The organism is Pseudoalteromonas sp. H71, assembly GCF_001468485.1.
Taxonomy (GTDB): Bacteria; Pseudomonadota; Gammaproteobacteria; order Enterobacterales; family Alteromonadaceae; genus Pseudoalteromonas.
Window position 1 is genome coordinate 39846 of record NZ_LODI01000010.1, and the last position, 40403, is coordinate 80248.

Here is a 40403-nt window from a genome sequence, read left to right on the forward strand (position 1 = left end):
TCCAATCAATAACAATACATATTCAGTCATGCGAGCCTCGCGCTTTTAAAATCCCGTGTATTATCCTTTTTTCTGCCCTGATTAACAACATGTGCAGTGATTATCATTTAAATAATCACTATTAAATTAACCAGCAGCAGTACTGATGTAATAATACGATGATGTAGATGTGTTTTTTGCTTTAACAAGATGACTTTATCGATACTAATTCAAGAGTCATAATGATCACTATAGGCCAATACTGATAAGCAAAATACTTGATCAATTTGAAGGGTTAAACCTAAGGTTAACCGCTTTAGAATTTCAATAGTGAGTTATTACATGAAATGGTTTGGCTAAATGAGGGCCAGATTTAATTGCCCTAAAATAGGTCGCCACATCAAGTACGTTAATATAAGTTATCGCTATAAATAGGGTAGGTGTTACTTAAATTGGTTACATAAACAAAAAAGAGCAACGAGTGCTCTTTTTTTTAATGAGGAATTAAATATCTTTCGGTTTTTCTATGTAATAGCCTTGTACGCCATCTAAACACAAAGTTTCTATTATGTGTTTTTCTTCTTGGCTCTCTACACCTTCGGCGAATACACTCACCCCAATTCTGTGTGCTAGGTCTACCATTAAACGCATAAAGTATTGATTGTTTTTATCGTCCTCTAAGCCGCGAGTGTAACTGGCATCCATTTTTATAAAGTCAGGCTTTAAGTCTCGGAAAAATTTGAACGACGTTAAACCAACACCAAATCGTTCAACGGTAATACGTGCACCTACTCGGTGAATCATATCAATAAAGCGCTTACTGGCTTTAATGTTTTGTTGTAAACCAAATTCGCTTACTTCAAAAACGAGTTTAGAGGCAATGTGCGTATCTTTTAATAGGCGGCGTTCTAACCAAATAACAAATTGGTCGTTATGTGCACTTGAGGCCGTTACATTTAAACCAAAAAACTTTTCAGACAAATTACGGCTTTTTACTTTTTCAAGCGATGAATCAATAATAAGGCGGTCAATTTCAATTGCCATATCGAGTTTTTCGGCCATAGCTAAAAACGACGCTGTAGGAAGCATTTGGTTATCTTCAGTTTTAAACCTCACCTGAATTTCGGCGTACGCCTTAATACTTTTCCCTAGGGGCATTATATTTTGCATGACTAAATGCACACGTTTTGACTCAATAACTTCATTTATTACTTTACGCCAGTTTTGGTTACCAAAGCCTGCGCTTACATTATTAACTAAGTCGGTTTCGCGTTGTACATGCCACGCATTAGTTTGTTTAGACTGGGCCATACTCATTGCGTTATCAACCACCGAAAGTAGCTCGCCTAATGGTTTGCCTTTTTCATAACCCACAATGCCAGTATTAGCCACAGAGCTTAGTTCTTGGTTTTGTTGATATTGAGTAAAACGAGACTGTAAGTTTTCACCAAAACGCTCAGCTTCTTTAAGAGGGGTGTGAGGTAAAATAACTGCAAAGTCTGAGCTGTTTAGCCTAAACAATTGGCTGCCTGTATAAGTACCACTTAAGTGTTTAATTATATCAGCAACACCCCTTACGTACTCGTCACCTTTTTGGTAGCCACGGCTTTGGTTAATTGCTTGTAACTCGCTACAGCGCACCATAGCTAACGAACCAAACGTACTTTGCTCGCAATTTTCAATGTGTTTTTCGTAATACTCAACAAACATATTGCGGTTACCTAAAGAGGTAATGACATCTTTGTAGGCTTCTTGTTTTATGCTCATTGCTGCATTTTGTATATCTTGGGTTTTCGACTTTAAAAAATGCGATAACCGATTAAAGCTGGGCACCAAGTCTTTGCCTAATTTTTTAAGACTAGAGCTATCAAGGGCTGTTTGCAGGTCATTATCAATTTGGTTTTGATTAATATATATATCAATAATATCAGAAACGGTGGTGCTGATATTCTTATTAAGCTGATAAAAAATCGACTTAAGTAATATAATAGGGATGATCACCAACACGGCAGAAATAAGTATAACTATAAAGAGGGCGGTTTGAACTTGTTCGGCTAACTGTCGGATGTTGAGTGTAAACTCTACTTTGACGTCTGCCGCATCATTTACTGCAAATTGTGGGCGTAAAGAATTAAATTGAGACTGAATAAACTCTGCGAACGCTGGTAGCTCTGACGACGAATTGATACTAAATATTTCAGCGCCTTGGTAATCTCTAAGCGTAAAGTTTGAAAAGGTGTTGCCGTTAGCAATTGACTTTTTTAAGTTTTCAGCAGAAATGTCGTCTATGGAAAGCTCATTTATATATTTAGTTACAGTAACCTGGGCATCTTTTTGTGCTTCACTAACAGCATTGTCAAAGCCGACCGAAATAAAGTAGCTTCCAGCTGCAACACACAATAACCAAGATATTATTTGTATTAAAATAAGTTTTTTAAATCCAGCCATTTTTTTCAATCTTTTAGGTATTACAGAAGGAAAGGAATCAAGTCCTTGATTATTTAACTAAATGCAACATTTAATAGTTTTTAATCAATGTTTTAGTTCTAGGGTAGAAGGGTAGTGGAAATAGGAATAAATGTCTATGGAATTCTTAGAATTGGCTCCCCCTCCCCGACTCGAACGGGGGACCTGCGGATTAACAGTCCGTCGCTCTAACCAACTGAGCTAAGGGGGAACTACATCATATACATAAACTTGGCTCCCCCTCCCCGACTCGAACGGGGGACCTGCGGATTAACAGTCCGTCGCTCTAACCAACTGAGCTAAGGGGGAAGCGTCTTGCCTTTCAACGGGGCGAAATATTAATGACCGCGCTGCAAAGTGTCAACATATAAAAGTCATAAATTAAAAAAAGAGGTTTATTCGTTGTTTTTATGTGCAATCTGCGTGTTTTATAGCTTTGTTTTAAGCACTTCATTGGCATTTTTATAAAACCGTTACTAACAAAATAACTTTTTGTGATCGTTTAGTACTGTTGGTTGAGTAAATAAAATACAAAGTTAAAGTGATTTATCACGCGTAAAACTCAAAAAACAAAATTAACTGTTTAGGCCTATTAGTTAATTAATTCTGTAATATTAATGTTAGGGTATTTTTTATTCGGTATTACTTTACTGATAAACACGTTGTTTAATTGTGTGCAATTATGAAGTGTAAACATTTAAATAAATAAAGTCCTGCATGTTCATAAAGAACACAATCAATAACTTGTAACTACATACGCATGCGTTAATGCGTGGTCACAGGGCTGTCGAAATTTAAAAATATTAACCTAGGTTAATTTGTCGGCTAAGGTTACAAAAGCATTAAAATGTAAATCCTTCATTTGGTCAGACCTGCACGTAAAATGTATGTCGCTTGAAGCCTTTATAAATGCGGCCTTGAATGAGTTATCCACGGTTTCTGTGGATAACTCTGTTTATGAAACTTTAAGAACATCAGCAGCACCAGTATTTTAGAGTGCTACAACGATTTCAAGCTTTTAAATCATTATTTTTATTTTAAATAAAAACAGTAGCTTAGCGTTTTAGGCTTGCAGTGTGTTATTCGATGAGAGTAACTTTTCGTTACGATAAATCAAAGTGTCGAATTGTGTAAAAAACCGACAGGTAAACCGTGTGTTTTGTAATAAAAGTAGCAAAAATGTGTCTTAATTGTTTTTTGATGCATTAAGGCCTTGTTTTAGCAAAAACGTATAAAAAGTGATGTTTACTCCATACGCTCTTTTTATTGGGTGTGCCTGTGTAAAATGTAGTGATAAATCCGTGGCTTGAATTGCCCTGATGCTTTAAAATGATCAACTCAGTAAAAGAGGCCATTTATTCCATGCGCGCAATTTCAAATACGAAGACTCGCCCAGATTTACTCAACGATCCCATTATGCCAACGTTGAAAATAATGACTGTTCCGATGATCTTCGGCATGATCATGTTAATGATGTTTAATATAGTTGATACCTTCTTTATCAGTTTGTTGGGTACAGAGCCTCTCGCTGCAGTGAGTTTTACTTTTCCAGTCACCTTTACCGTAATTAGCTTAGCTATTGGTTTAGGCATAGGCACTTCAGCTGTCATTGCAAAAGCGTTAGGCAGCAACAAGATAGATGAAGCTCGTTTTGACGCCAGCATCTCTATATTAGTGGCTGTTGTGTTGGTGCTTATATTATCGTTTATAGGCTATTTACTTATTGACCCGGTATTTACGTTACTGGGTGCAGGACAGCAGGTGCTTCCTTTAATACATGAATACATGAATGTGTGGTTTATTGGCAGTGTATTTTTAATCACACCCATGATTGGGAACTCTGTATTACGTGCCAGTGGCGATACTAAAACTCCCAGTATTGTAATGGGAGGAGCAGGGCTTATAAATGCAATACTCGACCCCATGCTTATATTCGGTTTTGGTCCTATACCTGCAATGGGTATACAAGGCGCAGCCATTGCAAGTGTAATAGCTTGGGCTGTAGCTGTTGTCATTATTTTATATATTTTAATAGCAAGAAAACGGTTACTTAGTTTAAAAGTTGGCTCACAAACAGTTATGGGGTCAATCCGCAAAATATTAAAAATAGGTGTACCTGCCGCAAGTGCTAATATGCTTACACCAATTGCAATGGCGGTAATGACGGCACTTGTTGCTAATCATGGTCCTGAGGCCGTTGCCGCGTTTGGTGTTGGTAGTAGAATAGAGTCTATTGCAAGTATTTTAGTGCTTGCCTTATCAATGACACTCCCGCCATTTGTAAGCCAAAACTTCGGTGCTGGAAAATTATGTAGAGTTAAAGACGCATACATAGGGACGTTGAAGTTTGTGATGGTTTGGCAATTTATTATTTACGTTTTGCTGATTATTTTTTCTGGAGTAATAAGCCAGATATTTGGTAAAGAGCAGGCAGTAATAGATGTAATTAAGCTCTTTATTTACTCCATACCATTAAGTTATGGTTTTCAAGGTGTGATCATATTATCAAATTCATCGTTTAATGCTTTGCACAAACCAATGAATGCATTGTTTTTAAGTATTATACGTTTATTTATTTTTTATGTTCCGTTTGCTTACTTAGGCAGTCATTTTGCAGGGTTGACGGGGTTATTTATTGGTGCGGCGGTAGGTAATTTATTTACCGCGTTTGTAGCGTATAAATGGTTTATAAAAGAGCTTGAGTCATTGAGCAGTCAGTCATTACAGGAGTGCAATAATTGAGCGATCATTTTCAGTTAAAATCACAGTTTCAACCAGCAGGGGACCAACCTACTGCAATAAAGCAATTATGTGAAGGTTTAGAAGCCGGGCTTGCTCATCAAACATTGTTAGGGGCAACAGGTACGGGGAAAACCTTTACCATGGCTAATATAATTAACGATTTGAACCGCCCGACAATTATAATGGCGCACAACAAAACGTTGGCTGCGCAGCTTTATGGTGAAATGAAAGAGTTTTTTCCTAAAAATGCCGTTGAATATTTTGTTTCTTATTACGACTACTACCAGCCTGAAGCGTACGTTGTATCGAGCGATACCTTTATTGAAAAAGACGCATCCATCAATGAGCACATTGAGCAGATGCGATTAAGCGCAACCAAAGCATTACTTGAACGCCGTGATACTATTATTGTTGCGTCGGTTTCGGCTATTTATGGTTTGGGTGACCCCCAGTCATACATGAAAATGATGTTGCTTTTAAAAGTAGGTGAAAAAGTTGATCAACGCGATATGCTTCGCCGTTTAGCCGAAATACAATATACTCGTAATGACATAGAGTTTAGTCGTGGTACTTACCGAGTTCGCGGCGAAGTGGTCGACATATTCCCGGCAGAGTCAGAAACATACGCAGTGCGAGTAGAAATGTTTGACGACGAGATAGAGCGTTTAAGTATTTTTGACCCGCTAACAGGGGCTGTTGAAAAACATATTGTGCGCGCCACTATTTACCCTAAAACGCACTATGTAACTCCGCGTGAGAAAATTCTTGGCGCAATCGAAAATATAAAAATAGAACTAAAAGATAGAAGAGCTCAATTACTCAGTGCCAATAAATTAGTAGAAGAGCAGCGCATTGCGCAGCGTACTCAGTACGACATAGAAATGATGACCGAGTTGGGTTATTGCTCGGGAATAGAAAACTACAGTCGTTATTTATCGGGGCGTACCCCCGGCGATCCGCCGCCAACCTTGCTTGATTATCTTCCTGATGACGCATTAATGATTATTGATGAATCGCATGTAACGGTATCGCAAATTGGCGCTATGTATAAAGGCGACAGAAGCCGTAAAGAAAACCTTGTAGAGTATGGTTTTAGAATGCCCTCAGCTATGGATAACCGACCCCTTAGGTTTGAAGAGTTTGAAGCCATTGCACCGCAAACCATTTATGTATCGGCAACGCCTGGCGACTTTGAAATGGAGCGAAGTGGTGGGGAAGTTGCAGAGCAAATTATTCGTCCAACAGGGCTTTTAGATCCGCTTATTGAAGTGAGACCCGTTGGCGACCAAGTTGATGACTTGCTGTCAGAAATATATCAATGCGTTGAAAAAGGTGAGCGAGTATTAGTTACTACACTGACAAAACGCATGTCAGAAGATTTAACCGATTATTTAAGCGAACACGGCGTAAAAGTGCGCTACCTGCATTCAGACATCGATACCGTAGAGCGGGTAGAAATAATTCGCGACTTACGCGCCGGTGTATTCGATGTGTTAGTGGGTATTAACTTACTAAGGGAGGGCTTAGATATGCCAGAAGTGGCATTGGTTGCCATACTTGATGCCGACAAAGAAGGCTTTTTACGCTCAGCCCGTTCGCTCATTCAGACCATTGGTCGAGCTGCGCGTCATTTGGATGGGCGTGCTATTTTATATGGCGATAAAGTCACAAAATCAATGGCAAAAGCAATAGATGAGACAAGTCGCAGACGCGAAATTCAGCATCAATACAATTTAGACAACGGCATAGAGCCACGTGCATTGGCTAAAAAGATTCTTGATGTGATGGATGTAGGCGAAGAGGCTGGCCCTAAAGATAACCTTCAGCTTATTCGCAAAGAATCTAAAAAGGTACTTAGCGCGAAAGAAATTGCAACGCAAATTAAGCAACTTGAAACTAAAATGCACGCGTATGCGAGCAACTTAGAATTTGAAAAAGCAGGCTCTGTGCGCGACGAAATACACGAACTACAACAACAGTTGATTAATTAAAAAATGACTACAAATTTTACGCCTCTGATTATGGCACTTGAAAGCGCCCCTATTTTAAATAACGAATTGTGTCGTGTTTTTCATGGGCGAGGCCATAGTGTTGAGGCATTAAGCCACTTAAATTTAGATTTTTATCCACCAAGCTTATTTTTAGTATCGTACGATGAGATAGACGAAAAAACGCTTCATCAGTTAACCGAAACGCTTTGGCAATGGGCGCAAGCACACCACCCAGAATTAATTACCTCGCTTGTTTATCAGCAACGCGCGGGTGTGCAAAGTCAAAACACAGTCATGTTTGGAACGCTCCCTAATAAGCATACAGTAACCGAAAACGGAATTCGCTTTTTAGTCGATTTGCAAAGCCGCCAAAATACAGGGATTTTTCCTGATATGCGAAGCGGCCGCGAGTTTGTAATGGCTAATAGTAAGCATGGCAAAGTACTTAATTTATTTTCGTACACGTGCGGTTTTTCGTTAGCAGCAATGCAAGGCGGTGCCGATCATGTAATGAATATGGATATGAGTAAAGGGGTACTTAAAGTAGGTAAGCAAAACCATCAGTTAAATGGTTTTGACAAAGGGGTGAGTTACTTACCTCACGATATTTTAAAGTCGTTTGGTAAATTAAAAAAAGCAGCCCCGTTTGATTTAATTATTGTCGATCCGCCAAGTTTTCAAAAAGGCAGCTTTATTTTAACCAAAGACTACCAAAAAGTGCTTCGCAGGCTTCCAGAGTTACTTAATCAAACAACAAAATTGCTTTTATGCGCCAATAGCCCCGAGCTCTCAGAGGATGCATTTAAAGCCCTGATTGACGAGCACACACAAGGTGCGATTACATTCGTAGAACGCCTTGCACCTACCGACCGCTTTATTGAAATAGACAGTGATAAAAGTTTAAAAGCGCTCGTCTATAAAATGTCACATTCGCCTGATTAAATGAAACTCAGTAAACGACTGACTGCGATTGATGCGCTTATAACACGCCAGCAAAACACTATTTGGGATTGTTGCTGCGATCATGGTTATTTAGGTATGGCTTTGTTGAAGCGCTCAGCTGCCGATAAAGTCATGTTTGTTGATATTTTGTCTAATGTGATGACCGATTTAGAAGCGCGATTAACCCATAATAAAAAATTTAGGGTGCCTGGTAATAAAAAGCCAGAATGGCAGGTCTTGTGTCAGGACGTTGGAAGTATAAAGCTGGATGATGTAAAAAATCAGGTCGTTGTTATAGCCGGTATTGGTGGTGAATTAGCGCTGCGTTTGGTGAAGCAAATAATAGCGAATAACTCACCAGAGCGTTTACAGCATGTGCGTTTTATTTTATGCCCAATTCACCATACTTATTTACTGCGCAGTGGTTTACACTCGCTTAATTTGGGTTTGCATAGCGAGCAAATTATTAGTGACAAAAACCGTGTTTATGAACTCCTAGAGGTTAGCTTTAAAAGCAGCCAACCGGTGAGTAAAACAGGTGATGCCATGTGGGACTTAAATGATAAACAGCATACGGCTTACATTCAACGACTATTAAATCATTATAATAAAATGCTCAATAAAGATGAGCTTTATTATCAAAAAGTTATAAGCGACTATCAAAGCCTTTACGATAGTTAAAAAAGCCCAATTTTGTCGGGCGGCTGTGATCTAATTACATAACAAAACACGTAATGTAAACACAGTTAATATCTTGCCCAGTGCGAGTTTATTTGGTTTATTTATGTCAGATAAAAATAGTCACCTAAATACGTTACTCAGTAACGACAAAAAATGGCAACATAGTTACGAGCAGCCAATCCCGTATGCGCCGCTTGTACAATTAGCGAATAATAATTGGGTAGTTCCACAGCATTTTTTACGTTACAAACATACGCTTGAAAGTGTGAACGAAGTGCTCGAAAGTATTGAGTTTTCAGCGCATTTTAGAGTGCTTGCCGCTCAAAAAGGTGATGAGATATACCTTCAAGTTGCGGTGCTCAGCCCTGACAACTACAAAAAAAGTGGTCATCAAAATACCGACAAAGCAAAAAAACTGCTTTTTGGTAGACGCTGGATTGTAGAAGAAAACTTACCTACGTCAGAACTTATTCAAACGGCATTTTTGGCTTTAAAAGTGGCGCGTGAGCACGAAGTGAGAGAGTTATTCCAGTTAAAACAAAATGGTGCAATAAGCACACCGTTTAATAACCATCACGATTTACCCGTCATGGCGCAAAACCCAGAGTTAGTTTTACACACGCACCATAGCGATAATATTAGCGATTTGGTGAGCCGCATTGTGTTTGCTGATTCGGCTGTTGAACTAACAGGTTATCAAGCCATTACTGACGAGCAACATTTGTATACAGTAAAATTGCATTGTGATGGCGCTCAGTTGAGTGAGTTTAACAATAAATCCATCGCGTTTTTGACTACGGGGTCGTCAAGTAACCATTTTTTACACGGTTTTATCACCGCTTTAGTTAACACGAGCAATGACTATGTGAGCGAGCAATTTAAATATCAAGGGTTTGCCCGATTTAGTAAAAACGTGGCAGTAGAGAACATTGGTAAGTTAAGTATTGCAATGCGTTCCCCCAGTACAGTTGATTTGTGCTCAATGGGTAAGCAAGAAGCCAATCAATTAAACTTTGAAATAGACAGTGGGCGTGCACCTCAAGGGTGTGGACAAGCTATAGGTGGGTTTTTAGCAGCCCATGGAATAGAGCAACCAGAAAATGCCCATCTGTATCCAAATTACCTTTAACAAATTTAGCTAACGAGTAAGCGTTTAATAACGCTTACAGTTTATTGATCTCTTGCTTAACGTTAAAGCTTGAGTCAGTCACAATGGCTTCAAGTGTTTGTACACGTTCTCTTAGTGCAACCACTTCTGCTTTTGTTTCGGCAAGTTGTTTATGAGCGTCACTATTATTGTTTTGCATTTTATGTTTAAACTCTAAATGCTTTTTATACATATCGTAAACCACACCCGAACCCACAGATATAAGCACAATAAGTACAATCATCGTAGTACCAGACATAACTATATTCCTTTTTAATTTTATTTATTAAAGTATACGCTTTCCCCACTTTAGTTAAAGCTGACAATTGTAACTTTATTTGTAAAGAGCTGTACGGTGAAATTAACCGCTTAATACTATGGCTAAATACGCATACACAAATACTTACGTGTGGTGTTCATACTTTATACAGTAACAGGGTTGTTTAATATGAAATTAATCGCCATATAGTTATTAACATATTATTTTATAAACTAATTTTATCAGTGAGTTATTATGCTAAATAATAAAATTCCCCCGGTTATCGTTGTTCTATTTTTTGCAGGCATTATGGCGCTCATAGCGCATTACAGTGTCATAGACTTCACTGTGTTTGTTGCCTATTTAGCGGCAAGTTTAGTTATTATTGGGTGCGTAAGTTGTGTTGCAGGTGTAGTGAGCTTTAAGTTAGCTAAAACCACAGTGAATCCCAGTAAACCAGAACAGGCATCAAAATTAGTTACCAGCGGTATTTACCGTATTTCACGTAACCCAATGTATTTAGGGTTTGCATTTATTTTAGCTGGCTGGGGCGTGTGGTTAAGTTCAGTTTGGGCAATGCTAGGTGTTGTTGGCTTTATTGGTTATTTAACGTTGTTTCAAATAATACCAGAAGAACGTGCGCTTACTAAATTATTTGGTGAAGAATTTACTGCCTACAAAGCACGCGTAAGGCGCTGGTTGTAATTTTTAAAAGGTTTTTTTAATTTTACGCTGTGTAATTAAATGCTATGCAATAAAAAAGGCTACGTAACATAGCCTTTTTTATTTAACCCTAAATAACTATTTATTTGTTGCTTATTCGTATTCTAATGGGTCTGTAATATTATTAAGTGCAAATGCTTCTAAACGTTCTTGGCACGCACCGCACTTTCCACAGGCCTTTTCACGGCCGTTATAGCACGTCCATGTTTGGCTGTAATCTAAACCCATTTTTATGCCATCGGTTAAAATATCAATTTTGGTATTATTTAAATACGGGCTAAAAATTTCCACTGCATCGTAGTTTGCAATACGACATACATCATCCATTTTTTGCACAAATTCAGGACGGCAATCGGGGTAAATAGCATGATCCCCAGAATGAGCACCGTAATAAACTTGGCTTGCTTTAAGTGATACCGCGTAACCAACAGCAAGCGAGAGCAAAATCATATTACGATTTGGCACAATCGTGCTCTTCATGCTTTCTTCTTCGTAATGACCTTCTGGCACGTCAATGTTATCGGTTAACGACGAACCACCAATAAGCTGATTGATAGCCGAAATATCCACAATTTTGTGCGGAACATTAAGTTTTTCACACACTTGCGCAGCCACTTTAAGCTCTTTTACATGACGCTGACCATAGTCAAACGAAAGGGCATATACATCATGGCCTTGCTGCAGGGCTTTATTTAATACGGTAAATGAGTCCATACCGCCGGAATAAATAACAACTACTTTTTGCGTCATATCTGTTTTGCTCTTAGTTTTAATAGAGGTTTATATCAGGGCGCGATATACTACACGGCCGCAGCTTAAATAACAATTTTTGCACAGCGCTTTTTCGTCTTTAATAGTAGCAATTTGGCTACTAGGTAGTAAGTGAGATCTCTTTTGTACAAAATTAATGAAGTGTTTGAAACCATCCAAGGTGAAGCAAGTTTTACTGGCACACCCTCAATATTTTTGCGCTTGCAAGGTTGCCCAGTCGGTTGCTCGTGGTGTGATACTAAACAAACCTGGGATGTAGACAACGTATACAAAGTATCACTTGATGAAACCGTAGAAAAAAAAGCCGACTCAGATCACTGGGCCGATGCCAGCGCAGAGCAAGTACTCGCGTTATTTAAATCACGTGGTTATACCGCAAAGCACGTAGTAATTACCGGCGGCGAGCCATGCATGTTTGATTTAAACCCAGTATGTAACTTATTACACGAACACGGTTTTAGCACCCAAATAGAAACCAGCGGCACGTTTGAAATACTTGCCCCTGAGCAAACATGGGTGACAGTATCGCCAAAGATAAACATGCGCGGCGGTTACGAAGTACTTACCAGCGCTATGAAGCGGGCTAACGAAATTAAGCACCCAATAGCCATGCAAAAGCACGTAGAGGAGCTTGAAGCATTATTTGCTAAAACAGGGGTTAACCCTAAGCTTGTTTACTTACAGCCAATCAGCCAAAAAGTATCAGCAACCAAATTAGCCATCGATACCTGTATTGCCAAAAACTGGCGCTTATCAATCCAAGTGCATAAGTATTTAGGAATTAGTTAAAGCGCAAAGGCGGCTTTAAGTGGTTAGCTGTAAGCGATAAGCTGTTCGGCGTTAAGTTATATTCTGTAGATAAAAGGTTGGGTTGAGTGAAACGAAACCCAACACAGCAACTTCAATGCTCACTCTTTCCAAGCACTCTTTATATCAAACTCTAACAAGCTTATTTAAACACGTAGGTCGGATAAGCGAAGCGCCATCCGACAAGGCTAGTTAATTTCTTCCTCGCAGTGATAGCACTTATTTGTTGGAAGGCGATAGCCTTTAGCCGATTGCATTACTTGGTTTTTCTTACACTTTGGGCAGAAGTAATTAATAACATTAACAATTAGTACGATTGCAAAAATAAAACCGCCAATATAAAACGGGTTTGCATAAAACTGATTACTTGCCGGCGAAAACTGAAACCCGATAATACATGTGATTAAAGCCACTAAATACGCTTTAAACCTAACTGCCTTTTTCAAATTTAAATCCTTATATTTTATTCTTAATATGTTTTTATCAAATAGGTTGGTGTTTAGCCATTTAAGTTTAAATAAAATTGAGAGACTGTGTTACGGTTTGTAGTAAATTTAATAAAAGGATTTAGACATGGAGCTTCTTATTTCAATACTCGCATTTTTAGTTTTAATCATTTGTTTTAGTTGGTATAGCATGATTAAAAATCTAAAACAGCAATCTAAAAAAAATATAGATTCATTGAATGATAAGCTTGATGTGTTAAGAGCAGAAGTTAAGAACACATCAATGAAAAATAAAGAGCTACTTGATAAATATAGCCCAATTATTCAAGCAGAAAACTATATTAAAGACCTTTTAGAAGAAGCTGAGTTGAAAGCAGAGACTATCAAACAAAATGCAATGAATTTAGCAAATGACATTGAAACAGAAGCTGCTACTACAAGAGAAACACTGAAAGGGTACAAAGCCGAAGGGAAACAAAAGCTTAAAGAAGCAAAAGAAAAAGCTGAAAAAATTCGTTTCGATGCAAATCAAGAAGCTGACCGAATTACATTATTTGCAGCTCAGCAAGCTAAAGAAATCGCAGGTGACGCTTATGAAGCAAAAGAGAAAGCTGATATCTATGAGCAAGCAATTAAAGCTATGCGAAACACTATAGATGGGTATAAAGATGATTATATAATCCCAAATCACTCAGTTTTAGATGACTTAGCTGATGAATTTAGCCATAAAGAGGCTGGAGCCGAGTTGAAATTGATACGGCAAAATATCCGTCAAATGGTTAAAGATGGTTTTGCAGGTGATTGCGATTATGTTGAGCAGCATAGAAAAACTTACGCAATACATTTTGTGGTTGATGCATTTAATGGCAAAGTAGATAGTGCATTGTCAAAAGTAAAACACGACAACTTTGGCAAGATAAACCAAGAAATTTTAGATGCCTTTGCACTAGTAAATCACAATGGCGTACCGTTTCGAAAAGCTCGGATTAATGAAAAGTATTTAAACGCACGTTTAACAGAGCTTAAGTGGGCGGTAGCTGCGAGTGAACTTAAAAGAATTGAGCGAGAAGAGCAGGCCGAAATTCGAGCACAAATTCGTGAAGAAGAAAAGGCTCTACGAGATATAGAAAAAGCAAAAAAAGAAGCCGAGAAAGAAGAGCGATTAATTCAAAAAGCACTAAAAAAAGTTAGAGAAGAGCTTTTAGCTGCTAACGATGAGCAAAAGGCCGATTACGAAGCAAAACTATATGATTTAGAAAATCAATTAAAAGAAGCTGAAGAAAAAGGGCAGCGTGCGCTATCAATGGCACAACAGACTAGACGTGGTCATGTTTATGTTATCAGTAACATCGGCAGTTTTGGTGAAGAGGTATTTAAAATAGGTATGACGAGAAGGTTAGAACCCATGGACCGTGTTAAGGAGCTTGGTGATGCATCGGTTCCATTTTCTTTTGATGTTCATGCAATGATCTTTAGTGAAGACGCACCAACCTTGGAAAAAGAACTTCATCGTCGTTTCGATTTATGCTCAGTGAATAAGGTTAACTCAAGAAAAGAGTTCTTTAAAACAACGATATCTGAAGTGAAGCAAGCGGTAGAGGTTAATGGTATTTTAGATGTTCATTGGACGTTGAAAGCAGAAGCTGCCGAGTATCGTGAAAGTCTATCCATAGAGAATAATATGCGAGAAAAAGTAACCCTATAAAACTTTTACAGTAGAACATATTGCTGTATTTAGAAGCTTTAATTCGCGCTTTTAATTATTGCTTAAAGCATTATGCACATCGAATATGAGCACTTGGGGGCTTATAAATTATTCAGCACCATTTGTTTTATTTTATGAGCTTTTACAAAGTGATCTAATTGATGGGTTTGAATCCACCAAGTAGCAGCTTCCATTAAAAGTTCAGGATTGTTGTTTTTATTAGCAAAAAAAGCATAGAAAGATAGGCCTACATTATCACCTTTACTGGCAATTTTTTTATCACATACTTCAATAATTTTAGTTCTTAATTCTTGTCTCATAAATAAGTAACCTAATAGATCGTATTGGTGAAAACAAAAAGGGACAAACTGTAACTTCAAATTCAAAACTAGCAATTGTTTATTTATCTCTCGAAGATACTTTATTTAACCTGGATATTTAGAAAATAACATAAAAAAGCGCTGCTCTAGGGCAACGCTTTATGTATTTTTTTGGTAGTAATTAGCTAGCTTATTCTGCTGCCAAATAATCAAGCACCACTTGGTGATGATCTTTGGTTTTAAACTTATCAAATAAGTGTTTAATTTTACCGTCTTGGCCTACTAAAAATGTTAGGCGGTGAATGCCATCGTATTCTTTACCCATAAATTTTTTGTAGCCCCATACACCAAATGCTTCTGCAATGGCGTGATCTTCATCGGCTAATAAATCAAAGTTAAGCTCTTTTTTAGTTTCAAAGTTTTTAAGGCGCTTAATTGGATCTGGGCTAATGCCTACAACACGCGTGTTAAATTTAGCAAGCTCGTCTTGTTGGTCGCGCAGGTTTTCTGCTTGTACGGTACAACCCGGAGTAGAAGCTTTAGGATAAAAGTACACAAGTACTTGTTGCTCTTTTAACAATTCACTTAAAGTGATTGTTTCGTCGTTTTGGTTTTGTAAGCTAAAAGCGGGTGCTGTATCACCAGCTTGTAATGGACTAATTGTGTTCATGCTATTTCCTTAACGAATGCGTTTAAAAATATAATCTACGTTTAGGGTATGAGAAAGGCTCTCAAAACTAATTTTAAATTTATCTATGTCTACATCTATTGGGATATTAAATTCTACTTCACAGCGCATTTTTGTGTCAGTTTCTTCGTTAAACGTATCTGACTTTAAGGAACAAATGCTGATGTGGTTATCGGCAAAAAAGCGTGTCACTTTGCTTAGTGTGCCCGGGGTGTCTATACCTGTGTATTCGAGCGTATAGCCGGCACAAAACTCGCCAGGGGTATGGCTTGTAGTGCGTTTCATCATGGTTAGCAGGCCAAGTTCCATTGCTTTGGTTGGTAACACGTGTTCAATGCGGCTTATGGCCGACATGTCACCATGCAATAACATTATAAAGGTAAACTCACAGCCTAAAATGGCAATGCGGCTGTCTATAATATTACAATGGCAGTCGCTGACTAATTGCGTAAGCTCACTGACAATACCCGGCCTGTCTTCGCCGATAGCGGTTAACACAATTTGATGATTTGAAAATGCAGTCATGGGTTAAAATACCTAAGTTACAAGGGTTATAACAACGCAATGGATAACACTACTAAATACACTCGAGGACGTGCTCGGCGGCGAAGTTTAACACAAAACGATGTGTAAACTATAATGCGGGCTAATTAAGCGCGTTTAAAGTACGGTGTTTCTTGTTTTTACTGGCACAGGAAAGTACCATAGCTAAAATTTGCTTATTTGCCCTTAGTTTTTTTCTAAGTTGAGGTGCTGAACTTTATTGCAATTAAGTAGCCAAATAAAAATGTAAAGTTAATATTGATTTTACACTGAACCAAATCGGCATAACCCACTCATATATTTGTTAAAACAATTAAAGGGTATGCTAAGGAGAAATATCTGTGCAGTATTGGATCCCAAAAGCACTTGCAGTAAGTGTATTGGTAAGTTTATCAGGGTGTAGTGTATTTGTTAACGATGCGCATAATGAACGTAATTACCGCGCATATGAACCAGTAAAAGCGCCAGCGTCTTTATCTCAGCCGGCTCAGGATCCAGTTTATAAAATGGAAGTAGGTCAATATAACAATAATCCAGACGCAACCAACTATCGTCCACCAGCTCAAGTACTCACTGTAGCAAAAGGCAGTTGGGTCGAAGAGGCGGATAATTTAGCACGCGTATATTTTGATAAAAACGATGGCATTGTTGATTTAGATGACTTTATTTGGGATTCAATAAATGCTGTTTTAGCTGAAAATAACACCGCTACAACCAAAGAAGACAAGTTACTTGGTATTATTGAAACCGATTGGTACGCAATTATTAAAACCGAAGAAAGCTGGTTGTGGGGCGATGAAAAGAACGATGACCTCCAACGTTTTAGATTTTCTATTGAAAAAAAATCGCATGAACGTACAGCCTCTTTACGTGCTGAATTAATAGATTTTAAAGGTGATACAACACTTACAGACTTGCTTAAGCAGCAACTAGAAGTGCGTGCACTTAACCAAGTTATTACTGAATTTGATTACCGCTATCGCCAACTTGAAGTTGATATGCGCAAGCGCCAAGGTATTATTTCTTTAGAAATGGGCTTTGACAATAAAGGCAATGCAGCACTGGTTACTGAGCAATCTTACGATGCGGTATTTGATCGTTTTTCAGGCTTTTTAGAGCGCTTGTCGTTTACTATTGTTGAAATAAATCAAGACACAGGTTTAATTACCGCCGATTATAAAGCACCAGAGAGCAGTATGTGGGATTCGATTTGGGGCGACGATGTTGCGCAATTACCAATTGATGAAGGCCAATACCAAATTTTAGTGAGTAAAACCAAGCAAGGTGGCACAAGCTTAACCTGGATGGACGATAAAGGCGAAACGCTTGAGCCAGGTACCATGAATGGTTTACAGCAAGCACTAGAAGCAGCACTTATTAAGCGCGGCATTAAAATATAAATAATAATACGTTTTACCACAAAAAGAGCGCTTAGCTCTTTTTGTGGTTTTTATAGGTTAAAAATATGTCTCAATTATCAACTTCACCTCAGTACGATTGGCGTACTTGGTTTGCGTTTCTTGTGCCTTCGCTAATTGGTGTGTTTTTGTTTATGACGCCGGTGTCAAGCGGTGAAGCAATGACCATACCTATTGCAATGATGGCTAAAGCCATGCAAGTATTTTTTGCAGATACAGCACAAGCCATTATTACTGCCATAATTTGTATAACGGGTTTATCTTCACTCATTGTCAGTGTTTTTAAGCCTCAAGTGATTTGTAAAGTATCACTGTTAAACCACTTATTTAATGTTAGTTGGATTTGGTTGCTTACACGTTTATTTGGTACTGCATTTGTATTAATGACCTTTTTGGGCGTGGGGCCGCATGCTATCACGTCTGAAAATACAGGGGCACTCGTGTTAAACGACTTACTTCCTGTGTTGTTTTCGGTGTTTATACTGGCAGGGCTTTTGCTCCCTTTGTTACTTAACTTTGGTTTGCTTGAGTTGGTAGGCACGTTATTAACTAAAGTAATGCGCCCGTTATTTGGCGTGCCAGGGCGAAGTGCCGTTAACTGTGTGGCATCGTGGTTAGGTGATGGCAGTGTAGGAATATTAATGACTGCGCGCCAATACGAAGATAAATACTACACACAACGCGAAGCCGCTGTTATTGGTACTACATTTTCTGCTGTTTCAATTACGTTTTGTTTAGTGGTTATTGGCCAAGTAAAGCTTGAGTATTTATTTGCTCCGTTTTATTTAACGGTGTGTTTAGCAGGGATTACGGCTGCTATTATTGTGCCGCGCTTGCCACCGCTTAGGTTTAAAAAAGATTTACTTATTGATGGCTCAGAGCCTGACGCAAACGCAGAGCTGGTGCCTTTAGGTAAATCATTAGTGGGTCATTCTTTAGATATAGCGCTGGCCAAGGCAGATAAATCGCCGGGCGTAGTGGGGACATTAAAAGAAGGCGTACACAACGCACTTGATATGGTATTTGCTGTGTTACCCGTTGTTATGGCCGTGGGTACATTTGCATTAATTATTGCAGAATATACGCCGCTATTTCAATATTTGGGTATGCCGTTTATTCCATTTTTAGAGTTGTTGCAAGTACCTGAAGCTGAGGCTGCAGCACAAACAATCATGGTTGGTTTTGCCGATATGTTTATCCCTTCTATCCTTGCAGCTGGGACTATTGAGAGTGATGTAACACGCTTTATTATTGCTGCTATGAGTGTGACTCAGCTTATATACATGTCTGAAGTGGGCGCGTTGTTGTTAGGAAGTAAAATTCCAGTAAACATCGTTGAGCTGTTCGTTATATTTATTCTCAGAACGCTAATAACATTGCCGATTATTTCGTTAATGGCACATTGGCTAGTTGGTTAAGCTTATTATTTAAATTAAAAGCCCTGATTTATCAGGGCTTTTTTGTGTCTTGCTTGTTTTTTAAGTGCGTGTCTGATTTCTTAAATTCCATATTAGCACTGTGTTTTATTAGGGCAATATTGCCTATCACAACGCCAAATACCATCACTACAATGAGTACTATTTGCCATGTTTGCATATTAATTTCTCATTTTTATTTTTTGGCTATTCTACTTTTTTAAACTGTAATTACCAGCAAAAACATCAGTTGGGTAGTTTACCTATTCGCTATAAAATTTAATGATTGTGAGCGGCTAAACGTGTCGCTAACTGCGTTAAAAACTCTCTTTTAAAGTAACTATATAGCGACTCTTTTGTTTAGCTATCAACACATTTACCCACGGTTAAAATAGATCATTTAATTAAACGAATGGTTATTAAAAGCGCTTGGCAACCGATAAGGTCATAAAATCAAGTCCGGGGTTAGGTTTTTGAAAGCCCGCATTAGAGTAATGAATAATTCGTAAAGCAATGTGTGTATCGCCTAAGTCAGCAACGAGTCCAATACGATCTTCAAATTGATAATGGCTATTTAGGTTTTTACCACCAAATTGTGTTTCGTCAATGAGTGATACGCCAATGCCAGCTTCAACATAAAATGGGGTGTTATTAAAACTAAACGCTGGAAACTGCAATACAGGCGATATCGCTAATACTAAGTTGGATTGTGAGTGGTGGTTATGCGCAAATTCCCACAGGTTTACACTGGTTTCGATTTAAAAACGGGCATCTCCAACTAAGTTTTGCATTTTTGGCATATGGTACTAATAGGCTAATTTTATGCCATTTATATTGCCAGTGCCTTTAAGTACATCGACTGCGTAGCCATGGCTTGATTGTGCTAATACTGTGTTATTAATAAAAAGTGAGGCGATTAATAAAGTAATTATTTTAAAGGAGGTTTTCATGGCTGCTCGCTGATAGTTGATTTATCGAAAAAACAGATGATGAGGGTGGGTAGGTTGTAAATTCAAGACGAGCGAAAACAGGGATGTATACTGCGTGTTAACAGGTTTTATTAACTTATTGAAATTTAGTCACTTAATTTATTGGTGCTTTTTAGGCATTAATAAATTGCTTATTTGTGCCTGTTTTATTGCGTATGAATGACGTAAATTAGCGTTATCTTAATCACACAAACAAACATATTATGAAACTTATTAAACCATTTTTAATTGCTATCGCACTTTTAAGCACATCGCTTTATGCACAAGCTCAGCAATCACCAGATATACTTTTAGAGTCTGTTGCAGACACCCTTTTTGCCGATATAGGTAAGGTGAACAGCAAAGGTAATGCCAGTAAAATTGAAATGTCGGGAATTGTTGAAAAACGTTTAATGCCACACATTGATATTAAGTTTGTGTCTTTTAAATTATTAGGCAAACACATTAAAGGCATTGAGCGCCAACAAGCGGTTGATTTTATTGACGCGGTTGAGCATTACTTGACTGGTACATATGCCGGTGCATTAATGAAATACACAGGCCAAAAAGTGGTGTTTGAGCACAATAATGCACAAAGCGACTCAGAATATGCCACGGTTAATACGCAAATTATAGAGCCTAACGCCCCCACAATTGATTTAAGCTTTAAGTTACGCCTAGGTAAAGACAACCAATGGAAAGTGTACGACATTGTGGCTGAAGGTATTTCGCTTTTAAGTGCTAAGCAAAAAGAGATCATCCAGCGCATTTCAGATGTAGGCATTGACCAAGTAATTAGTGAGTTAAAGAACAAATAATTAATCTTTTTGTGTGAAAAAGATCAAGCCCAGCTCCAACCTAAAAAGCAGCCAAGTAATTAGTTACTTGGCTGCTTTTATATTTTTGATTATTCATCTACTTTGTTCTAGCGTGGCGATCTGGGTGTGCTAGAATATCGCCTCTTTGATTAAGCGTGGTGTCAGCTGAAAGCTGTTATAACCTGACCACTTACCTAAGCTACACTGGAGTTGTGTTGTTTTAATGGAAAATGTACTGATTTGGCCAAAGGAATATCCGTTACTTATTAAAGGCCTTGTAGAGCAAAACGGTGCCTTTATTTTAGATGCATTAGAAGCTTGGCCTGCTTGTCGTTCTACCAATGAAGACGATGGTGTGTGTACCACTGTTTTGCCCCCTATTTATTATTTGGCCTGGTTAACCCCGCTTGAGCCTTTTGAAGAGTGTTATTTCCAACATATTTGTGAATACGACGAAGATGCACAAGCCTATATTGGCGCAATGAAAACTCATTTTTACGATAATGAATATACACCAGAAAGCTTAGTGCTTTTGCTGTGCCAACGTTTAGAAAAATACGCAAGTGTTGCTGCACAAAATGCCGTTGAAACACCACTTTCATTATTAAGTTTATTTTTTAGTAAACGCTATTTTACATTGATTGAACATGCGTTAAATAATGGCAGTAAGCTCAGTGCTGTTGATGCGTTATCGCTTTGGAAAGAAGTTGATTTTAGAGATCGCTTAAGTCACTTTATACCAGAGTCAATTGCTGACCTAGCCGTGTTAAGTGAACTTGCAAGTGACAAAGTAGCAATGGGTAAAGACTATTTTACTTTATTAAAACAAGTGTCGCCTGATGTTGATTCTGTAGTTTTACTTGAGCAAGCATTACTAACACATTTGCGTAAAAAAACGGCTAAGCAAACAATGGCTATGCGTTTTATTGAGCAAGGAGCAACAGGCACATTAGCTGATGAAAACGGTAAAACTGCATTTATGTGGGCGGCAGAGCGTGGTTTTGTAAACGTGGTGCAAACCTTATTACCTCAGCAAGATAAAAAAGCGTCAGATAGCTTGGGTAACACTGCATTGCATTATGCTGTACTCTCTAAAAATGAATCGTTAATGGTGATGCTAATTAAAGCCGGGTTTGATTTTAGAGCGCGTAATAACGAGGGCTTAAGTTGTTATAGGTTGGCTGTGAGTATCAAAGCGCAAAATTTAGTTAAATGCCTAGAGCGTGACTTTGGTATTAAAGAGTTATCGCCAGATGGGCAGTTTGATCGCATTAAAAAAGTACATGTGTTACATGCTATTGTGACGTTATTATTACCTTTGCAGTTATTTTTCTTCTTTGACGAAGCGCTGACCATAAAAAGTGAACTTACGCTTGGTTTAACTATGGTAACGGTGATTTGTTTTTTCTTTGCTATGAGCTTAAAGCGCTGCGCTTTGTATCCACATATAAAACACCCTTGGGGTTTATTTGTATTGAGGGGCTTTTCACTTTTGAGTTTATTAGCTCAGCTTGGTTTAGCGGGTATCGTGACCTTGGCCGCACTGAGTGAATTGGTGTAAGTAGTTTATACGCAATTAAGTAATGGTTGAAAGCGCGTTTACTAGAGAGTAAACGCGCTTTTTTATTTTATTTATTAAATTCGTTTGCGGCTTTTTCGTCGGCTAAATCTTCTTTCAATTTGCGAATTTTTAAGCCTAACTCTTGCCCGCGGTGTCTTGCATAATAAGTACATCCAATAAACATGAATGATGCAAATAATAACTCTAGCAACACCCAAATTAGCTCATTAGGTGCAACCCAAAGCATGGTTAAGCCATGAATAAAATAAAGCATAACAACAAAGTTTGCCCAAGCGTAGGTATATGTACTGTCTTTAATAATCCCTCTAAGTGGAAGCAATAGAGGAATAATAGGTACAAATAACGACATAATATCGAGCGGGCCTTCTTGAGGCGGAACAAAATACATCCACAATGGCATTAAAATAAGTAGGCCAACATAACCAATTAAAGCAGTACGCTGAAACTTTACGGTTATTGGCTTTTTTGCAGGATGGGTCACTGTGTTCATTGAAGTTTACTCGCAATTTTTGTCAGGCGAATGCCAACGCTTTGGCATATTTTAATTTCGTCTTTACTTAACTGAGCACTATTGTTACTACCAGCAACATGCGTAGCACCATACGGAGTACCGCCAGTTTGTGTGCCTAATAATTCAGGTACATCGTAGGGTACACCAAGTAACATCATTCCGTGGTGAAGTAAGGGTAATGATAAATTAAGCAGTGTGGCCTCATTACCCCCATGCATACTGCTTGACGATGAAAATACACACGCAGGCTTATCAATTAGTTGACCTTTTAGCCACAGTTCGCTGGTGGTTTCCCAAAATGCTTTTGCCTGAGACGCCATCATACCAAATCGTGTTGGTGTGCCAAAGGCCAGGCCATCACACTGTATAAGGTCATCTTTGGTAATAACAATGTCGTGCGGATTTTTAGCTACAAACGTTCTCAGTAGGGCTGTTGCCCCTTGTTGCTCTATTGATTCAGCTATTTCATGGGCCATCGCTTCAACTGAGCCATGGCTCGAGTGGTAAAGTACCACTATGTTTGTGCTCATTATAAAACGCTTAATACGTTTTCTGGTGGGCGACCAATAGCTGCTTTACCATTGTGCTCAACAATAGGGCGTTCAATTAATTTTGGATGCTCAACCATTGCGTTTATAAGCGTGGTTTCGTTTGTTTCATCTTTAAGATTGAGTGTTTTGTACTCGGTTTCTTTTGTGCGCATTAAGTCACGAGCAGAGCTAAAATCAAGTTGGTCTATCAGTGTGCTTATTTGATCATGAGTTAAAGGCGTTTTTAAGTACTCAACAACGGTGGGCTCTATTGACTTGCTTTGTAAAAGGGCAAGTGTTTCACGCGATTTAGAACAACGCGAATTATGATAGATAGTAACAGACATAAAAGTTTCCATAGTGTGAATTGCCTCTATTTTAGGGCAACAGCTTGCAGACTTAAAGCCTTGCAAGCTCTTTTTGTAAACGGCGATACTGGGTAAGTAATGCCTTTAATCGCTGCTGTTTTATTAGCTCTGTTGATTCTACGAAGTTAAGCGCTTTTTGGATTTCATCAGCGGCTTTCATGTAGGCACCGTATTGCGATAGCACGTCAGCGTTTGCCTCGTGATAGGCCGCCAATTTGTCTTGTTTTTTGTAGGCGTCAGCAAGTAGCTCCTTACCTAAGCTGTGCTCTGGTTTTTCTAATAAAAAACCTTTAAGCACGTTTTCGGCAAGTTCGTATTGCTTTGCCTCTAGTGCTGCATTTGCATAGTTGAGCGTAATTACTTGATTGTTAGGACGGTAATTATGAAGTTCAGCTAAAAATGAAACGGCGTCGTCTGCTTTTTTTTGCGCTATGAGTAAATCAGTTTGCGTATCAATATAAAATAAATTTTTAGGGTCGTTTTTTAATAGCTTACTTAAAATAGAGTCTGCTTCGTCAAGTTTTTCTTGGTCAAGTAAGCTTAACGCTAAACCATAATTAAGGGCTGTATTACTGTAGCTGTTTTCACGAAGTAATTTTCTAAATAAGGCTTCAGCGTTTTCTGGTTTGTTGTCGTAACGCGCGAGTACTCGGCTTTTAGCAAGGTTAAATTCAAGGCTTGCGGGTAGGCGGCGCATTGGATACTGCTCTGCACGAAGGCGCACGTCAGACACTCGGCTTTCTGGAAGAGGGTGAGTGAGTAAGAATGCAGGTGGCTTATACTTATAACGAATTTGTGCAGCCAGCTTAGTTAAGAAGTCGCTAGATGCACGTGCATCAAATCCTGCATTGTTAAGTGTTTGCATACCAATTCGATCAGCTTCTTGTTCAGCAGAACGGCTGTGCGTTAATTGGCTAAAAGCAGATTGTGTTTGGCTTGCTGAAATAATGGCAATACCAGCATCTGGGGCAACAATAGTCGCTAAAATGCCGGCTATCATCCCCGCTATGGTCATTGCACTGTTATCTTGCTGTTGCTGGATCCTACGTGCTAAATGGCGCTGAGTAACGTGGGCGATTTCGTGACCAAGTACAGATGCAAACTGACTTTCGCTATCGGCTTGTGCAATTAGCCCTGTGTGAACGCCTACATGTCCGCCGTAAAAGGCAAATGCGTTAATATCTGAGTTATTGATCCAAAAAAATGAAAACGGAAAACGAACATCGTTCGCGTTTGCAACGAGCTTTCTGCCAATGGTGGTTAGGTATTCATCTAATACGGGGTCGTTAATAATTGGTGAGCCGCCGCGTATTTGCATCATCATCACCTCCCCAATCGCTTGTTCTTTTTCGAGGGGGAGTACTTGTAATGCAGAGGTTCCTAAATCAGGAAGGTTAAAATTAGTTTGCGCCTTTAATGGCTCACTTACTAAAAGGCTAAATGTAAGGACGGCACTGCATAAAGAGATAAAGGCTGATTTTAGCTGCATCTTATTCCTTGTTTATTGGCTCGCCAATGGCAATTTTGGCAATATCTATTTCGTCACTGCTTGCACGGATGTCTTTTTCGCACAATTGGTAGAGTTCTTTTATTGAGACTCCATCAACCTTTATTACGTTCAACTCTCGCTGTAAAAAAGTAATAATTTTATGAACAACTTTATGCGAGTGCAAAATAAGGGCTTTATCGGCTTTATCACCGCGTTCAAAGTAAGAACCAATAAACTTATGTAATTGATTTAACCTCAAAAGTACTTTCATTGAATGCGGATCCCACACTCTAAATTCCATAAAGCGGTTATCTTTTATGTATTGGTCAACAACAATATCTTTTGCATAAGGCAGTGCCCACAGCTCAAAGCCTCGGTCTGTAAATACCTGATGTAACGCTATTCGAGGTTTATGCTTGGTGTGGATCTCACCTAAGTCGTCCTCAAAGCCGTCGAGTATGTCTAGATTCCAGTTACGTCTGTCTATAAGTTGTTTTACGGCGTTATCAAATCCATGCTCTAAAACACCTTCAGACTCGCTAACCGAAGAGGCAACTAAATGATAAAAAGGAGGAAGCTCCCCCCAATTTATTTGTTTTTTAAACCAATTAATCTCTTTGAGTGTTGGATTACTTGGTAGATGCGCTTTATTATGCGTGCGAGACATTAACCTGTCCTTACTGCTAACTATGTATTACAGAATAAACCATTGCAGGCGTTGTTTTAAGAAAAAGTTACATTTGTTGATGTTTTATAGACTATTAACACACAGCAATGCGACTTATTATTCATTTTAATAAATCGGTAAAGCGAGTATGTTACACCAAGATTTAAGAATTTATAGATGTCCTCAGCAGTTTATTCAGTTTAAATTAGGGCTACGTGAAGCATTATCTTCACAGCAAGCCATCACTTTTAGTGTAAATAGTGATGAGAGCATGGATGATATTGAGCGATATTTAAAAAAATATGCTTACAGTTACAACTTAGATAAACAACAAGGTTTATTATTAGTGGAGCCATTACGTGTTTGAATATATAAAAACATGGTACGAAAGAAAATTTTCTGATCCTCATTCGGTCACCTTATTATTTTTACTGCTCGTTTCTGTTGCCTTACTTTACTTTTTTGGCTCGTTAATTGTGCCGGTTTTAGTGGCATTAGTTATTGCTTATTTACTTGATTGGCCCGTTGTTCACCTAGAGCGTCTTGGTTTACGCCGTTTTACTGCTACGGTCATCGTAATGCTTATATTTACAGGTATTATGCTCACTTTAATTTTAGTGATTGGTCCTGTTCTTTGGAAACAAACCAGCAATTTAGTGCAAGAAACCCCTCATATGTTAGAGCAAGGCAAGTCATATTTGATTGCCTTACCAGAGCAATACCCAAGTTTAATTAATGCCGACCAAGTACAAGGGATTGTTGCTACAGTGGAGGCTAAAGTTATTGAGTTTGGCCAAGTGGTTTTATCGTTTTCGTTAACGTCGTTAAAAGATGTTGTAGCGTGGCTAATTTACCTAGTGCTTGTGCCGTTGCTGGTGTTTTTTATGCTTAAAGACAAGCTGGAATTAACGGGCAGTGTGGCTAAATTAATTCCGCAACAGCGTCGTTTAATATTGCAAGTATGGAACGAAATGAACCAGCAAATTATGAATTACATTCGCGGTAAAGTGTTTGAAATTTTAATTGTAGGCGGTGTTTCGTTCATTGCGTTTACTTTTTTAGACTTACGCTACGCGGCCTTGTTAGGCGTTTTGGTTGGGTTTTCTGTGTTAATTCCGTTCGTTGGTGCTGCGCTTGTGACTATTCCGGTTGCTGCCGTGGCGTTATTCCAGTTTGGATTAGAAACCCAGTTTTGGACGGTTTTAGTTATTTATGGAATTATTCAGGCACTTGATGGAAATGTGTTAGTTCCCTTATTGTTTTCAGAAGCCGTTGACTTGAACCCGGTATTTATCATTGTGGCTGTGCTATTTTTTGGTGGCTTGTGGGGCTTTTGGGGCGTGTTTTTTGCTATTCCTTTGGCCTCGTTGGTTAAAGCATTGATTACAGCGTGGTCTTCAACGCAAGAAGAGCTAAATAATAAACTGACAGAAGGTTAGTTCAAAAAGGCATAGAAAACGCACCGTCAGTACTAATTGATTATTACTCAATACGTCTAAAGTTATGTAATATTGGTAATAAGATATATCTTTTAGTAATAAGGTGCGTTTTTAGATGTCTGACTCTTTATTAAACTCTGAGCAAGTTTACCTTGATGCAAACGCAACAACGCCTGTGTTGCCATGCATCGCCGATGTGGTTTCTCATACAATGCAAATTTGTTTTGGTAACCCTTCAAGCCCTCATATTACGGGTATTCAGGCCAAGCATTTATTAGAACAAACCCGCGAAAACGCACGTACTGTGATTGGGGCAATAGAGGGAGATATTTTATTTACCTCTGGCGCGACCGAAGGCATTCAGACCGCTGTTGTATCTACGCTTATTAACGCTAAAAATCATAATATTGCTAAACCCGTATTACTTTACGGTGCCACTGAACACAAAGCGGTTCCTAACACATTAAAGCATTGGAATAGTGTATTGGGCATTCATGCTCAAGTTTTGGCTATTCCGGTGGATAATAATGGCATTTTAGACTTAGCGTTTATCGCTGAACATATACCTAATGCGCTAATGATATGCACCATGGCGGTTAATAACGAAACGGGAGTTTATCAAGATTTAGATGCCATTGAACATACTATTCGTTTTCGTAATACGAAAGTGTCTTGGATGGTAGATTGTGTGCAAGCGCTGGGGAAAAAACAACTCGACCTGAGCGCCACCACAATAGATTACGCGCCTTTTTCAGGCCATAAACTTTATGCCCCTAAAGGTATTGGTTTTTTATATATTCGTGCTGGCAGTGCCTATACCCCTTTTATAGCGGGTGGAGGGCAAGAAAGCGGAATGCGCTCTGGCACCGAAAACTTACCTGGTATTGCGGGTTTAAATAAATTGTTTAGTTTATTGCTAGATAAGTCAGACACCACATTTAAATCAATCGATGTGCTTAGTAATTACCGGGCTCAAATAAAAAACGCTATTGAAGAAACATTTGATGAAGTAACCTTTAATCATAGCTTTGAACACTCGGTACCAACAACATTAAACTTTGCTGTAAATGAGTTAACAAGCAAAGAAGTAATTGATTTATTTGATGCCGCTGGTATTCGTGTCAGTGGAGGCTCTGCATGCAGCACGGGCTCTTCAACGAGTTTTGTGCTTGATGCGATGGGAGTTAACCAATGGCAGAGTGAAAATGCAATTAGGCTATCATTCGGTCCCGCTGCCACTGCCGCTGAAATAGCAAATGCGTGTGCATCTATACGTTCATTAAAAACCATTTTGCAGGCTAATTGTTTAATAGTCTCTGATAGTACAACACCTCAACAAGATGTGTGCGCGCTCGGTTTAACGCAGTTTAGGCACCAAGGAGCGTGTTGTTGGTTATATGTAAATGCCGATAAACAAGCAGTTATTATAGATCCTATTGTAGAGCTCATACCGCGTATAGAAAAAATAGCCAATACACAAAACCTGACTATTAAAGGAGTACTTAATACGCACGTTCATCAAGAGCGAAGTTGTGCTGTAACTTTATTACGCAGTGTATTAGCAAGTCGATGCGACGAGATTGCAGTAGATAAACTAGGTTGGCCGAAAAATGCAGCTAATATCGACCTAAATAACGAACGACTAGAAAAAATAGCCACACCGGGGCACAGTGAAGACAGTGTAAGTTATGTTTTAAAAAGTGAAGATAACCACATTAATTATTGCTTTTGTGGTGATCTAATATTACCCGGTGGCTTGGGTAACACTTCTTTAGCTGGTGGCAATGCCAAGGCTATGGCTTATTCTATTTTAGCACTTGCTGAGCAATTAGATGAAACGAGTGTGATATGTTCAGGGCACGATTATTTGCAATGCTTTGCAATGAACTGGGCCGCAGAGCAACAACAAACACCTTTATTAAACCGATTAATAAATCGCCAAATTAGTATTGATGAATTTGTAATTAAAAAACAGCTTAATGATGAGGCAAAAGAAAAATCAAGGTTACAATTATGTGGTTATGTTACTGCGTTGCCTGAGTTAAATATTCAGCAATTAAATTTTGATAGTGCAAAAGCCATGCTCAGTGATAATGACACTTATTTGATTGATACCAGAGAGCCTTACGAGCATGGTGCACATAATGTATCGCAACTTTTTCACACTAGTGAAACAAAAACACTTAACATACCGCTTAGTCGTATGGCTAACGCGTTGATGGAAGGTCAGCTAGGTAAACGCGGTAAATACATATTGTTGTGTCGTAGCGGTAATCGCTCAAGGCTTGCTGCTGCTAACCTAATGCAGCTAGGGTATCGAACAGTGTATAATTTAGAAGGTGGTTTGGCATTGAGCCTTTAAAATACAATACTTATAAGGTTTGCATAAAATCGGCTTCAGTAGCCGATTTTTTATTTATTCACATAAATGTCATAATTATTAAAAAAGTACTGAACGTTTAGTAAAATTCACGAATACACCAACTTAACCGATTAAGCTTTGTGGGTGCCTTTGAAATTGCGGGGAAAATAATTTGCAAAATATTTATGATACCGGTGTCAAAAGGTGAAAATTGGGTTATCATCTGCGTATAAAATAGTTAAAGCAGCGCTTATTTTTCGTTTATGGCTACACTATTGGCATTTTATTTTAGTGTATTTAGAACGTGTTAAGCAGTTTTACAACATAAAAAGAATATATAAATCAACCGGTTAAATTTTTTAGAGGATATTTAAATGTCGAACCGAACGCAATTAGCAAGTTGGCAAGCCCTTGAACAAAGTGCTGCTAAGATGAAACAAACACATCTTAAAACGTTATTTGCACAAGACGGTGGCCGCTTTTCTCAGTTTTCAACTCAGATCCCTGGTGTTTTATTCGACTACTCTAAACAATTAATTGATAACGATGTTTTTGCTAATTTAGTGTCACTTGCTAAAGAGTGCGAGATTGCTTCTTGGCGAGATAAAATGTTCAGCGGCGAGAGAATTAACATCACCGAAGAGCGCTCTGTTTTGCATACTGCATTGCGTAACCGTGCGCATACTCCATTAATTGTTGATGGAGAAAATATAACTCAAGCGGTTGATAACGAGCTTGCTAAAATTAAAGTATTTGTTGAAAAAGTGCGAAGCGGCCAGTGGCTTGGTTATACGGGCAAAGCGGTAAAAGACGTTGTTAGTATTGGGGTAGGCGGGTCGAACCTAGGTCCTCAAATGGCAACTGAAGCATTAAAAGCATTCGCAGATGACACTTTAAAAGTGCACTACGTATCAAATGCCGACGGTGTACAAATTGCTTCGGTACTTAAAAATATTGATCCCGAAACAACATTATTTGTTATTTCGTCAAAAACATTTACTACATCAGAAACTATGACGAACGCTAAAACAGCGGTGGATTGGTTTTTAGAAACAACAAAAGATGAAAGCACAATTGCGAAACACTTTGTTGCAGTAAGTACAAATTTAGAAAAAACAGCTGCCTTTGGCATTGCTGATGAAAACGTATTCACTATGTGGGATTGGGTTGGTGGTCGCTTTTCATTATGGAGTGCGATAGGCTTACCCATTGCGTTGTACCTAGGCTATGATGCATTTGAAGATATACTAACAGGTGCTTTTGAAGTTGATGAACACTTTAAAAATGCGCCGCTTGAGCAGAATATTCCTTTAATAATGGCTTTGTTAAGCGTGTGGAATACCGGCTTTTTAGGGTACACGTCGCAAGCTATTTTACCTTACGACCAATCTCTTCACATGTTACCTGCGTATTTACAACAAGGTGAGATGGAAAGTAACGGTAAGCATGTTAACTTTGCAGGCGAAACAGTACCGTATACCACGGTTCCAATAATTTGGGGTATGACTGGCATTAACGGTCAGCATGCGTTTTATCAATGCCTGCATCAAGGCAACGTGATTGTGCCAGCAGATTTTATTGCATCTGTTAAACCACAAATACATGTTGATAAGCATCATGATATTTTATTATCAAACTTTTTTGCTCAAACTGAAGCAATGATGAGCGGTGTTGATGCAGAACAAGTTACAGCCGATTTAATGGCTAAAGGTAAATCGCAGGCACAAATTGATGAATTACTAAATCACAAAATTCATCAAGGAAACCGCCCAACAACATCAATGCTGCTAGACACAGTAGATGCTAAAACGGTAGGGCGTTTAATTGCGTTATATGAACACAAGATTTTTTGCCAAGGCATAATATTAGACATTTGTTCATTTGATCAGTGGGGTGTTGAACTTGGTAAAGGTTTGGCATCTAAGATTGAAAGTGAGCTGACCGATGATAATGTAAATCACGATCACGATAGCTCCACAAGTGGATTAATGGCGTACTACAAGCAACATCGTACGCAGTAAAAATTTAGCCTACGTAATAGTAGGTAAACCGAGTACCTTTGAACGGGTAGCGCTGGAGTGCTTAGGGTCTGTATTTTTGTGAGAGGAGATACAGAGTCCTAAGGCTCATTTAATAAAGCGTAGATGATAAAAAAACAATAATACATCATCAATAAAGAACAATTCAGCAGGCTTTTTTAACACATTATAAAAGCTATCATAATCCAAGTAATAAACAGGCATACCCACGAGCTTATTTTAGGACGGGGTATCACAACGTAGAGAGTAACTATGCTTAATCCTTTTGATATCATAATTTTTGGGGGCGGTGGTGATCTTGCGTTACGCAAATTACTACCTGCAATGTATCGAGCATATCAAGAAGGGAATTTACCTGAAGGCTCACGCATCTTGCCAACAGTTCGTGAAGAAAGCAAACGTGCTGAATACATAGAAACAGCGCATAAAGCACTCCAAGAGTTTTTAAGTAAAGGTGAATTTAACGCCAAAGATTGGAAAGCATTTTCAAATTATTTAGTGCCAGTGGTGAGTAATGTTACTGAAGCTGACGATAACTGGGATGTGCTTAAAAGTATTTTAGATGAGCACGATAGCACTAAATCTCGTGTCTTTTACTTATCTTTACCACCAGCCGTTTATGGCAAGTGCTGTGAAATTCTCTCTATAAAAGATTTGATTACGCCAACATCGCGTGTAGTCGTTGAAAAACCAATTGGTTACTGTGGGGAATCTGCAGAAGTAATAAACGCTAAAATTGCTGAGTTTTTTGAAGAAGACCAAATCTTCCGTATAGACCATTACTTAGGTAAAGAAACTGTACAGAACTTAATGGCACTGCGTTTTTCAAACTCATTATTTGAAAATATGTGGGATGCTAAGTCGATTGATAATATCCAAATTAGCCTTTCAGAAACAGTAGGTCTTGAAAGCAGAGCAGGGTTTTATGACAAAGCCGGCGCACTTCGTGACATGGTTCAAAATCACTTGCTACAGCTTTTATGCCTTGTTGCAATGGAAGCGCCTAATAAGCTTAACGCTAATAGCATTCGTAATGAAAAACTAAAGGTGCTAGAAGCACTTCGACCACTTATTGACTCTGACGTTGATAGTAATATTGTGCGTGGTCAATATGTACCAGGGGATTTAAACGGTAAGATTGTCCCTGGTTACTTGGAAGAGTTAAACGAGGGCGCTAGTAAAACAGAGACCTTTGTTGCTATACGTGCACACATAGATAATTGGCGTTGGGCTGGCGTACCATTTTACCTTCGTACAGGTAAACGTATGGCAAAACGCTGTGCTGAAATTGTGGTTGAGTACAAAAAAGTATCGCACAATATTTATGAAGAAAATGTTGGCAACATAGAACCAAACCGCTTAGTTATTCGCCTTCAGCCAGAAGAAACTATTCAGCTAACGCTTATGTCAAAGCGCTTAGATAACCTTGAAATGCAATTAGAGCCGGTAACTATGAACATTGAGTTATCACAAGCTTACAGCAATGGTTTTCATTCTGATGCATACAAACGTCTAATGCTTGATGCCGCTGCGAATAACCCATCGTTGTTTATTCATCGTGATGAAGTTCGCCAAGCATGGAAATGGATTGATCCGATTGTTGAGCGTTGGCAAGAAAAAGGCAAGCCTGCACTTTACCGTGCTGGTACGTGGGGTCCAGATGATGCCGATGAGTTATTAGCAGAGAACAACCACCTGTGGTTTAACACAGGTGATAAGGCATAATTATGGCTACATTAGTTGAAAAATTTTTTGATGATAAAGATGCACTAACAAAAGAGTTATCGGCAACTTTAGAGCAATCATTATTAGATGGCATTAAAGACGATGGTCGCGCTGTACTGATGGTATCAGGTGGTTCATCACCTGCTGCAGCATATAAGCATTTATCAACCCTTGATTTAGATTGGCAGAACGTTGATGTAGCTATGGTTGATGAACGCTGGGTTGAGCCAAATCACGAAAAAAGTAATGAAGCATTTATTAAAAGTACGTTGTTGCAAAACTTTGGTAATGCAGCCAACTTTATAACAATGAAAAACGACGCTTCTACTGCACAACAAGGTGCTGAAAAGTGTGAAGCCGCATACAGTGCGCTGAAAACGCCTTACGATGTGACTATTTTAGGTATGGGGTCAGACGGTCACACTGCGTCTTTATTCCCACATGCAGATGGGTTAGAGCATGGTTTAACAACCACTCAAACGGTTTGTGCGATTAACGCAATTCAAAGTGACGTAACAGGTAGTATTACCGAGCGAATGACGCTTACTCTAAATGCAATAGCCAACTCTAAAGTGGTTAAACTACTTATCAGCGGCGATGAAAAGCTTGCTGTGTACAAGCAGGCTAAAGCCGGTGGTGATGTTAACGATATGCCACTGCGTGCAGTACTTAATCATCCGAGCATCAATATCGAAGTTTATTGGGCTCCATAATTTAAGTAAATTTGCATTGCTTACCCCATTTTATAAAGGCAGCTAAATTAGCTGCCTTTTTGTTTGCCTAAATATTCTTCACTATGAGCGTGGTTGTAGACAGAAGTCTGTTAACTTTTGTAAATAAGCCACCTCCCTTTGTATGCTAAATAACCGTGTAACGCTTTATTTTTAAGCATGTTTTAAAATTATTACTTGTATGTTTTTTGACAACATGCAGATTTATTTAAATTTTATTTTTAGATGGCTTGTGTCATAAAACTTTCCCTTCCTTTTTTACCTCAAAAGCATTAGCCTTAAGGCATTAACAATGAAACTTATAAATTTAAAAAACGGAGCAGTAACATGGCGGAGCAACAAGTACAGCCTTTACACAACGAAAAACATGCCAACATTAAAATTCAAAACGGCATCAATGTAGATTTCATGAAAACTCAACATTTAGTGCCTGTAGTTGCACATGAGTTTGCACGCGTAGCAAATGAGTTTCCTATGTCGTTTGTTAAAAATAACGAAGCAGGTACTTTCCAAGCAGTTGCAATGTTTGGTTTAGAGCCAGGCGAGAACTTATTTGTTGAAGGCGATAAGTGGACAGCTTCTTTTGCACCAATGGCCTCTACACGTTACCCACTTGGTTTAGTTAAACACCCAGATCAAGACCAATTTGGTATTGTTATTGATGAAGCAAGCCCGCTTGTAAGTGAAACTGATGGCAATGCATTATTTGAAAACGGTGAAGAAACAGATTACTTAAAGCGTCGTAAAGAGTCGCTAGTGTCTTTCATTGAGTTTTCTCAGGTAACCGATGCATTCACTAAATTTCTTGCTGATAAAGAGCTACTAATTGCTCAAACGTTAACAGTAGACATTAAAGGTGAGAAAAAAGACATCAACGGTATCTACCTTATCGACGAGAAAAAACTAAATGAGCTAAGCGATGAAGACTTCTTAGAACTTCGTAAGCGCGGTTATTTAGCACCAATTTATTCTTTCTTAACGTCTACTCACCAAGTAGCACGTTTAGCGCGTTTAAAAGCTAAACAAGCTTAATTTTAAACACGTTAATAACAAAAAGCGCCTTAAGGCGCTTTTTTTATGTCTTTAAACTTACTTTAGTTGAAATTTGCTTTTTAACCGTTCACATTAGTTTTAATACTTTGATGAGAAAGGCAGTCATGAAAAAAATAATCTTATTATCTATTTTAGCCAGTGCATGTATAGGATTTACTCACAGTGCATTAAGTAAAGAATCTCCGCTTGCCATTGCAATTCATGGTGGCGCAGGAACAATTGATAAAGCAAAGTTTACCCCCGAACAAGAAAAAGCTTATCGTGCTAAATTATCCGAGGCCGTTGAGGCAGGTTACAACGTACTAGAAAAAGGCGGGGAAAGCTTAGATGCGGTTACTGTTGCAATTACAGTATTAGAGCAATCTGAGTTTTTTAATGCCGGACGCGGCGCAGTATATACCTACGATGGTGGGCACGAGCTTGACGCGTCAATTATGGACGGACGTAACCGTCAAGCAGGGGCTGTTGCAGGTGTAAAACATGTAGAAAGCCCAATTAAGCTTGCCCGTTTAGTTATGGATAACTCAGTGCACGTTATGCTCAGTGGTCAAGGTGCTGAGGAGTTTGCAAAAGAGCAAGGTATTGAACTTATCGAAAATAATTTATTTGATACCAAACACCGTTACGATGCACTGCTTAAAGCAAAAGAAAAACTTGATAAAGCCAAAGCAACAAGTAAATTATATCAAGCCGCGCACAATGCGCTTCCTAATAACTTTAAAATGGGCACCGTTGGCGCTGTTGCCCTTGATAAAAATGGTAACTTAGCCGCTGGTACATCAACCGGTGGAATGACTGCAAAACGCTATGGTCGTGTTGGAGATGCACCCGTTATAGGTGCAGGTACGTTTGCTGAAAATGAATCATGCGCGGTATCGGCGACCGGCCACGGTGAATATTTTATTCGCTACAACGTGGCAAGTGATATTTGCGCTCGTGTTAAATACCAAGGCAGTACAATCGCCCAAGCCGGTGATGAAGTAATAAACAAAGTATTAAAGCCAATAGGTGGCACAGGCGGTGTGATTATTATCGACACGCAAGGCAACATTAGCTTACCGTTTAATACGTCGGGGATGTATCGCGCAAGTAAATCGAATACGCAAGCAACTTATGTAGGCATTTTTAAAGGCGAATAGAAATACAGCCTTGTACATGTGATTAAATGTCAAACAACTGAGCGTTTAATGATTTGTAGGATTAACCCCAGCCGTTAATTTTGATACAATTACGGCTCTTTAACATATTTTATAAGGTATGCGGGTGGTTAACCTAGGTCAGTTGTTTGGCGAGCTAAAAACGTGCTTAAAAAAAGATCAATTCATCTTTAAAAAACGCCTTCACGGCGTTAAAAAAATCGTCGACGAGACTAAACAAGCCAATGCGCTTGAAAAAATTGCCGCAGATATAACCCGCAGCCAACAATCAAAAGAAAAACGCTTAGCAAATTTGCCACAGGTAACATACCCAGAACAGCTGCCTGTAAGCCAAAAAAAACAAGCCATTAAAGACGCGATAGCAAATAATCAAGTTGTTATTATTGCTGGTGAAACAGGATCGGGAAAAACGACACAAATACCTAAAATGTGTTTAGAGCTTGGCCGCGGCGTTGATGGTTTTATTGGCCACACGCAACCGCGTAGGTTAGCCGCTCGCACCGTTGCAAACCGTATTGCCGATGAGATGAAGTGTGAACTAGGTCAACAAGTGGGTTTTAAAATCCGTTTTAGCGATCAGGTTTCTAACAATACATACATTAAACTGATGACTGACGGTATTTTACTTGCCGAAATTCAGCAAGATCGTTTTTTAAATCAATACGACACTATCATTATTGATGAGGCCCACGAGCGTAGTTTAAACATTGACTTTATTTTAGGGTACTTAAAAAACTTGCTGCCTAAGCGCCCTGATTTAAAAATTATTATTACTTCAGCAACCATTGACCCAGAGCGCTTTTCTAAACATTTTAACGATGCGCCAATTATAGAGGTATCGGGTCGTACTTTCCCCGTTGATGTTCGCTACAACCCAATTAGCGATATTAAAAAAGACGATATGGAAGCCGAAGGCGACCAGTTACAAGGTATTTTTGATGCAGTTGATGAGCTATGTGCAGAAGGCCCCGGCGACATACTCATATTTTTAAACGGTGAACGTGAAATTCGCGACACTGCAGATGCTTTGAGCAAACGTAATCTTAAGCACACCGATGTATTACCGCTGTACTCGCGTTTATCAAATACAGAGCAAAACAGAATATTTGCGCCGCACTCTCGCCGTCACATTATTTTATCGACTAACGTGGCTGAAACGTCACTGACCGTGCCTGGCATTCGCTATGTTATAGACCCAGGGACTGCGCGCATTAGCCGCTATAGTTACCGCACAAAAGTACAGCGTTTACCCATAGAGCCTATTTCACAAGCAAGTGCTAATCAGCGGATGGGCCGCTGTGGGCGTGTTGAAGCGGGTATTTGTATCCGTTTATATTCAGAGGATGATTTTTTATCTCGCCCTGAATTTACCGACCCTGAAATACTGCGTACAAACTTAGCTTCTGTTATTTTACAAATGCTTGCTTTGGGCTTGGGCGACATGGCGCAATTTCCATTTGTTCAAGCGCCAGACAGTAGAAATATCAGCGATGGCTTAACTCTGCTTGAGGAGTTACAAGCGGTAAAGTCGGCTAAGCGTGATAATAAAACCGCGTTAACGCAATCGGGTAGAGAGTTAAGCCGATTACCCGTTGATCCGCGTTTAGCTAAAATGGTTTTAACAGCGCATAAGCTAGGTGCACTGCGTGAAGTTATTATTATTGTGGCTGCTTTATCCATTCAGGACCCACGTGAACGCCCTCAAGAAAAACGCGCGACAGCGAATGAAAAACACGGTCGCTTTGATGATCCTGATTCAGACTTTATTGCCTTTTTAAATTTATGGAATTACTTAGAAGAGCAACAAAGTGAGCTGACAAATAGTCAGTTTAGAAAGTTATGCCAAAAAGATTTTTTAGCTTATATGCGCCTGCGTGAATGGCAAGATATTGTTTATCAAATAAGTACTGTGTGTAACGAAATGGGTATGAAGGCAACAAGTGATGCTGCTGATGTCGAAGCAGTACATAAAGCCTTACTAAGCGGTATGCTTAGCCATATTGGTTTTAAAGACGAAAAACAAGCTTATAAAGGTGCGCGTAATAGTCAGTTTCATATTTTTCCGGGTTCGGGTTTATTTAAAAAAGCGCCTAAATGGATTATGTCAGCAGAGCTTGTTGAAACGAGTAAATTGTATGCGCGCACTAATGCAAAAATCGATATCAATTGGGTTGAACCCTTAGCCCAACACCTGGTAAAACGCAGCTATTCTGAGCCCCATTGGGAGAAAAAACCTGGAGCTGTTATTGCCTTTGAGCAACAAACTTTATACGGATTGTTAGTTGTTAATAAACGCCGCTGTGTTTATAGCAATATAGACCCTAAGGTTAGCCGAGAGCTGTTTGTGCGAACTGCATTGGTTGAACAAGAACTTGGTTTAAACGAGCGTTTTTTACAGTTTAATCGTGAGTTAATTGAAGATATACAAGTCCTTGAAAACAAGTCGCGCCGCCGTGATATTTTAGTTGATGAACAAACCTTATTTGAGTTTTACGATAAAAAAATACCAAAAGAAATTAATAATCGAGCCGCTTTTTTAAAGTGGTATAAAACCCAAAAACAACAAAACAAACACTATCTTCACATGACTCGGGATGAGTTAATGCGCCATGGCGCAAACAGTATTACAGAATTTGATTATCCAGATACGTGGCAGCAAGATAATTTAATATTACCGCTTACGTATCACTTTGACCCAGGTCAAGCGGTTGATGGTGTTGCTGTACAAATCCCTGTTGCATTATTAAATCAAGTGCAAGAAACCGGCTTTGATTGGCATATTCCTGCCTTCAGGCACGAATTAATAAGTGGTTTGATTAAATCACTGCCAAAGTCACTTCGTCGTAACTTTGTACCGGCTCCCAATTATGCAGACGCTGTACTTGCAGCGGTAGAGCCAATGCAAGGCACTTTACTTGACGCACTAACCACACGCTTATTGCGAATGACTGGTGTGCGCGTTGACCCTGAGGCGTGGGATTTAACATCACTTGCTCCTCATCTACGTTTACAATTTGAGGTGCGCGATGAGCACAATAAATTACTGGCTCGCGGTTTAGACCTTACGAAGCTCAAGGCAGAGCTTCAAGGAGAGGTAACCGAAACACTTTCAAAAGTAGCTGATGATGGCATTGAAAAAGCAGACCTAACACAATGGAACTTTGGTGAACTGCCTAAGTCTTACGTTAAAAAGCAAGGCCAGTATGAAATAAAAGCATACCCAGCGCTGGTGGATAAAAAATCAAGTGCCGCGGTTGAGCTATTTGATAACGAAATAAAGGCACAGGTTGCTCACCAACAAGGTCTTCGCCGATTGGTACTGTTAAACGTGCCTTCACCAATTAAATATTTACAGCAGAATCTACCTAATAAGGCTAAGTTGGGATTGTACTTTAATCCATTTGGAAAAATAGCCGACTTAATTAACGATTGCATTGCTGCAGGCGTTGATAGTTTGTTACTTAAGTATGGTGACATCAGAAAAAGCGCTGAGTTTGAAAACGTTAAAGAAGAGATACGTGGCGAGCTAGGTGATGCCGTAGTCGACATAGCAATACATGTTGAACAAGTTCTCAGTATTGCACATGCGCTGCATAAAAAAATGAAAGGGCGGGTTGATTTAACCATGATCACCGCTCATGGCGATATTAAATCGCAACTTGAGTCGTTAATTTTTAAAGGGTTTGTTAGTCAACATGGCGCGACTAAACTCACTGATTTAATTCGTTACTTAAAGGCGATTCAAAAGCGATTAGAAAAACTTCCGGTTGATCCTAATAGAGACAGGTTGTGTGTACTTGGGTAATCCCCCCATTTTTAATGGAGGCTATCTGTAGAATTTTCGTTGTTTAACTTTTCCAGTTTTTGTATGGGTGTTATGCCACCTATGCCCATGTTAGGGCGTTCATTATTATAAGTCCA

At 39.0% G+C, this 40403-nt stretch carries 34 protein-coding genes, 2 tRNA genes and 1 pseudogene; 21 read left to right on the forward strand and 16 right to left on the reverse strand.

Features of this window, described 5'->3' with window-relative positions; all coding sequences use genetic code 11:
• Positions 1 to 483 precede the first annotated feature (483 nt).
• The 3 genes from ATS71_RS06755 to ATS71_RS06765 all read right to left on the reverse strand — a co-directional run bounded on the left by ATS71_RS06755 (position 484) and on the right by ATS71_RS06765 (position 2754).
• On the reverse strand, positions 484 to 2427 hold the full coding sequence (locus tag ATS71_RS06755; protein WP_058404134.1) for an EAL domain-containing protein: 1944 nt from the start codon (positions 2425 to 2427) through the stop codon (positions 484 to 486).
• 152 nt (positions 2428 to 2579) lie between these two features.
• Positions 2580 to 2656 (reverse strand) — tRNA-Asn (locus tag ATS71_RS06760).
• 21 nt (positions 2657 to 2677) lie between these two features.
• Positions 2678 to 2754 (reverse strand) — tRNA-Asn (locus ATS71_RS06765).
• 1053 nt (positions 2755 to 3807) lie between these two features.
• Between ATS71_RS06765 and ATS71_RS06770 the strand changes: the two genes are divergently transcribed.
• The 5 genes from ATS71_RS06770 (at position 3808) to ATS71_RS06790 (ending at position 9930) form a co-directional block, all read left to right on the forward strand.
• A complete protein-coding gene (locus ATS71_RS06770; protein WP_058404135.1) occupies positions 3808 to 5187 on the forward strand; it encodes an MATE family efflux transporter in 1380 nt (459 codons plus the stop codon).
• Positions 5184 to 7178, forward strand: coding sequence for an excinuclease ABC subunit UvrB (gene uvrB / locus ATS71_RS06775; RefSeq protein WP_058404136.1), 1995 nt, complete (start codon positions 5184 to 5186; stop codon positions 7176 to 7178). The genes ATS71_RS06770 and uvrB overlap by 4 nt, the downstream gene beginning before the upstream one ends.
• A 3-nt stretch (positions 7179 to 7181) precedes the next feature.
• Positions 7182 to 8120 (forward strand): class I SAM-dependent methyltransferase, encoded by a 939-nt coding sequence (locus ATS71_RS06780; protein ID WP_058404137.1) that lies wholly within the window; start codon positions 7182 to 7184, stop codon positions 8118 to 8120.
• The gene (locus tag ATS71_RS06785) at positions 8121 to 8801 is read left to right on the forward strand and encodes a tRNA (adenine(22)-N(1))-methyltransferase TrmK (RefSeq protein WP_058404138.1); all 681 of its coding nucleotides are present in this window, start codon (positions 8121 to 8123) and stop codon (positions 8799 to 8801) included.
• A 103-nt stretch (positions 8802 to 8904) separates the two neighbouring features.
• Positions 8905 to 9930, forward strand: coding sequence for a hypothetical protein (locus ATS71_RS06790; RefSeq protein WP_058404139.1), 1026 nt, complete (start codon positions 8905 to 8907; stop codon positions 9928 to 9930).
• 34 nt (positions 9931 to 9964) lie between these two features.
• Here the strand turns inward: ATS71_RS06790 and ATS71_RS06795 are convergent, their stop codons facing one another.
• Positions 9965 to 10207: a hypothetical protein gene (locus tag ATS71_RS06795; protein WP_006792318.1), complete on the reverse strand. Its 243-nt coding sequence runs from the start codon at positions 10205 to 10207 to the stop codon at positions 9965 to 9967.
• A gap of 255 nt (positions 10208 to 10462) precedes the next feature.
• Between ATS71_RS06795 and ATS71_RS06800 the strand changes: the two genes are divergently transcribed.
• Positions 10463 to 10912 carry a methyltransferase family protein gene (locus ATS71_RS06800; RefSeq protein WP_058404140.1) on the forward strand — a complete coding sequence of 150 codons (450 nt, stop codon included), beginning with the start codon at positions 10463 to 10465 and terminating at the stop codon, positions 10910 to 10912.
• A 111-nt stretch (positions 10913 to 11023) separates the two neighbouring features.
• On the opposite strand, the gene queC is transcribed toward ATS71_RS06800, so the two are convergent.
• Positions 11024 to 11680: a 7-cyano-7-deazaguanine synthase QueC gene (gene queC / locus ATS71_RS06805; protein ID WP_006792320.1), complete on the reverse strand. Its 657-nt coding sequence runs from the start codon at positions 11678 to 11680 to the stop codon at positions 11024 to 11026.
• A 144-nt stretch (positions 11681 to 11824) separates the two neighbouring features.
• Between queC and queE the strand changes: the two genes are divergently transcribed.
• Entirely contained in the window at positions 11825 to 12490 is a 666-nt protein-coding gene (queE, locus tag ATS71_RS06810) for a 7-carboxy-7-deazaguanine synthase QueE (RefSeq protein ID WP_058404141.1), read from the forward strand.
• A 206-nt stretch (positions 12491 to 12696) separates the two neighbouring features.
• Here queE and ATS71_RS06815 read toward each other — a convergent pair whose 3' ends face one another.
• Positions 12697 to 12954 carry a hypothetical protein gene (locus tag ATS71_RS06815; RefSeq protein ID WP_058404142.1) on the reverse strand — a complete coding sequence of 86 codons (258 nt, stop codon included), beginning with the start codon at positions 12952 to 12954 and terminating at the stop codon, positions 12697 to 12699.
• Between the two features lie 127 nt (positions 12955 to 13081).
• On the opposite strand from ATS71_RS06815, the gene ATS71_RS06820 reads away from it, so the two are divergent.
• Positions 13082 to 14659, forward strand: a complete 1578-nt coding sequence (locus tag ATS71_RS06820; RefSeq protein ID WP_152995668.1) for a DUF4041 domain-containing protein — start codon at positions 13082 to 13084, stop codon at positions 14657 to 14659.
• 101 nt (positions 14660 to 14760) lie between these two features.
• Here ATS71_RS06820 and ATS71_RS06825 read toward each other — a convergent pair whose 3' ends face one another.
• The 3 genes from ATS71_RS06825 to ATS71_RS06835 all read right to left on the reverse strand — a co-directional run bounded on the left by ATS71_RS06825 (position 14761) and on the right by ATS71_RS06835 (position 16192).
• On the reverse strand, positions 14761 to 14979 hold the full coding sequence (locus ATS71_RS06825; RefSeq protein ID WP_058404143.1) for a DUF6500 family protein: 219 nt from the start codon (positions 14977 to 14979) through the stop codon (positions 14761 to 14763).
• 190 nt (positions 14980 to 15169) lie between these two features.
• Positions 15170 to 15649 (reverse strand): thioredoxin-dependent thiol peroxidase, encoded by a 480-nt coding sequence (gene bcp / locus ATS71_RS06830; RefSeq protein WP_058404144.1) that lies wholly within the window; start codon positions 15647 to 15649, stop codon positions 15170 to 15172.
• A 9-nt stretch (positions 15650 to 15658) separates the two neighbouring features.
• Positions 15659 to 16192 carry a glycine cleavage system protein R gene (locus ATS71_RS06835; protein ID WP_058404145.1) on the reverse strand — a complete coding sequence of 178 codons (534 nt, stop codon included), beginning with the start codon at positions 16190 to 16192 and terminating at the stop codon, positions 15659 to 15661.
• Positions 16193 to 16551: 359 nt separating this feature from the next.
• Between ATS71_RS06835 and bamC the strand changes: the two genes are divergently transcribed.
• Together bamC and ATS71_RS06845 are read left to right on the forward strand one after the other, a co-directional pair.
• On the forward strand, positions 16552 to 17610 hold the full coding sequence (bamC, locus tag ATS71_RS06840; protein ID WP_058404146.1) for an outer membrane protein assembly factor BamC: 1059 nt from the start codon (positions 16552 to 16554) through the stop codon (positions 17608 to 17610).
• A gap of 65 nt (positions 17611 to 17675) precedes the next feature.
• Positions 17676 to 19046: a YjiH family protein gene (locus ATS71_RS06845; protein ID WP_058404147.1), complete on the forward strand. Its 1371-nt coding sequence runs from the start codon at positions 17676 to 17678 to the stop codon at positions 19044 to 19046.
• 31 nt (positions 19047 to 19077) lie between these two features.
• On the opposite strand, the gene ATS71_RS18435 is transcribed toward ATS71_RS06845, so the two are convergent.
• Positions 19078 to 19224 (reverse strand): DUF2897 family protein, encoded by a 147-nt coding sequence (locus ATS71_RS18435; RefSeq protein WP_082653601.1) that lies wholly within the window; start codon positions 19222 to 19224, stop codon positions 19078 to 19080.
• Positions 19225 to 19462: 238 nt separating this feature from the next.
• Positions 19463 to 19993: pseudogene (locus tag ATS71_RS19355) on the reverse strand (acyloxyacyl hydrolase).
• A 242-nt stretch (positions 19994 to 20235) separates the two neighbouring features.
• Here ATS71_RS19355 and ATS71_RS06855 point away from each other — a divergent pair.
• Both ATS71_RS06855 and ATS71_RS06860 read left to right on the forward strand, forming a co-directional pair.
• Positions 20236 to 20829, forward strand: coding sequence for an MlaC/ttg2D family ABC transporter substrate-binding protein (locus tag ATS71_RS06855; protein ID WP_058404148.1), 594 nt, complete (start codon positions 20236 to 20238; stop codon positions 20827 to 20829).
• A 223-nt stretch (positions 20830 to 21052) separates the two neighbouring features.
• Positions 21053 to 22390: an ankyrin repeat domain-containing protein gene (locus ATS71_RS06860; RefSeq protein ID WP_058404149.1), complete on the forward strand. Its 1338-nt coding sequence runs from the start codon at positions 21053 to 21055 to the stop codon at positions 22388 to 22390.
• Between the two features lie 67 nt (positions 22391 to 22457).
• Here the strand turns inward: ATS71_RS06860 and ATS71_RS06865 are convergent, their stop codons facing one another.
• Genes ATS71_RS06865 through ATS71_RS06885 form a run of 5 tightly spaced genes read right to left on the reverse strand, consistent with a single transcriptional unit; the run spans position 22458 to position 25976 of the window.
• On the reverse strand, positions 22458 to 22901 hold the full coding sequence (locus ATS71_RS06865; RefSeq protein ID WP_058404150.1) for a DUF2069 domain-containing protein: 444 nt from the start codon (positions 22899 to 22901) through the stop codon (positions 22458 to 22460).
• The gene (gene wrbA, locus ATS71_RS06870; RefSeq protein WP_058404151.1) at positions 22898 to 23452 is read right to left on the reverse strand and encodes an NAD(P)H:quinone oxidoreductase; all 555 of its coding nucleotides are present in this window, start codon (positions 23450 to 23452) and stop codon (positions 22898 to 22900) included. The genes ATS71_RS06865 and wrbA overlap by 4 nt, the downstream gene beginning before the upstream one ends.
• Positions 23452 to 23799, reverse strand: coding sequence for an arsenate reductase (glutaredoxin) (gene arsC / locus ATS71_RS06875; protein WP_058404165.1), 348 nt, complete (start codon positions 23797 to 23799; stop codon positions 23452 to 23454). The genes wrbA and arsC overlap by 1 nt, the downstream gene beginning before the upstream one ends.
• A gap of 52 nt (positions 23800 to 23851) precedes the next feature.
• Entirely contained in the window at positions 23852 to 25309 is a 1458-nt protein-coding gene (locus tag ATS71_RS06880; protein WP_058404152.1) for a M48 family metalloprotease, read from the reverse strand.
• Between the two features lies 1 nt (position 25310).
• Positions 25311 to 25976 (reverse strand): hypothetical protein, encoded by a 666-nt coding sequence (locus ATS71_RS06885; RefSeq protein WP_058404153.1) that lies wholly within the window; start codon positions 25974 to 25976, stop codon positions 25311 to 25313.
• 148 nt (positions 25977 to 26124) lie between these two features.
• On the opposite strand from ATS71_RS06885, the gene ATS71_RS06890 reads away from it, so the two are divergent.
• The 9 genes from ATS71_RS06890 to hrpA all read left to right on the forward strand — a co-directional run bounded on the left by ATS71_RS06890 (position 26125) and on the right by hrpA (position 40287).
• Positions 26125 to 26343, forward strand: a complete 219-nt coding sequence (locus tag ATS71_RS06890) for a hypothetical protein (protein ID WP_058404154.1) — start codon at positions 26125 to 26127, stop codon at positions 26341 to 26343.
• Entirely contained in the window at positions 26336 to 27415 is a 1080-nt protein-coding gene (locus tag ATS71_RS06895; RefSeq protein ID WP_058404155.1) for an AI-2E family transporter, read from the forward strand. The genes ATS71_RS06890 and ATS71_RS06895 overlap by 8 nt, the downstream gene beginning before the upstream one ends.
• A 115-nt stretch (positions 27416 to 27530) precedes the next feature.
• On the forward strand, positions 27531 to 29777 hold the full coding sequence (locus tag ATS71_RS06900) for an aminotransferase class V-fold PLP-dependent enzyme (RefSeq protein ID WP_058404156.1): 2247 nt from the start codon (positions 27531 to 27533) through the stop codon (positions 29775 to 29777).
• Positions 29778 to 30151: 374 nt separating this feature from the next.
• Positions 30152 to 31798, forward strand: a complete 1647-nt coding sequence (gene pgi, locus ATS71_RS06905) for a glucose-6-phosphate isomerase (protein WP_058404157.1) — start codon at positions 30152 to 30154, stop codon at positions 31796 to 31798.
• 270 nt (positions 31799 to 32068) lie between these two features.
• Positions 32069 to 33541 (forward strand): glucose-6-phosphate dehydrogenase, encoded by a 1473-nt coding sequence (gene zwf, locus ATS71_RS06910; RefSeq protein ID WP_058404158.1) that lies wholly within the window; start codon positions 32069 to 32071, stop codon positions 33539 to 33541.
• Between the two features lie 2 nt (positions 33542 to 33543).
• Positions 33544 to 34254 carry a 6-phosphogluconolactonase gene (pgl, locus tag ATS71_RS06915; RefSeq protein ID WP_058404159.1) on the forward strand — a complete coding sequence of 237 codons (711 nt, stop codon included), beginning with the start codon at positions 33544 to 33546 and terminating at the stop codon, positions 34252 to 34254.
• A 345-nt stretch (positions 34255 to 34599) separates the two neighbouring features.
• Positions 34600 to 35304 (forward strand): SapC family protein, encoded by a 705-nt coding sequence (locus ATS71_RS06920; RefSeq protein ID WP_058404160.1) that lies wholly within the window; start codon positions 34600 to 34602, stop codon positions 35302 to 35304.
• Between the two features lie 125 nt (positions 35305 to 35429).
• Positions 35430 to 36464 (forward strand): isoaspartyl peptidase/L-asparaginase family protein, encoded by a 1035-nt coding sequence (locus ATS71_RS06925; RefSeq protein WP_058404161.1) that lies wholly within the window; start codon positions 35430 to 35432, stop codon positions 36462 to 36464.
• A 124-nt stretch (positions 36465 to 36588) separates the two neighbouring features.
• Positions 36589 to 40287 carry an ATP-dependent RNA helicase HrpA gene (gene hrpA, locus ATS71_RS06930; RefSeq protein ID WP_058404162.1) on the forward strand — a complete coding sequence of 1233 codons (3699 nt, stop codon included), beginning with the start codon at positions 36589 to 36591 and terminating at the stop codon, positions 40285 to 40287.
• Positions 40288 to 40403 lie beyond the last annotated feature (116 nt).

Coding starts and splice junctions, on each gene's coding strand:
- ATS71_RS18435 (WP_082653601.1), bottom strand. CDS start 19,224: ATGCAAACATGGCAAATAGTACTCATTGTAGTGATGGTATTTGGCGTT.
- ATS71_RS06790 (WP_058404139.1), top strand. CDS start 8,905: ATGTCAGATAAAAATAGTCACCTAAATACGTTACTCAGTAACGACAAA.
- bcp (WP_058404144.1), bottom strand. CDS start 15,649: ATGAACACAATTAGTCCATTACAAGCTGGTGATACAGCACCCGCTTTT.
- ATS71_RS06845 (WP_058404147.1), top strand. CDS start 17,676: ATGTCTCAATTATCAACTTCACCTCAGTACGATTGGCGTACTTGGTTT.
- ATS71_RS06785 (WP_058404138.1), top strand. CDS start 8,121: ATGAAACTCAGTAAACGACTGACTGCGATTGATGCGCTTATAACACGC.
- ATS71_RS06885 (WP_058404153.1), bottom strand. CDS start 25,976: ATGTCTCGCACGCATAATAAAGCGCATCTACCAAGTAATCCAACACTC.
- ATS71_RS06755 (WP_058404134.1), bottom strand. CDS start 2,427: ATGGCTGGATTTAAAAAACTTATTTTAATACAAATAATATCTTGGTTA.
- pgi (WP_058404157.1), top strand. CDS start 30,152: ATGTCGAACCGAACGCAATTAGCAAGTTGGCAAGCCCTTGAACAAAGT.
- ATS71_RS06835 (WP_058404145.1), bottom strand. CDS start 16,192: ATGACTGCATTTTCAAATCATCAAATTGTGTTAACCGCTATCGGCGAA.
- ATS71_RS06890 (WP_058404154.1), top strand. CDS start 26,125: ATGTTACACCAAGATTTAAGAATTTATAGATGTCCTCAGCAGTTTATT.
- arsC (WP_058404165.1), bottom strand. CDS start 23,799: ATGTCTGTTACTATCTATCATAATTCGCGTTGTTCTAAATCGCGTGAA.
- zwf (WP_058404158.1), top strand. CDS start 32,069: ATGCTTAATCCTTTTGATATCATAATTTTTGGGGGCGGTGGTGATCTT.
- ATS71_RS06795 (WP_006792318.1), bottom strand. CDS start 10,207: ATGTCTGGTACTACGATGATTGTACTTATTGTGCTTATATCTGTGGGT.
- queC (WP_006792320.1), bottom strand. CDS start 11,680: ATGACGCAAAAAGTAGTTGTTATTTATTCCGGCGGTATGGACTCATTT.
- ATS71_RS06880 (WP_058404152.1), bottom strand. CDS start 25,309: ATGCAGCTAAAATCAGCCTTTATCTCTTTATGCAGTGCCGTCCTTACA.
- ATS71_RS06925 (WP_058404161.1), top strand. CDS start 35,430: ATGAAAAAAATAATCTTATTATCTATTTTAGCCAGTGCATGTATAGGA.
- ATS71_RS06820 (WP_152995668.1), top strand. CDS start 13,082: ATGGAGCTTCTTATTTCAATACTCGCATTTTTAGTTTTAATCATTTGT.
- ATS71_RS06920 (WP_058404160.1), top strand. CDS start 34,600: ATGGCGGAGCAACAAGTACAGCCTTTACACAACGAAAAACATGCCAAC.
- ATS71_RS06865 (WP_058404150.1), bottom strand. CDS start 22,901: ATGAACACAGTGACCCATCCTGCAAAAAAGCCAATAACCGTAAAGTTT.
- ATS71_RS06900 (WP_058404156.1), top strand. CDS start 27,531: ATGTCTGACTCTTTATTAAACTCTGAGCAAGTTTACCTTGATGCAAAC.
- ATS71_RS06780 (WP_058404137.1), top strand. CDS start 7,182: ATGACTACAAATTTTACGCCTCTGATTATGGCACTTGAAAGCGCCCCT.
- ATS71_RS06770 (WP_058404135.1), top strand. CDS start 3,808: ATGCGCGCAATTTCAAATACGAAGACTCGCCCAGATTTACTCAACGAT.
- wrbA (WP_058404151.1), bottom strand. CDS start 23,452: ATGAGCACAAACATAGTGGTACTTTACCACTCGAGCCATGGCTCAGTT.
- pgl (WP_058404159.1), top strand. CDS start 33,544: ATGGCTACATTAGTTGAAAAATTTTTTGATGATAAAGATGCACTAACA.
- ATS71_RS06800 (WP_058404140.1), top strand. CDS start 10,463: ATGCTAAATAATAAAATTCCCCCGGTTATCGTTGTTCTATTTTTTGCA.
- ATS71_RS06825 (WP_058404143.1), bottom strand. CDS start 14,979: ATGAGACAAGAATTAAGAACTAAAATTATTGAAGTATGTGATAAAAAA.
- ATS71_RS06855 (WP_058404148.1), top strand. CDS start 20,236: ATGAAACTTATTAAACCATTTTTAATTGCTATCGCACTTTTAAGCACA.
- ATS71_RS06860 (WP_058404149.1), top strand. CDS start 21,053: ATGGAAAATGTACTGATTTGGCCAAAGGAATATCCGTTACTTATTAAA.